We start from the raw sequence: 57,671 nt of genomic DNA, 5'->3' as shown, positions 1-57,671 counted from the left end.
CAGCGAATTGGCCGACTCGTAGTAGTCGGAGATCTCCTGAGCGCTGAGCGAGGTGTTGGCGCCGGCCTGACGGTAGAAGTAGTTCAGGTCGCGGGCCGCCAGTTCATAGTCGCCCGACAGGGCATAGGCCTCGGCGCGGTTGAGAATCGTCTTTTCGGTCGTGTAGGCCACCACCACGATGTAGGGATACCCGATTCCGTTCGCAATGTCCGTATACATGAAGTACTCGGTCATGTTGGGCATGAAGTAGCTGCGGCTCGAGTAGACGTAGGCGATCGCGTAGGGCTCCAGCTGACTGCCCCAGGGACCCTGGCTGCGGCCGACCTCCGACTGCAGCTGGAAGGTGTGGATGTAGCGCCCGTAGCGGAAACGCAGGTGGGTCGAGGTGAATCCGACCATGAAGATGTTGGCCGCCTCTTCCGTCGAGTTGAAGGCGTTGGCGTACTCGGTCGACGAGGTTCCGGTGAAGAGGTCCCAGTTGCGGAACAGCGAGGTCGGATCCTCACCGATGGCCTCATTGGCATTCGCTATGGCCAGATCGTACTTCCCGTAGTAGAGGTAGAACTGCGCGGCAAAGGCGTGGGCCGCCTTCTTCGTGAAGTGGAACTTCGGCTGCGTGTAGAGGTTGTCGTCGATGAGCGGCAGCGCCTCCTCGATGTCCTTGGCAATCATCTCGTAGACGCCGGCCACCGTCCCGCGCTCACGCTCGACGAAGACCGTCTCCTCGGGTTCGGTGACATACGGAATGCCGAGATCCGTCGTGCTCGACTGCGGGTTGTAGGCCTGGCAGAAGGTGTTGCACAGCACGAAGTGGGCATAGGCGCGGCAGATGAGCGCTTCGCCCTTCTGGGCCGAGAGGTCCTCCGCACCCTGGTATTCGGCGATGGCCTTCAGGGCGTGGTTGGCCGAGGCGATGGCCTTGTAGTTGTTCTCCCAGACGTAGGCCGGCGAATCGTGGGACTCGTTGGTAATCTCCTGGAAGAGGTAGGCCTCCTCGAACTTGTCGGAGTAGATGTCGACGCTCCGGCCGTAATCGGTCACGTTGTCGGACATCAGCTCCTGCATGTCGGATGCCAGGTAGGGATAGGCCGATACCAGAATCTGCGTGATCTTTTCCGGGTTGTCGAGTTCCGTACGGTTGTCGGGCATCTCGTCGAGGAACTTGTTGCACGAGGAGAAGAGCACGAGCGCTCCCGACAGCAGCAGGGTGAATTTACACGTGGTATGCAATATGGGTCTTTTCATAATCCGATGCGTTTGGTGTTAGAATCCGAATTTCAGCGTGAAGGTGAACTGGCGCGCAAGCGGCGAGGAGACGCCTCCCGACTGGTAGTATTCGGGATCCTGTCCGTTCAGCGACTTGTGGGCGTAGATCAGGAAGGGGTTCGTCACCTGGACCTTCAGCGAGAGATTGTCCAGTTTGGCCTTCTTGATCCAGTTTTTCGGGAAGTCGTAGGTCAGCGAGATCTCCTTCATGCGGATGAAGTCACCCTTGGCAACCCGGGCGCTCGAGTAGTTGTAGGCGTTGTAGCCGCGCTGCACGTTGGAGCTTCCGTATTCGGTCAGCTGACGCTTGCTGGCGATCGTGGGGATGTCGGTCCGGGCCTCGTTGCCGGAAACCATCCAGCGGTTCTTGAACTCGTTGGACATGGCGTAGAAGTCCGAGTACGACGACTTGAAGATCTGGTTCAGACGGACCACGTTGCCGAAGCCGTAGGTCATGAAGACGTTGAGCCGGAAATTCTTGTAGGTGAACGTATTGCCGAAGCCGCCGGTGTAGATCGGATCGGTCGGGCCCTCGTACTTGAGCGTCTTGAGGACATCCTCGTCCGTATTCTGGAAGTTGATGCTCGAGTAGTTATCCTTGGTGATGATCTCACCGCCGATCTTGAAGATCGGGAAACCCTCGGCGTCAAGCCCCTCGAAGGGGATCGAGAAGAGCGAATAGGGGGCATATCCCTCGAGGTTGTATCCCGTACCCTGCACCAGGTTGATGATGTTGGCATCGGTGTGCAGGTTGGTGATCTTCTGCTCGCTCCACGAGAAGGTGAGGTCGGTGGTCCATTTGAAGTTGCGCGTCATGACGTTGCGCGTCGAGAGGGTGAACTCCACGCCGTGCGACTTCATGTCGGCGATGTTGGCATACTTCCAGATCTCACCGCCGGCACCCTGCGTGTTGGTCCGGCCCAGCAGGTCGAAGTTGTTGCGCCAGTAGATGTCGAACTCGAGGTTGATGCGGTTGTTCAGGAATCCCGAGGAGATGCCGAGGTTGAGCTCGTGCTTCTTCTCGTAGGTCAGGGCCGAGTTGCCGAGCATGTCGATCTCCAGCCCCGTCTCCTTGTCCTTGGCCGTGGGACGGTAGGGCGTGTTGTAGCTCTGGATCACGACGCTCGAATTGGAGATGTAGTCGGGACCCGCATCGGCCGTCAGACTGTACGAACCCTTCAGCGTCAGGTGCGAGATGACGTTCTGCGACTTGAAGAACTTCTCCTCGTGGACGTTCCAGGCGGCGCCGACGTTCCACGTCGGGAGCCAGCGGGCCGAACGGTCCTTGCCCAGGCGGTTGGTACCCTCGTAACGGATCGTTCCGTTGAGCGAGTAGCGGCCCTTGTAGGAGTAGTTGGCCATGGCGAAGAAGGCGGCCGACCGGCGGCGGGTGTTCGAAAGCGTGAAGTAGTCGCTGTTGTCCTCGGCCGACTTCTTGAAGGCCAGGTAGTTGTAGAAGGCCTGCTCGCCCTGGTTGTACTGCAGGCCCCAGCCGCGGAACCAGTCGTTGGTACGCTCCACGGAGGTGATCTCCATACCGCCGTAGAGGTTGAGCAGATGGATGTCGTTGAACGACTTGTTCCAGGTGATGGCGTTACGGATGGTGTAGCTGGGCGATTTGTACTCGCGCTTCTCATAGATACCGCCGTTGGGCAGGATCGACACGGGCAGCGAGTTCAGCTGGTCGGGATCGCTGTACAGATAGGGGTTTTTCTCCCGGATCACGGCATCCGACATCTCGCGGTAGGCCCGCGCCTGGTTCGAATCGTCCTTGATGTGGTGCTGCATCGAGGTGGAGGTGTAGCGGAACGAGGCCAGCGAGCTGAAATCCAGTCCCGGGATGATCGTCCAGTTGAGCTCACCCTGGAAGCGGATGTCGGTGGCATCCATCTCGATGTAGTTGTTCTCCAACTCCTCGAAGATGTTGAACGAGGTGTAGTTGCGCACGTAGTACTCGTCGGGGTCCATCGTGCGCGAGGTGTTCATGGCGAAGCTGAAGGGGTTGATGTCGAAGTCGCGCTTGATCTCGCCGTTGACGGCATCGACATCCTGGCTGAGCGTTCCGGGAGCCTCCTGCTTGCGGTAGCTGCCGTTTCCGAGGAAGCTCAGGCTCAGGTTGTCCAGAATCTTGAAGGTCGTGTTGGCATTGAACGTATAGCGGTTCACCTTGCTGCGCTCATACCACCCCGGGTCGGTCATCACACTCATCGACATGTAGGAGGTGGAGCGGTCGGTACCGGTCGAAACGCTCACCGAGTGGTTCATCATCACGGAGTTGCTGAACAGACGGTCGAACCAGTCCGTATTCCGGTATTCGGCCTGCCGCAGATAGGCGTTGCGGGCCGACTCGGTGTTTTCGAGGCCGAAGAGGCCCGACGTACGGTCGTACTGGTTGATCAGGCTGTACATCTTGCCGTAAACGCCGTACTCCTTGGCGCGGAGCGTCTCGGCGAAGTTGAAGTAACCCTTGCGGGCCAACTCCTGGTAGACACTCATCTGATCCTGGGAGTTCATGATGTTGTACTGGCTGTAGTCGGGCTTCAGACGGGTCGTGAACTCACCGGTGTAGTTGAACCGTGTGGATCCGGGGCGGCCCTTCTTGGTGGTCACCACGATCACACCGGCCATGGCCTTGGCACCGTAGATGGAGGTTGCCGAACCGTCCTTGAGGATATTGATGCTCTCAATATCGTCGGAGTTCAGACCGGCGATGGCCGACGAGATCATCGTCACGGCATCACCCGACGAGAGTTCGTCGGCACCGATCTCGGTGACATCCTCGATGATCACGCCATCCACCACCCACAGCGGCTTGGAGCTGCCGAGAATGGAGGTTGCACCGCGCACCCGGATCTTCGGGGCCGTACCGAACGTTGCCGAGACGTTCTGCACGGTGACACCGGCAGAACGGCCCTCCAGCGAACGGCTCACATCGGCCATACCGCTCAGGATGACATCATCGGCGACCAGCCGGTCCGAAGCACCGGTAAAGAGTCGCTTGTCGATCTTGGTCATACCCGTGACCACGACCGCCTCCACAGCCTGGGAATCGGATTCAAGCGTCACATGGATATTCGCCTTGACATCGACCTCCCGGGTTTTGTAACCGATGAACGACACCAGAATTTTCTGGTTCTGTCCTGCGGAGGGGGGGGGAACATTATTGAGTGAGAATTCACCCTTCACATCGGTCGACGTACCGATCGTCGGCATGTCCTTGACGACGACCGTAGCACCAACTACAGGCATGCCGCTCTCATCGACGACACGCCCACGGACTTGCCTTGTCTGGGCTAAAGCACAACTTGCGACTGCAAGTAGTCCGAGCATCGATAGTACAAATTTTCTCATAAGCTGGAGTTTGGGTTAATAATACAATTCGCATCTCTTACCTGACGAAGAGATATTGGGACAAGACAAATATAAAATAAAAAATCGTAACTTGATACACCCAATATGTCGGTTTTAATCAACCAAATACCTTTATAAGTATCTGTACAACAGAAAAAATAAAAATATTAACAAATGTAATCTACCGAAAAATGCTTACGGTCCGTAACAATATCCGGCCGCAGGAAATTCTGAACAACCAAAAAACAACAATAAAAGCTATAAAATGCAATTATAACCCGGACAAATCGAACAGACGGAATCGGAGGGATTGAAGGGGCTAAAAAAATTGAAAAAAATTTGAAAATTTTTCGTTCCGACGGGTCAAATAGGGCCGATATGGGCATTTCCCCGGCGTTTCAAGAAAAGTCAACCAGGCCACGTAGGAGGATACACCACACCAAAGCAAGCTAACAAACGCCGGAATCCGACGTTCTTTCGGAGAGCGGCCCAACCCACCGATCGTCGATCCTCACACAATGACAGCCGAGGCGATAAAAACGGCCCGAATCAGGGCGACGCAGACGCAAATCGGGAACAAAACGTTACAACCCACCGACAAGCCGCCTCCGCACACAAGGCGGTCGGATGTTCCAAATCTCCTTCGAAGGCAGACGGAGACAGGACATATATATAAGTATAAGGGAGCCGTCTTCGCAAGGAGCCGGCAGGCCTGCGGCTTTCCATCCGGTGCGAAGTGCCGCAGCCGGAAGGTCGGAAGGCGACCACGGCGCCCGGCGAGACCGCGGAACAAGCGAGACAACGGGCCAGGAGAGACCGCGGCGCCCGGCGAGACCGCGAAACAAGTGAAACCGCGGCGCCCGCCCCCCTTCGAAGAGTCCCCGCCGGACACCGTACCCGAGGATCGGAGGCTCGCGCACCGCCGAATCCCGCCCCCCCCGAAGCGGCAAAAACGCCTTTTTCCGTCCAAAAAAGCGGCCGCGGATTTGGTTTTTAAAATTTTTTCAGTATATTTGTACCCAGACAAACTCTTCCGAAGATGAAGCTCTACGGTTTCGCATATTTCTTTTATTCCTTTTTCTTTTATGCCAAGAGAAAATGCGGGACGCCATGCATCGGATGAAGACCGGAAAGGATCGAACCGACAAACGCATACAAGCATGAAAATCCCGCACGAAGGCCGTGCGGGATTTTTCTTTAATCTACCATTCCATGGAGAGAATCGCCATACAGGGCATCGCAGGATGCTATCACGAAACCGCCGCCCGACGCTATTTCGCCGATCGGGAGCTCGAAGTGCTCCCCTGCGCAAGTTTCGGCCAACTGTTCGAACAGCTGGCCGAAGACCCTGCGCTGCTGGGCATCGCCGCCATCGAGAACACTATCGCCGGCAGCCTGCTGCCCAACCACGAACTGCTTCAGCGCAGCCGGGCCCGGATCGTCGGCGAGCAGAAGATCCGCATCTCGCACGTCATCGCCGCCCTTCCCGGCGAACGGCTCGACACGATCCGCGAGGTGCATTCGCACCCCATCGCCCTAATGCAGTGCGGTGAGTTTCTGAAGAGCCACCCGGCAATGAAGGTCGTCGAACGCGACGACACGGCCGGCAGTGCCCGCGAAATCGCCGAAGGGCATCTCGCCGCCACGGCCGCCATCTGCGGAGCCGATGCCGCCGAGATGTACGGGCTGGAGATCCTCCGCCGCGGCATCGAGACCAACCGCCACAACTTCACCCGTTTTCTGATCCTGGCCGACGAAAGCCGCGCCGCCGAATTCACCGATCCCGGACACACGAACAAGGCCTCGCTGGTCTTCACCCTCCGCCACACGCAGGGCTCGCTCTCGAAGGTGCTGACCGTCCTTTCGTTCTACGACATCAACCTCACGAAGATCCAGTCGCTGCCGATCATCGGTCGCGAGTGGGAGTATCAGTTCTACGTCGACGTCACCTTCGACGATCCCTACCGTTACCGCCAGGCCATCGATGCGGCCCGGCCGCTGACCAGCGGATTCCGCATCCTGGGCGAATATGCCGAAGGGGCCAATCCCGAGATCTGACCCCGAAGAGCAACCCGTCGAAGCCCCCGCAAGCCGCTGCGACCGAAGGCGGCTTCCCGAAAAAACCGAATCAAGAACAACAAAAAATAGAAAACCATGAACGACATCCAACCCATCACGTTTCCCGGGGTCGATCCCCGGCGTCCGCTGGTCATTGCCGGTCCGTGCAGTGCCGAAACCGAAGAGCAGGTCATCGAAACGGCCCGCATGCTGGCCCGTGAAGGCCTCCACATCTACCGGGCCGGGCTCTGGAAGCCCCGCACCAAACCCGGAGGTTTCGAAGGCGTCGGCGAAAAGGGAATCCCTTGGATGCAGCGCGTAAAACGCGAAACGGGCATGTACACCGCCACGGAGGTCGCCACGCGACAGCATGTCGAAACGGCGCTCAAGGGAGGAATCGACCTGCTGTGGATCGGCGCCCGCACGGCGGCCAATCCCTTTGCCATGCAGGAGATTGCCGATGCGCTGCGCGGCGTGGACATCCCGGTACTGGTGAAGAACCCCGTAAGTCCCGACCTCGAGTTGTGGATCGGCGCCATCGAACGCATCCACAACGCCGGAATCCGCCGTCTGGGGGCCATCCACCGCGGCTTCACCTCCATCGACAAGAGCATCTACCGCAACCACCCGATGTGGGCCATCCCCATCGAGCTGCACCGCCGACTGCCCGAACTGCCGATCTTCTGCGACCCGAGCCACATCGGCGGCAAACGCGAACTGATCGCCCCGCTCTCGCAGCAGGCCATGGACATCGGGTTCGACGGGCTGATCGTCGAGGCGCACTGCTCGCCCGACTGCGCCTGGAGCGACAAGGCCCAGCAGGTAACCCCCGACGCTCTGGCCTACATCCTGCGCAATCTGGTGATCCGCGAGCAGACCGTCACTACGGAGAACCTCAACGAGCTGCGCGCCCAGATCGACAAACTCGACGACCAGCTGCTCGACCTGCTCGTACGGCGCATGCGCGTCTCACGCGACATCGGACAGTACAAGAAGGAGCACGACATGCCCATCCTGCAGGCACAGCGCTACGAAGAGCTGCTGGCCCGGCGCGCCGCCCAGGCCGTCGAGCTGGGCATGGACCGCGAATTCATGCGCACGGTCATGCAGGCCATTCACGAGGAGTCGGTCCGCCAGCAGATGGAGGTCCTCGGCAGGTAACGGCCGAGGGACCGGCGGCCCCGAAGAGAGCCGGCCGGAAAGCCCCCCCCCTGTTACATTTCGGTGAAAAGTCGGACACGGGGCGTGTAACATCCGTGAATGTTGTGTAAATTTGGCCCGGAATCAAACCCGAAGCTATGGCAAAAAACAAAATCCTCGTGGTCGACGACGAAGAGTCGCTGTGCGAAATCCTCCAGTTCAACCTCGAAGTCGAAGGTTATGACGTCGACGTGGCCTACAGCGCCGAACAGGCCCTCGAGATGCATCCCGAACGCTACTCGCTGATTCTGCTCGACGTCATGATGGGCGAGATGAGCGGCTTCCGCATGACCCGCATCCTCAAGGAGCGGCCCGAAACGGCCCACGTCCCCGTGATCTTCTGCACGGCCAAGGATTCCGAAGACGACACCGTCGCCGGGCTGAACCTCGGCGCCGACGACTATATCACCAAACCCTTCTCGATCCGCGAGGTGCTGGCCCGCGTGCGCAGCGTCCTGCGCCGCACCGCGGCCGCCGAGCCCGAACACGAAACCATCGCCTTCGAGGGGCTCGAGATGGATCTCAAACGCAAGATTTGCACACTCGACGGCACGGAACTGGCCCTGACCAAGAAGGAGTTCGAGATTCTGGCCCTGCTGCTTGCCCACCGCGGCGTGATCTTCTCCCGCGAGGAGATCCTCCACCGCATCTGGAGCGACGAGGTGATCGTGCTGGACCGTACGATCGACGTCAACATTACCCGTCTGCGCCGCAAGATCGGCCCCTACGGCAAACACATCGTCACGCGTCTGGGCTATGGCTACGGCTTTGAGGAGTAGATTCTCCTACCACCAGCGGCTCTTCGTGCTGCTGCTGGCCTTCTCGTGGACGCTGGTAGCCTGTTTCGTGCTGTTTCAGTACGGCCGCGAGAAGCACTTCAAGGCCGAACACCTCAATGCCCAGCTGCAACTCTTCAACCTGCGGCTGCTCGACGCGCTGAACGACGGCACAGACCCGGCCCGTTTCATCGCCTCGCACGACGAGCCCTTCGAGGAGTTGCGCGTGACGCTGATCGACCGCTCGGGGCATGTCTTCTTCGACAACTCGCTCGACACGCTCCCGACGGCCAACCACCTCGACCGTCCCGAGGTTGTCGATGCCCTGGCCCACGGCACCGGATACATCATCCGACGACACTCGGTGAGCACCCATCGCAACTACTTCTACTCGGCCATGGCCGGCGAGCGGACCATCGTCCGCACGGCCGTCCCCTACAGCATCCCGCTGAGCGAGGTGCTGGCCGCCGACCGCGAATTCCTCTGGCTCATGCTCGGCATCACGCTGCTGATGAGCGTGGCGGGCTACTTCGCCACGCGGCGGCTCGGACACAACATCTCGCGGCTAAACGACTTCGCCGAACGGGCCGAACGCGGCGAACGCATCGACGAGGAGGAGCCCTTCCCGCACGACGAGCTGGGTGAAATCTCGAACCACATCATCCGCCTCTACGCCCGACTGCAGCGCACCACGGCCGACCGTGACCGCGAACACGCCCTGGCCCTGCACGAGGAGCAGGAGAAGATTCGCATCAAGAAACAGCTCACCAACAACATCAACCACGAACTGAAGACCCCCGTAGCGGCCATTCAGGGCTATCTGGAGACGCTGCTGGCCAACCCGCAGATCGACGCGCGGCGGCGGCAGGAGTTCCTCGAGAAGAGTGCCGCACAGACCGAGCGGCTGCGGAGGCTGCTCGCCGACGTGGCCACCATCACGCGTATGGACGAGGCCAGCCAGCTGATCCGCAAGGAACCCGTCGTCGTAAACGACCTGATCGACGAGGTGGCCGACGAAATGGCCCTCAAACCCGCCGAGCAGCGGCTGCGCGTGAATGTCGACTTCCCGACGAGGGTCGAGGTCGAGGGTAATCCGGCACTGCTTGGCTCGATCTTCCGCAACCTGGCCGACAACGCCGCGGCCTACTCCGGCGGCCGCGATATCTTCATCCGCCTGGTGGACGATACCCCCGAGGAGTGTACGATTCTCTTTGCCGACAACGGCATCGGCGTCGACGAGGAGCACCTTCCCCACCTGTTCGAACGCTTCTATCGCGTCGACAAGGGCCGCTCGCGCAAACTGGGCGGAACGGGACTCGGCCTCTCGATCGTCAAGAACGCCGTGATGATCCACGGCGGCACGATCTCGGTGCGCAACCGCGACCGCGGCGGACTGGAATTCCTCTTCACACTCCGCAAAAAAGCTGAACTCCGCATGTTTCACGACGTTGAAACAACGTTGTAACCGTTTTGTAATATCTGTTTCGGACCTTTGCTCCCGGTAAGTTCCACACCCCGGGATGTCCCCGGCACAGCGTCGGCTGCGGTCTTAGCTCCCAACCCGCAAACACCGTCCGACCGCCTCGCGTCGACCCCCCGGAGAAGAACTTTCCCTCGGGAAATTCAATAACGCAACAGATATATGTCGCCCCTGTTTACCGCCATCGTCATCATTCTGGCCATTCTGGCCGTGATGGGCATTGTCGTGGGCGTCGCCAACGACGCCATCAACTTCCTCAACTCGGCCATCGGCTCGAAGGTCGCCCCGCGCCGCACGATCCTCTGGGTCGCCGCCGCGGGTATTATCATCGGTACGCTCACCTCCAGCGGCATGATGGAGGTGGCCCGCAGCGGGGTCTTCTACCCCGGGCAGTTCTCCTTCCCGGAGATCATGATGCTCTTCCTGGGCATGATGCTCGGGAACGTCCTGCTGCTCGACCTCTACAACACGCTCGGCCTGCCGACCTCGACCACCGTCTCGATGGTCTTCGGACTGCTGGGCGCCGCCGTCGCCACGGCCCTCTTCCGCATCTCGGCCGATCCGGCCTTCTCGCTGCACGACCTCTCGCAGTTCATCAACACCGGAAAGGCCATGGTCATCATCGCCGCCATCCTGCTCTCGGTGGCCTTCGCCTTCGTCTCCGGACTCATATACATGTACGTCTCGCGGCTGATCTTCTCGTTCCGCTACGCACCGGTCTTCCGCCGCTGGGGCGCCGTCTGGTGCGGCCTCTCGCTCTCGGGAGTCCTCTACTTCGCCCTCTTCAATGGGCTCAAGAGCTCGGGGCTGATCCCCACGGCCATCTCCGAATACGTCACCAACCATGTGCTGCTCACCCTCTTCGTCTTCTGGATCGTGGCTGCCATCGTGCTGTGGATCTTCCAGCGCATGCGTCTGAACATCATGCGCATTACCATTCTCTCGGGAACCTTCGCCCTGGCCCTGGCCTTCGCCGGAAACGACCTGGTGAACTTCATCGGCGTACCGTTGGCCAGCTTCGACGCCTGGCAGATCGCCCGTGACGCCGGCAGCGAGGCTATCATGATGGGGCAGCTCGAAGCTCCGGCCCGTGCCAACTTCCTGATCCTGATCGTCTCGGGAGTGATCATGGTGCTGACGCTCTTCTTCTCGAAAAAGTCGCAGCACGTGGCCGAAACCGAACTCTCGCTCGCCTCGCAGCACGAGGAGGAGGAGCGCTTCGGCTCGACATTCCTCTCGCGCGGTCTGGTACGTCTGACGCTCATGGCCAACCACCTCTGGAGCGGCATCGTCCCCCAGCGCCTGCAGAAGGCCATCGACCGCCGCTTCGAACCGCTGCCCGTCGAGGAGCGCACCTCGGCCCAGTACGACCTGATCCGCGCCGTGGTCAACCTGACGGCCGCTTCGGTACTGATCGCCATCGGCACGTCGTACAAACTCCCGTTGTCGACCACCTACGTGGTCTTCATGGTGGCCATGGGTTCGTCGCTGGCCGACCGCACGTGGGGCCGCGAGAGCGCCGTCTACCGCATCACGGGCGTGATGGCCGTCATCTCGGGGTGGTTCATCACCGCGCTGGGCGGATTCCTCATCGCCCTGGCCGTCACGGCGCTGCTGCTCTGGGGCGGCTGGGTGGCCGTCGTGGCGCTGACGCTGATCTGCGCCTGGCTGCTCATCCGCAGCCACCGCAAGACCCCGGCGCTGAAGGAGGAGGCCGAAAAGGAGCTGCTCCCGCTCGAAAAGGCCGAAACGCCCGACGAGGTGCTCTGCGCCTGCATCGGCGAGGTCTGCAACACGATGCAGGAGGTCACGCGTATCTATAACCGCACGCTGGTGGCCGTCTTCAAGGAGAACCGCAAGGTCCTGAAGGAGATGGTCCGCGACTCGAACCGACTCTTCGAGGAGGCCCGCGAGCGCAAATACAACATCATGCCCACACTGCGACGCCTGCAGCGCTGCGACATCGACACGGGCCACTTCTACGTCCAGGTGGTCGACTACCTCTCGGAGGTAACCAAGGCGCTGATCCACATCACCCGCCCCTCGTTCGAACACATCGACAACAACCACGAGGGGATGTCCAAGGAGCAGATCGTCGATCTGATGCGCGTCAACGACCAGGTGGAGGAGATCTTCGACAAGATCAACGACATGCTCGCCTCGAAGGACTTCTCGGATCTGGATCTGGTGCTCGAGATGCGCGACCGCCTCTTCGACACCATTGTCGAGGCCGTCAAGAGCCAGCTGCGCCGCATCAACGGAGACCCGCAGACCTCGACCCGTGCCAGCGTCCTCTATCTGACGATCCTCAACGAGACGAAGACCATGGTGCTCCAGTCGCGCAACCTGCTCAAGTCGCAGCACTACTTCCTCGAGTCGCAGCACGAAATCGCCCCTGCAAAGGAAAAGTAACGCCTCCCGGCGATTCGTCACACGAATGTAACGGGGCCGTCATCTCGCTGAGACAACGGCCCCGTATCTTTGCAACGTGAAAACCGGAAGACGATTTCACAAGTTGGTTTTAGGTTACATAAGTAGGTTAGTGGGAGATGCAGCGACGCGACGTCGCGGCATCTTCGTTTTTTGGCGCCCTGCCTCCGGAGAGGCGGGAGGGGCAACGGCCAAGGCGAACGCCGGCCGGCGAAGGTTGCCGGTGAAGACGGCCGGCGGAGACGGTCGGCGGAGACGGTCGGCGGAGACGGTCGGCGGAGGCTGCCAGCGGCCTATTTCTCCATGTCGCGCAGGTGGATCTCCAGCGCCCGGACCGAAATCTGAATCTCGTGCAGCGAAACGCCGAGCGATGCGATCAGCAGAAGCAGCGCCAGCCCGAAGATCCACGCCGCAACGCCGAACAGCCCGACATAGATCAGAAACATCGTCACCACGCAGAAGAAGAGGCTCGAGACACCGAGCGCCTGCATCATGCGCGTGAGTTGGAGCCGGCGGCGGAGGTTGTCGATCTGGGCGCGCGTCACCTTCGAAGGGTGTTCGAGGTGCTGCTCCTTGAGCGTGCGCACCAGCTGTGCATAGGAGAGAAAGCGGTTGGTGTAGGCCAGCAGAATCAGCGACACGGCCGAAAACAACAGCGCCGGCGTGGTCAGGGTAAGTTCTTCCATAGGGCGAGATGATCAGGATTTACCGCAAAGATAGCCATTTTCAGCAATTTCGGAAAGTGCGTTTCCAAGGGCCCCGGCTACCGAAACGCAGGTATTTTTTCAAATTTTATAAAAATTTGTAACCGCGATTCGTTGCGTATGGGAAAAATCGTCTATCTTTGGCGCCAAAAGATGACAATCTTAATCCCAAAACGAACAACAAACGCATCTATGGAATTGAACAAAACCTTTATCGACGGGCTTTGGAGCAAGGAGATCAACGTCACGAGTTTCGTGCAGACGAACATCACCCCCTATCTGGGCGACGCCTCGTTCCTGCAGGGACCTACCGAACGCACCCGACACATCTGGAATCTTTGCCTGAAGGCCCTCGAGGAGGAGCGTCAGAACAACGGCATCCGCTCGCTGGACAACAAGACCGTATCGACCATCACCTCCCACAAGGCCGGCTACATCGACCGTGAGAACGAACTGATCGTGGGTCTGCAGACCGACGAGCTCCTCAAGCGCGCCATCAAACCCTTCGGCGGCATCAACGTCGTCTCGCGCGCCTGCCGGGAGAACGGCGTGGATGTCGACGAAAAGGTGCGCGACATCTTCACCCACTACCGCAAGACCCACAACGACGGCGTCTTCGACGTCTACACCGAGGAGATCCGCTCGTTCCGCTCGCTGGGATTCCTCACCGGACTGCCCGACAACTACGCCCGCGGCCGCATCATCGGCGACTACCGCCGCCTGGCCCTCTACGGAACGGACCGCCTGATCGAGGCCAAGCAGCAGGATCTGCGCTCGCTCACCGGCCCGATGACCGACGCCCGCATCCGCCTGCGCGAGGAGGTGGCCGAGCAGATCAAGGCCCTCAAGGAGATCCGCACGCTGGGCGAATACTACGGTCTGGACCTGAGCCGTCCGGCCACGTCGGCCCAGGAGGCCGTACAGTGGGTCTACATGGCCTATCTGGCCGCCGTCAAGGAGCAGGACGGCGCCGCCATGTCGCTGGGCAACGTCTCGTCGTTCCTCGACATCTTCATCGAATACGACCTGGCGCACGGCCTGATCGACGAAACCTTCGCCCAGGAACTCATCGACCAGTTCGTCATCAAGCTCCGCATGGTGCGCCACCTGCGCATGCAGTCCTACAACGACATCTTTGCCGGCGACCCGACGTGGGTCACCGAGGCCATCGGCGGACGCTTCAACGACGGCCGCACGAAGGTCACCAAGACCTCGTTCCGCTTCCTGCAGACGCTCTACAACCTGGGCCCCTCGCCCGAGCCCAACCTCACGATCCTCTGGAGCCCCGATCTGCCGCAGGGATTCAAGGAGTTCTGCGCCCGCGTCTCGGCCGACACCAGCTCGATCCAGTACGAGAACGACGACCTGATGCGCGAAGTGCGCCACTCGGACGACTACGGCATCGCCTGCTGCGTGTCGTATCAGGACATCGGCCGCCAGATCCAGTTCTTCGGCGCCCGCTGCAACCTGGCCAAGGCGCTGCTGCTGGCTCTGAACGAGGGCCGCTGCGAGAATACCGGCACACTGATGGTCAAGGGAATCCCGGCGCTGTCGGAGGGTCCGCTGCGCTTCGAGGAGGTGATGCAGAACTACAAGAAGGTGCTGCACGAGATCGCCCGCGTCTACAACGAGGCGATGAACATCATCCACTACATGCACGACAAGTACTACTACGAGAAGGCCCAGATGGCATTCGTCGACACCGACCCGCGCATCAACCTCGCCTACGGCGTGGCCGGCCTCTCGATCGCCCTCGACTCGCTCTCGGCCATCAAATATGCCAAGGTGACCCCGCGCCGCAACGAACAGGGACTCACCGAAAGCTTCGACATCGAGGGTGAATTCCCCTGCTTCGGCAACAACGACGACCGTGTCGACCATCTGGGCGTCGATCTGGTCTACTACTTCAGCGAGGAGCTGAAGAAGCTGCCCGTCTACAAGAATGCCCGCCCGACGCTGTCGCTGCTGACGATCACCTCGAACGTGATGTACGGCAAGAAGACCGGCGCCACGCCCGACGGCCGCGCCAAGGGTGTCGCCTTCGCACCGGGTGCCAACCCCATGCACGGACGCGACAAGAGCGGCGCCATCGCCTCGCTCTCGTCGGTGGCCAAGCTGCGCTACCGCGACTCGCAGGACGGCATCTCGAACACCTTCTCGATCATCCCCAAATCACTGGGTCCGACGCCCGAGGATCGGGTCGAGAACCTGGTGACGATGCTCGACGGCTACTTCACCAAGGGGGCCCACCACCTGAATGTCAACGTGCTGAACCGCGAGATGCTCGAGGATGCCATGGTGCACCCGGAGAAGTATCCGCAACTGACGATCCGCGTCTCGGGCTACGCCGTGAACTTCACCAAGCTGAGCCGCGAACACCAGCTGGAGGTCATCAGCCGCAGTTTTCATGAGCGGATGTAGCACCTGGCAGGGATGATTCGCGTACACTCCTACGAATCGATGGGAACCTTCGACGGGCCGGGACTCCGGCTCGTCGTCTTCCTGCAGGGCTGCCCGTTCCGCTGCCTCTACTGCGCCAACCCCGACACGATCGAAACGAGCGGCGGCCGGGAGACCGATCCGGCCGAAATCCTGCGCATGGCCGTCGACCAGAAGCCCTTCTTCGGGCGGCGTGGCGGCGTCACCTTCTCGGGCGGCGAGCCGACCCTCCAGGCCGCGGCGCTCGTTCCGCTGGTGCGCGATCTGAAGGAGGCCGGGATCCACGTCTGTCTGGACTCGAACGGAGGGGTGTGGAATCCGGCCGTCGAGGAGCTGATGGGGCTGGTGGATCTGGTGCTGCTCGACGTCAAGCAGGCCAATCCCGAACGCCACCACGCCCTCACCGGACGCTCGAACACGCAGACGCTCCGCACGGCGGCCTGGCTCGAGGAGCACGGACGGCCGTTTTGGCTGCGCTACGTGCTTGTCCCGGGCTACAGCGACGCCGAGGAGGATATCCGCCGGTTGGGCGAGAGGCTGGGCGGCTGCCGCTCGATCGAACGGGTCGAACTGCTGCCCTACCACACCCTCGGGGTCCACAAGTACGAAGCGATGGGACTCGACTACCGCCTGCGCGGCGTGCGGGAAAACACCCCCGAGCAACTGGACCGCGCCGCGGCGCTGCTGCGCGAATACTTTCCGACGGTGGTGGTCAACTGACCTCCCCGAAACCAAAGACCCCGGACCTCTCTCAAGGCCCGGGGTCTTTCCATGCATACGCGGTCAAGCGCCGCAGACGGATCAGAAGAGGACTGTCAGCAGAATCGGATAGTGATCGGAGATATACGGCACTCCGTAGTTGTCCGTAATCGTGCGAAACGACACGGCCGTCGCATCCCGATAGAAGATATGGTCAAGATTCCGCTTCGGAGTGGGCGTACCGCTTCCATAGTTGTTGAAGCTGTAGGCATCGCCCACCGGAGCAATGTCGCGCGCCGCTGACATCCACTGATAATAGGGCGTCAACGCCTCGCGCGACGCATCATCCGCAGCATAGGAGCAGTTCATGTCTCCGGTGATGAAGACCGTGGCATCCTCACCGGCCAGCTCCTTCATCTTCGATACGTTGAGATTGGCGCTCTTCACGCGGGCCGAGACATTCGACGCATAGGCCGGCATGTGGGTCGTGAAGATCCAGAAATCCTTGCCGCTGCTCACCTCCTTCAGATGGGCCCAGACCGTCGTATGCCATTGCTTCGCCTCCCAGGCCACCGACGGCACGTCGGGGGTGTCGCTCAGAAAGTAGTACCCCCAATCGAGGCACGTGAAACGGCTCTTGCGATAGAGCAGCACCGAATTGCCTCCCTTGCTGGTTCCGGTCCCGGGCGTCTCGAGCATCTCGTAGTCCGAAAGATTCTCCTTCAGATAGGTACGCTGGGGAGTCCGCGGCTCCTGCATGCCGATCACATCGGGCCGGATGCCCGTTATCATCTTGACACACCCGGTCTTACGTACGTCCCAGGCCTTGTCGCCCGTGTCGCTCGAGGTGACGCAGCGAATGTTGAACGACATGACCTTCAGCGTATTCGAGCTTCCCTCGGTTCCAGCATCATCGCTGCTCGACGAGCAGCCCAGTGCACTCAATACGATTCCGTAAAGCAGATACTTCAGTTTGTTCATTTTCTATGTGGTTTAAGTTTGGATTCAATCCTTCGTTATCACGATCTCGTCGAAGAAGTGGCGGCCCGTTCCCGTAAATACGACCCGCGTATCCTTCGTGGCTCCGGAAATCTTCACCGAACAGTCGTACCAGCGGAGATATTCGTCGCACATTCGGTCGGAGGTTGCCTGATCGACCGTCTCGGCCGTTCCCGAAAGCGTCGCCGGAAGGTACACCTCCGAACCGACGGCTCCGGCCCCCGAAGCCTCGACGCGAATCGTACGGTCGTCGGGAACCAGCCCCGCAGCTCCGACCAGCAGCGTCGCCGCCTTGAATCGAACGGTAATATCCGTCGGCGTATTGCCCAATGCCTCCAGAGCCGGAGTCGTCAGCGAGGAGGACGAATCGGTTCCGCTGTTGCCGATCCGCACGTGACCGGGCTCCTCGAAGACCGATCCCGCAATGCTCCAGCCTTCGGGCGCCTTGTAGGCCACCTTGTAGCCGGCAAACGACTGCCAGGCATAAGCAAACTGGTCCGGCCCCCAGAGATTGTCGTCGAAGCCTTCGGTCAGCACCACGTTGTCTCCCGACGGAAGATCCGACGTATGATAGGCCCGACGCTCGTGGGTCTGCAGGTAGAAACCGTTGATGAAAATCATCTCCTTGCTCGGATCGACCGACTCGCCCGAACGCTGACAGGCGTTGTCGGCCTGCACGATCTTCATATAGAAGTAACCGCCCTCGGGAACCGCCTTGTCGTCCGGAACATGGAAGTAGGCCATCCGATAACCTCCGGCATTGGCATTCGAGGCAAAGGTGAAGACCTCGCTGCCCGGATCGTCGGACGGAAGCTCCGTCAGCGAGGAGGTCAGACTCAACACCTTTACGCCATCGTTCCAGGCGGTTCCGTCACTGCTCCAGAGCAGTTTCCAATTCTCGGGCAGATTGTCGCCCGAGGCCCCGAACCACCCAAAGCCGAAGCGCAGATTGCCGACAATGCGCGACGTCGCCTTCATCTTGAACACCAGGCCGTTCTCCTGCCAGTTCGGGCCACCCCAGCCCGTCACGTAGAGCCGTGAGTCATACATGTTGGCAGCAGCCGATTTCTTGCTTCCGTAGCATCCCCACGTGAAGTCGGTCGACGTATCGCCCACCTTGTAGATCGAGTGGCCGTTGTCGTAGGTGACCGTCTTGGTCGCCTGGTCGAAGGTGGCATTGCCGATCGTGAAGTTCTTCGTCGTGCCCAGTGCATAGAGGTGGCCGTCGATCGGCTTAATGGCGTAGACCGCCTCGCCGAAGCGCGTGCCGTTCATCGAGGCCAGATCACCGGCCGAGGTCGGCATCACGAAGCCGACTCCGGCCAACCCCTTCACCGGTCCCCGCTTCTGCGGCACCGCAGCCGAAGCAAACGATGCATGGGCATAGGTCTTCAGTACGTAGGTCGTCACCCGGTCCTCCAGCTCCAGGGTAATGTCTCCGCTCAGGGGCTTCGACAGATCCGACTCGACAACCTGCGATTCGGGCAGCGTGACCAGCATCGCCTCCCAGGTCCCGGCCTGCAGTTCTGCCACCGAGATCATCCGCGAAGCCGGCATCTGCTCGGCCGTTCCCGTCTTCGAAACCCGGTCGGAGGCCGCCGGCGTCACCACGAGCAGTCCGTCGCCGTTTCGGGCCAGCGAAGCATCCTTCACCACCACCTTCGCCAGATCACCGACCGTCACGCCGTGATTCGGGCAGGCCACCACGATGCCCGCCTGATCATCCTGCAGGGCAAAGCACCCCTCGGGCAGATTGTCCGCAGCCACGACGCAACCCTCCACATAGAGATTGTCGGTAATCGTCACGGCCGAAGCCCCCGCCTTGGCCCGAAGCTCGGCAATCGCGGCCTTCACCGGATCGTCGGCACTCGGCCGTTGCGGTTCGCCCTCCACCTCGAGCAGAATGTCGTCGACAAAGAAGCGCACGTCATCCGTACTGGAGGTCATATCGGCCGACGTGATGGTGATTTCGGTCTCGGCGGTCGCACCGCGCACGTAAACCGTAAAGGACTTGAACGCATTGTTCTCAACCCCCTCAAGCGTTCCTCCCTCAACCGTGGCGCCGCTCGCACCGTCAACCTTCACGACAACTCCCGGATCGGTCGGTTTGCCATAGGCGTCGATCATCGCCGAGGCCTGGAACGTCAGTTTGAGATCGCTCTTCAGAATCCGCATCGCCTCGAAACGATCCGCCAGTTTGATCGTATACGATCCCTGCGTATAGCGCGAAACGATCGCCTCGTCGCCGCGCCCCACCTGCAGAAATCCCGGACGGATGTAACACTCCGCGAAATCCACCATACCGGCCTGCTCCCGGGGCAGCGAATAGGCCCCGGCGTTGAACGACGACATGAAATCGAGCGGCATGTCGATATAGGCCGCCTTGGCATCCAGCAGATCGTCGAAGCCCGTCGAGAAGACCACCGTCTGATCATCCATGGGGGCAACCGTCGTCGGTTCGGCCGAGGCCTTCGTGATGCAGAAGCCCGTCTGGTAGGCAACCGTCGGATTCGAGGCCGACGTACTGGCCGAGGCGCCGTCCGTACAGCGATGGCGGATCCAGAGCGTTCCCCCCGCCGGAATCGCCTTCGCCTCGGGAATCGTGAAGTCGACGATCTTCCACACGGCATCCGAAACACCCCCCTCGGAGGCCCCGTCGAACGGCGTCCACTCCGCCCCGTCGGAACTCCACTCGAACACCCAGGCATGACTGGCGTTCTGCGTGCCGTCACGACGACTGCCGTAGACGTAGCGCAGATCTCCCGAAAGGGACTCCTTGAGCGGAATCTCCAACTGCAGGGCATCGCCCGTCTCCCACGATCCGATGACAACGCCACGCTGGAAATACCAGTCCGACTTGGGATTCGTGTGGGTCTGCGTGCTGAAGGTCATCTCGGCCGGCGACCCCGTACGGCTCAGAATCATGCCGTCATCGAAATAACAGGTCCCGCCCTCGATGAATGCATTGCTCAACATCAGCTTGTCGTCAATCGAGAACATCTGATAGATCGGGAAACCATAGCCGTCGCCGCCTCCGACCGTTCCGGCCCCCTGCGAAAGAAGAATCGTCGCCGTCGACGACTCCGAATCGGTCGTCACCCGGATGTGGGCCGTACGAGGCGAGGTCGAGCGGTTGCGGGCCACGATGAGTTTCAGACTGGCATCGCCCGTCCCGTAAGTTTCGCTGGCCGTAATCCAACGCACGGTCTCACCCGTCGCCGGATCCGTAAATTCAATATGCCAGTAGGCATTGCTGGCCACGTCGAGGGTCAACTCCTCGCCCGCGCCATCGGCGGTCAGACTCTCCTGTCCGATCGAAACAAGACCGACCCGGTCCACATCCGGATCACCCGTACAGGAGATCGCAGCGGCGGCAATCAGCCAAACCGCTGTCCAGATCCTGAATAATTGTCTTTTCATAGGTGCGTAATAAAGGTTCATTGGGTTTGTCAATTCGGGCCCGGACTCCCCGGTCCGACTGCATGTCCTTCCGGACCGTGCCCTTCCGTTACATTTTCATGACATTCACCGAAAAATCTCAAAAAAAAGACGCTTTTCTTTGGAATGTCAAATATTCCTCTTATTTTTGTACCACACTAAACCACACTATTCCACGTTTGCCCTATGTGTTGTGTGGTGTGGTGTACGATGCAAATATACTACTAATTCCAAAAAGATGAAAAAAAGTTACGATGAATTTCAAAGAAAGTGCGATTTTCGGACAATCGCGGCTTTCTGCGCGCTTCTGGCAGCGATCGTATTTGCACCATCGTACGCTTCGGCCCAGAACTTCACCCTCAAGGGGAGCGTCAAGACCGGGGAGGGCGACCCCATAGCGGGTGCCACCGTCATTCTGAGCGGCACCCAGCAGGGAGTAACCTCCGATGCACAGGGCAACTTCACACTGTCGCTGACCCGCAAACCGGCAGCCGATGCCTCGCTCATCGTCTCCTACCTCGGCTACAAGAGCCAAACACTGCCCGTCGGCAACCGAACGATGTTTGACGTCGTACTGACCGAAGAGGCTACGGCCATGGATGAGGTTGTGGTCGTAGGCTACGGTACGGTCCGCAAGAAGGATCTGACCGGATCACTCTCCTCCGTCGGCGGCGAGACCATCCTCAACCGCCAGACACAGACCCTCTCACAGGCCCTGCAGGGTGCCATGCCGGGTGTAACCGTCACCCGGACGAATTCGGCACCGGGCGGTTCGGCGACGATCCGCATCCGCGGTATCACGTCGATGACCGAAGGGGCCTCGGATCCCTATGTGCTGATCGACGGTGTGGCCGGTTCGATCGACGACATCAACCCCAACGACATCGAGAACATCACCGTCCTGAAGGATGCGGCCTCGGCGTCGATCTACGGTTCACAGGCCGCCGCCGGTGTCATCCTCATCACCACCAAACGGGCCTCGCAGAGCGGAGCCAGCGTCACCTACAACTATACGCTCGGACTCGACTACCAGTCCAGAACGCCCGAATACATGAATGCCACGGACTACATGGCCGCCGTCAACGAACTCCGTTACAATGACCTGCCGTCCGGAGGCTGGTATCAGGAGTACTCGCGCGAGATGATCGAGAACTACTGGTTGCTTAACCGTGAAAATCCCGACCTCTATCCGAATGTCGACTGGATGGATCTGCTGCTCAAGGACAAGGGCGTACGCCAATCACACAGCCTGACCATCCAGGCCGGAGGCGAAAAGGTCCGCTCGGTGCTGAGTCTGGGCTATGACGACGTGGAGGGACTCTTCCGCAAAAACCTCTCCTGGCAGCGCTACACGGCCCGGCTGAACAACGACATCAAGGTCTTCAAGTGGATGAACGCCTCGGCCGACATCTCGCTGCGCTACACCGACCAGCTCAATCCCCACGCCTCGCCGTCGAGCATCATGCGATACATTCCGCCCATCTACCAGGCCGTATGGAGCGACGGCCGCTACGCTCCGGGCAAGGACGGGACGAACAAATATGCGGCCCTGATGTCGGGCGGCGAAAAGACAACGGACAAGTATCTGGCCAACGCCAAGTTCCAGATCGACATCACCCCGGTCAAGGGGCTGACCGTCACCGGCATCTTCGCACCCCAGTTCTCCTACACCAAGATCAAGGATTTCCAGCGCCAGACCTCCTACTTCAACTACCAGGAGGAGAGCCTCACCAGCACGAAATACATCTCCGACGCCAAGACGACAACCCTCGAGGAGACCCGCGGTGACACCTTCTCACACACCACGCAGGTCTACGCCAACTACCAGCACACCTTCGGTCAGGACCACAATTTCAGCGCCATGATCGGTTACGAGAACTACTGGTATCAGGAGGGTGACATCGTTGCCAAGAAATCGTCGTTCGCCCATTCGCTGATCCCCGACCTGAGCGCCGGAGGCAGCGAGGACGTCACGGCCAATTCAAAGAACGTCAACGAACTGGCCCGCCGCTCGTACTTCGGCCGTCTGATGTACAACTACCGGTCGAAATACTACATCCAGGGCAATATCCGCCGCGACGGTTCGTCACGCTTCGCGCCCGACTGCCGCTGGGGTACGTTCCTCTCGGCATCGGCCGGCTGGGTCTTCACCCAGGAGCGCTTCCTGGAGGGGCTGCGACGGGTGCTCGACCACGGCAAGCTCCGCATATCGTACGGCGAACTGGGCAACGAACGCATCAAGGGCTACTACCCCTATCAGGCCGTACTGGCCAACAACAACGTCGTCGGCTACACCGGAACCACCCTCACCGCCCTTTCGGGTTATGCACAGGCCGCTGCCATCGTTTCAGACATCACCTGGGAGACAACGGCCACGGTCGACGTGGGTATCGACCTGTCACTGCTCTCGAACCGCCTCTCCCTGACGGCCGACTGGTACTACAAGAAGACCCGCGACATGCTGCTCCAAGTCCCCATCGCCCCGATCATGGGTCTCTCGGACCCCTATGACAACATCGGCGACATGAACACCAAAGGCTGGGAGATCACGCTCGGATGGCGCGACCACGTCGGCGACTTCAACTACGGCGTCACGTTCAACCTCTCGGACGACGTCTCCACGATGGGCTACATCGGCAACAAGGAGGTGATCTCCGGCGGCAAGATCATCCGCGAAGGCGACGAATACCAGTCCTGGTACGGATACGTCTGCGAAGGAATCTACCAGACCCAGGCCGAGGTCGACAACTCGGCAACCACCGGAACCGTCTATCCGGGCGACCTGCACTACCGGAACCTCGCAGATGCCGACCCCGACAGTCCGCTCATCAACGCCGAATACGACCGCACGGTGCTCGGCTCCTCGCTTCCGCACTTCAACTACGGCGGCACGATCGACCTGGCCTGGCGCGGCATCGACTTCAACCTCACGTTCCAGGGGGTCGGCAAACGAAACTCCTACCTCACGGACGAAATGGTACAGCCGCTGCGCTCGCAATGGTATAACGTCCCGACGATAGTCGGGGGGGGGAACTCCTGGAGCCGCAAGAACACCATCGAGCAGAACCAGCACGCCAAGTACCCGCGCTATTCGTGGAACAGCGCCAACAACAACTATGCGATCTCCGACTTCTGGATCTTCGACGGATCCTACTTCCGTGTGAAAAACATCACGCTCGGCTACACCCTGCCCCAGAAATGGATGAACCGCGTGCATGTCAAGAGTCTGCGCTTCGCCGTCACCCTGACCGACTTCTTCACCTACAGCCACTTCCCCGAAGGGTGGGATCCCGAGGTCGGGACAACCGCATATCCCATCACCAAGTCGGTGCTCTTCTCGGCTCAACTCAAATTCTAATGTCGCAAACAATGATCGGATAAGCTATGAAAACCTTGAAATTCGCAATCTTCGTCCTTGCCGGAAGTCTGATGGTCTCGTGCAGCGACCTGGACCTCTCGCCGAAAGATTCGGCCGCCAGCGGCTCGTGGTTTCAGACGGCCGAGCAGTTCGAACTGAACCTCAACGCCCTGCTCCACCACAGCTACTGGCCCATGGAGCGGAACGAATGGACCTCCAACGAACAGACCGAACTCGACATGCTGACCGATGACGGACAGAACCGAAGCGCTCCGGGCCGATTCCTCATCGACGGCGTCGACGGCACCTATCCGCTGGCCGTGCGCATGTGGGACATCACCTACACGGGCATCAACCGCTGCAACAAGATCATCACCGAGATCAAGAAGCTCGAAGGCGAAATGGATCCCGAGCGCTACAACCGCATCATCGCCTGCGCCCGCTTCTACCGGGCCTGCTTCTACCTCCGGATCATGGTACACTTCGGCGATCCGGTCGTCGTTCCCGAGGATATGGACATGGACTCCGAAGCGGGGCGTCAGGCCGCCTACGAGCTGACCCGTTCGGACATGTGGACCGTCGTGGACGACATGCTCCGCGAATTCGACGAAATTGCCCCTCTGCTGCCCGTTTCGTACGGCGGCGGCGAGGTCGAACGGGCCACGAGGGGAGCCGTCTACGGCATGAAGGCCCGCTACGCCCTGCACTTCGCCTCGATCCGCAAGTGGGACACCATTGAAAAAGGCGGATTCGGAGACAACGACGAGGCCGAAGCCAAACGGCTCTTCGAACAGGCCCGCGACGCCGCCTGGAGCTGCATGCAGCTGAACGCCTATACGCTCCATTCGGACTTCGGCGAGCTCTTCCGCATGTCGACCAAGCACTCGCCCGAGGGAATCTTCGTCATCCCGCGTTCGAAGGCCCTCTCGAACAACTCGAAATACCAGTACCTCTACGGCGGCGCCACAACGGCCAAGCTGCCGCGTCTGTCGGGCGCCCCGACCTGTACGACCTGTCTGCCGTCGTGGTACCTGCTCTGCTCGTTCCTCGACGACCAGGGCAAACCCATCGACGAATCGGAGGTCTACGACCCCCACAAGCCCTTCGAGCACCGCGACCCGCGCTGCACCTACACCATCGTCGAACACGGCACCCAGCATCTGGGAGTCATCTTCGACCCGCACTTCGACGTCACCGAGGTCTACAGCGCCCGCGAGGGAGCCATGGTCACCAACAACGACTCGCGGTCGTACAGAATCGCCGGAAGCTCGAATCAGTACGCCTCCTACAACGGGCTGGTGCTCAAGAAACACGTCGATGAAGACTGGCTGTCGCCCTTCGAGGCCGAGAACGACAAACTGATCCTGCGCTATGCCGACGTGCTGCTGATGTACGCCGAGGCCAAGATCGAACTGAACGAGATCGACGATACGGTCCTCAACGCCATGAATCAGGTCCGCGCCCGCGCCTACAAGGTCGATGTGACAGCCACCAACTCCTATCCGGCCATCACCGAAACGGATCAGGCCCGGCTGCGCACGATCCTGCGCTTCGAACGCCGCATGGAGTTTGCCTTCGAGAACCTGCGTCTGTACGACCTCTGGCGCTGGCGGATCGCCGAAAAGGTGCTCAACCGCCCCTGGATCGGACTGCCCAAGAAGGATGAGAAACTCCAGCGCGCCTATATCGACGACGGCATGTGGTTCCACGGAGCCGTACCGCAGGTCGACGAAGACGGATGCGTGGACTTCATGGCCGACGTCGCCAAGGGTGATCCCAACTTCTTCCGCGGGAACATGTACGCACAGATCCTCGCCGAGTGCAAGTTCGTGGCCCCGAAGAGCTATCTGTGGCCCATCCCGACCACCACGATGCAGGTCATGAAGAACATCAAGGAGAACAATCCGGGCTATTGATCCTGTTGCCGTACAACCGGACGGACTCCGGCAGCGGAGCCCGTCCGGCTGTTTTCATCACCCAACCATTCCAACCGACTCAGCCATGAACATACGACTGACCACCACCCTTTGCAGCCTGGCAGCTCCGTTTCTGATACTGCCGGTCCACGCCACACCGCAACCGTCCACTTTGCGCAACGAACGGTTGCAGATCTCGATCGACGACGAGGGCCGCCTCGTCAGCCTCAAGAACCTCGAGACAGGCCGCGACTATGCCGGCCGCGACTATCTCTGGAGGCTCTACTACGATACCCCGAAAGCCAAGGAGATCGAGGTCCTGGCCGCCGGGCAGCAACCTCGCATCTCACAAAACGGGAAGACCATCACGCTGCTCTACGAAGAGCTGAAGGCCACCGACTTCAGCATCCGGAAAGAGGTCACGCTCGACATCTCGCTCCGCTTCGACATCACGCTCGAAGGGGATCAGATCCGCTTTGCCTCGAAGATCGAGAACAACGAACCGCACACGATCGTCCGCGAACTGCACTACCCGCTCGTCGGAAACATGCCACTCCCGGAGGACCACAAGCTGCTGCTCACCCACACCGGAGGGCAGCTCTACGACGATCCGAAGGGCATTATCCTGCGCAACAGCAACACCTCGCCCTACAAGACCCCGGCCCAGAAATTCCGTCAGATGGACGCCAAATACCCGACGCGGACCGTAACGGGCGGGACGGGAGGCTGCATGGCCTCGAACTGCTTTGCCTATGTCGGCGAACGCGAAGGGCTCTATTTCGGGAGCCACGACCTCCAGTTCCAGGACACGGGACACGGACTGCGCCTCTATCCCGACGGGGAGGGAGGCTTCTCGCGGCTGGAATCCGGATTCTACAAATACCCGCAGTGCCTCTCGGGCGAGAGCTGGAGCTGCAGTGCCAACGTCATTGCCCCCTATACGGGCACGTGGCACCAGACCTCGAAACTTTACCGGCGCTGGGCCGACACCTGGTGGGATCATCGCGAAGCTCCGCTCTGGGTACAGAAGATGCGCAGCTGGCAGCGGGTCATCTTCCGCCACCAGTATGGCGAACTGCTCTTCCGGTACACCGATCTGCCGGGACGCATCAAGCGTGTCGGGGAGAGCGTCGGAGCCGATGCCGCCTTCACCTTCGGGTGGTGGGAGACGGGTATGGACCACGGCAATCCCCACTACAACGCCGATCCGGCACAGGGCGGCGACGAAGGCTGGAAACAGGCCATCGCCGAATTCAAGAAAGACGGCGGCAAGGTGCTGCTCTACTTCAACGGCAAACTGATCGACCGCGAGAGCGAATTTTACAAAAGCGGCGCCGGACGGGAGATCTGCTACCGCGACAACACGGGTGCGGAGTTCACCGAGCAGTACCGCTTCACCGGGCAGGGGACCTTCCTGGGCGACTACAACGCCCGAACGTTCGTCATCGCCGACACGCGTTCCGAGATCTGGCGCCGGATGCTCCTCGAATGGGCCGACCGCGCCCGCGAATACGGAGCCAACAGCGTCTTCTACGACCAGCTCGGCTACGGCGAACGGGCCACGAACTGGGACCTGAGCCGCGAATTCCCGATCCCGAACCTGCGGGTCATCGCCGACAAGGCCGAAGTGCTGAAGATGATTCGCGACCACAACATCCGCTTCGATCCGGAGTTTGTCCTCGGCACCGAGTGGCTGACCGACGTGACGGCCCAATACTGCGATTATATCCATATTTATCAGGTCACGGCCGGACGGTACAGCTTCATCGACTGGTTCCGCTACACCTTCCCCGAGATTATCATCTCCGACCGGGAGATCCGCGACGACACGGATATCGAACGCCGGGTAAACAACACCCTGCTCAAGGGGTTGCGCAACGATATCGAGATCTACCGCTGCCGCGATCTGATCGACAAAACCCCGCATTACCGGTCCTATCTGGCACAAGCCAACGAGATCAAGAGACGCTACGAACACCTCTTGCTGATGGGACGTTACCGCGACGTGGAGGGTTTCACGCTCTCCGCGCAGGGCATCGAGGCCCGGGCCTACACCCACGGCGACGGCATGGCCATCGTGGCGACCCGGACCGAGGCGGGAGACCCCGTGAGCGGCGGGATCGAGGTCCCGGGATACCGATTCGTCGAATCGTCGACGCTGGGCGAGGCCCGGGTCTCCCGCAACGGCGACCGGATCACCCTCGGACAATACGATCTGGCGGTGCTGATTTATCAAAAAGAGGGCCGGCCATGAGAACAAGTCCAACGATTTTCCAGACCGAAGAGGCTCCTCAGAGCCCTTCCATCCTGCATCTGACCAACGGAACGACCACGGCCGTCGTCTGTCCGCCCGATCCCGTGAGTGGATACTACCGGGCCACCCGCTTCGACTGGAGCGGAGTCCTGAGCGACCTGCGCGGCCGCGGTCATCGCTACGTCACCCCGTGGAAAAACAGGCACGATCCGCTGTGCCACGACGATCTGAGCGGTCCGGTGGACGAATTTACCGAGATCGGATACGAACGGGCCCGTCCCGGTGAAGAGTTCCTGAAGATCGGCGTCGGCATGCTGCGTCGATACTCCGGGGAGCCCTACGACCGGTTCCGGCTCTACGAAATCGTCAACCACGGTCTTTGGGAGACGACCGCCACTCGCGACCGGGTCGAGTTCCGCCACCGTCTGCTGAGCGACGAGTATGGATACGACTACCGCAAGGAGCTGAGACTGACCCATACGGACCGTCTGCGAATCGACTATACGCTCAAGAATCTCGGACCGGCCGTGCTGGCGGGACAGGTCTGCAACCACAACTTTTTCACCCTCGACCGGATGGTCACGGGACCCGATACGGCCATCCGTTTCCCCTTCCATCCCGTCGGGACCTGGCGCGAAGCCTACGACTGTGTCACACTCGGGAGGGACGGGATTCGCTTCAACCGGGAGCTCCGACCGGGAGAGACCGTCTTCATGGGCGACCTCCATGCACAGGATTCCGCATCGGGAACCTACGGATTCTGCATCCTCAACCTCCTTACGGGGGCCGGCATTCGCGTATCGGGGAATGCACCGCTGTCGCACATGGTCCTTTGGGCCCGCCGGGGGATAGCCTGCATCGAACCCTACACGACCTTTCGGGCCTTCCCGGGCGAGACCATCGTCTGGAGACTCGAATACGAATTGCTGGCCTGAGATGCCGCCTCACAAGCGAGCCGCCTCACATGATCATGTGAGGCGGCTCGCTTCAAATCCGTTACGAACCTGGATGTCATGCGCCGCAACCGACCGTACGGATCCCGACATCCGGCTTTACCCCCGCCAAGCGCTCCAGTCCGGCCAGCAAACCGTAAAACGCAGCTTCGCCGATATGTGCCGCCGGGGCAATCATCCGCAGCGTGGGCACCGCGGCAAGTTCCTCGCGAAGCACCGGTTCCATCAGGACGAACGAGCGTGAAATCTGCCCGCCCATCAACAAACATTCGATCCGGTTCCGAGCAAGCACCCCGCCGATCGCCCGGGCCAGAATCCGCCCCGCATCGGCAAAGGTCTCCCGCGCCGGAAGATCTCCGGCAAAGGCCATCCGTGCCAGATCGGCTACTGTCAGCGAAGGATCGCTGCAACCGCATCGTCCGGCATGGATTCGCAACAGCCCGCGCTTCGAGACCCAATCTTCAAGAATTCCGCCCCGGCAGGGGAGCCGGAAGATCGAGATCCGCGGCGAGCCCATCGGAGCATACTGGATTTCACGGTCCAGACAGCAGGCAAAGCCCAGTCCCGTGCCGAGTGTGACCAGAGCGGCATTGCCGAACGAACGGGCATTGCCGCGCGTCATCTCGCCCAGCAGGGCCGCATTGACATCGTGCATGAAGCGGATCGGCATTTCAGCACCCGTCTCGGGCAGGCCGTGCAGCAGATCATCCAGCGAGAGGCCGTAGATCTGCCGGAACTTGTGCTCCATGAGCGGAATGCCGCGGGCAAAATCAAAGGGTCCGGGAAATGCCACGCCCAGCCCCCCCAGGGTCTGGCCGCGCGACGAGACAAAGGCGGCGCCCCGGGCTACCGAAGCAGCCAGGGCCCCGACAATCTCATCGCGCGAGCCATCCGAAGGCATCGGACAGGAGAACTCCGATTCGGGGATCAGCTCCCCGGCAGAGTCTGCCACGACGGCCTTGAGGAACGTTCCCCCGACGTCGAAGAGCAGGCGGCAGTTACTCCCGGTCGAATCCATCCTTGAGCATTGTCTTGTGAACACAGATCGGTTCGGCCCGCAGATTCTCGATCACATAGCGGCCCATGTCGGCCGGAACCACCACCATATCCATGTATTCGGCATCGAAGAAGCGTTCGGGATGGTCGAGCGAACGGATTCGCACCCGCTCGCCGTCGACAAGCGTCAGCACGTGGAAGCGGCCGCGGGTATCATCCTCGATGCTCCGCTCGAACTCCAGACGCCGGAGCGTGAAGTAGAGCAGATCATGCTCGCCGACGATATACTCGGCCCAGCCCTCGCCGGAACGAACCTCGCGCGGCTGCTGGACGATGTTCTGCCGCACCCAGCTCGTGCGTCGCTCCCGAACCAGATTGCGTTCGCCGTGCCACGTATGGATCGGGCGCGGTTTGCCGTCGAAATCCGGACGCAGGTAATCGTAAAGCTTGTAGGTGTAGGAGCCGATCGTCAGGCTGCCGATCTCCAGCACCACCTGGTTCCGCCCCGACGAGTGGACCGTTCCGGCCGGAATCATCACCTGCAGACCGGGTTTGGAATCCTCGTAGCTGACATACTTCAGATAGTCTACGGGCTTGTACTCCTTGTCGGCCAGCTTGATGTCACGGATGAAGGCATCGATGTCGGCATCGTCCCGGAACCCGATGAAGGTCCGGGCGTGGTGGCCAGCCACCACCACGTAGTAACTCTCGTCCTGACGCCCCAGCTCATCGAAATGGTCGTGGTTGTACTGCGCCCCGGAGTGCACCTGGATCGACATGTTGCCCGTACTGTGGTAGGAATCGTCGTAGTTGAAGCGGATGGGGAAATATCCGCCGAACTTCTCGACGCACTTCGCCCCCATGAGCGCCTCGCCCTCACGCTGCACGAAGGTGAAGAAGGGGAACTCAAGCCGTTCGGAACCAGCCTCCACCACGACGCTGACCTCCATCGGAATCAGATCGAAAACCCAGGCGCAGTTGCGCATCGTATCGGGCAGATTGCGCAGCTTCTTGACGTAGGTTCCGCCCCAGACCCCCTCCAGATAGACGGGCTTGCAACGGAACGGATAGAGTGCCAGTGCGGCAAAAATCTGCTCCAGAGCCTTGCGCGGAATCAGCTCCAGCCGGTCGGGATGGTCCGAACAGAGGTAATAGTCGAGCAACCCCTCGCGGAGCAGTTCGCCCCGCAGATGCACGGCCATCTCGAAATCGGCGTAGTAGCACCGGCGAATCACCTGATTGGCCGGACGTGCGGTCCGGTCGCCCAGATTGGCATACTCCCCGCGGCGGATGCGGAGAATCGACTCCTTGGGCGTCACGTCGAAATAACAGCGCACGTCATAGAGATCGCGCATCCGCGGCATCAGACAGCCGCTGCCGTAGACTACCACCACACGCCGCGTCCCCTCCGACGAACGCAGGCCGGCAATCCGCGTCCGGAAACCGGCCGCCCGGGACTCGTCGAGCAGCGCCTCGTAACCGCCGCGGAAAATGCGCCCGTAGAGCAGCGTGGGGTCCTTCTCCCGATCCCACTCCAGCAGCGGATCGATCAGGGCATGGATCTCCTCTTCGGTCTTGAGCACCTCGCGGAAATCAACCGCCTCAAGGGCGATGCCGCGCTGCAGCAGCTGCTGTGAAAGCAGGTTGATCATCCGCGACCAGTCGGCCGTGGCATATCCGTCGAAGGCTGCCACGGGGCTCTTGCCGGGTGCCGCCTCCAGACGGGCGGCAAGTTCTGCGGCCAACGACCTGGCCGCCTCGAGCGTCCCGCTGACGACGGCCCCGACGGCTTCGGCCGGGAGCTGCGGGCGGTTGACCGCCCGGGGATCGTCGTACGGGAAGGGGTTGTACATGAAACTCATGAGACAATAGGTTTTTAAGGGTTAATGCATTCAAACAATTGCGTGGTATTCGAAATCCATGATCCCGGCGAGCATCTCCAGTTCGCGCAGATAATCGCCGTCGACCAAAGCGAAATGCTGCGTGGTGCCGATCTTCAGAATCTCCTCGAAGAGCCGCTTGACGGGCACCACCGGACGGAAGATACTGTGCGAATAGGTCGCCAGAATGTGTTCGCCCTCGAGCGAATCGACCAGCGTGGCCACCAGTTTGTAGCGCCCGTCGCACTCGACCAGCTGCGCCATGGTCTTGCGTCCCGGCGAGATCCGGTACCAGGCAAACGGCGCCCCGGCATACTTGTAGCTGGTCTTGGCAAAACGCACGTCGCGGGCAATCACGACATTCTGCTGCCAGGCCGGATCGTTGTGGTCGTTGGGTCCGGCATGGCCTCCGGCAAAGGTCCCGTAATCGGTCTCGATGTGGAACGGTTCGAGGAAATTGACATGCCGGCCCGAAATCAGTTTCAGCAGATAGGTGATCAGACCGGCACCGATGTCGGCCTCGGGAACCAGCACCGAACAGTTGTCATTGAACCACGGGTGGTAGAATCCGGCCCGCAGTCCGACCAGTTCGAACATCGCCCGGTCGATGTCGTTGAAGACCATCACGTCGATATCCGACTGCTCGGCCATCCGGGCCAGTCCGATCGAGGCACGCACCGAAGCTTCGAACTTGTCGCGGGCTACATCCTCCATCATCCGGTAGCGCGAGGTCAGAAGATCACAATAGGCCTTGAGTTCCGCATCGCTCACGGCGCCGATCACCTCGCCGTAGGTCGAATAGGGCAGGAAACGAATCTCGGGACCCAGTTTGGTGAAGAGATCGTAGGGGTCGATATAGGTGGACCACATCGCCTCGTTGTAGTTGGCCAGCAGTCCGACGTTCGACTGCCGCAGGATGGCCCGGGCCCGGGCCGCCGAAGCAAAGAGCCGGATCTGCGAGGTCACCTCCTCGCGCGAGCCCATCACGACACGGAGATGCCGGCGCCCCGTGCGGGGCACCGATCCGGATGCCTCGAGCGATCCGACGAGCGTCCCGGCGCAGAGGTAATCGATGAAATCATCCTCGTCGAGCGTATCGTGGAACGAGACATGGTCCCGGGCCGCATTCACGAAGAGGATCGGCACCTGGGGCATGTCGCGCAGGAAGCGGATCCAGGCGAAATCCTCCGACCAGGAGAGAAACTCCGCAATCACGAAATCCACCTTCTCGAGATAGAACCGGTCCATGGCGGCCATCACCTCCTCCTTTTCGTAGACGATACCCGGGAATACCACATCCAGGAAATCCATCGTCGCGAGAATCCGCTTCACATCGGCATCCTTCCGTTCGGCATAGGTGCCGCGCTTCAATCCTTCGCCCAGCATCTTGAAGCGGGGCGATGCGATCAGCAGCAAGCCTGCTTTCGCTTTTCTGGTTTTCAGGTTACTGTTCATGGTCAATCTTATTGTAGTCTTTCAAATAGAAGAGTTTGGCCCCCAGGACCATGCCGGCTCCGCATATCAGCCAGACGACGGCCAGCATCGAAATGCCGAACGAGAGCCCCACGGCCTGCTTCACGGCTCCCAGCACCACGGGAGCCAGCGCTCCGATACCGAAGCCGATCATCATCATCAGACTCGAGGCCGAAGAGTGATAACGCGGCGGAATGACGTCGTAAAGCACCGTATAGGTGTTGGCATCGAAGAAGGCCCGGGCAAAGCCGAAACCGGCGAAACCGACGTAAATCACCCACAGCGTGGCCGAATTGCCCATCAGCAGGATAAAGGGTACGGCAGCCAGCAGTCCGAATCCCTGCATGGCCATCCGCCAGGCGGGATGAAGCCGACCCAGCCGGTCGGAGAGCCTCCCGGCCAGCAGCACCCCGAAGAAGGCAAACAGATGGGTGTAGAACATCGAATGGAAGCCGGCCCCCGAAAGATCCATGTCGAAACGCTCGAAGAGATACGTGGGCATCCACGTGAGATATCCCGTCAGAACGAAGATCAGTCCCGCGAAGCAGACGGTCAGAATCAGGGCCGTCGGGGTGGTGAAGACCAATCGGAAGCCATCCGTCAGACGCGCCCTGGGCGCCGCGGCACGGGTCGCGGAGTCCGGTGCTGCGGCAGCCATTTCGGGTGTCGCCCCGACAGCCGCTTCGGGTGTCGCTTCGGCAGCCGGGTCCCGCTTGTCCTTCAGCCGGAAGATCATGACGATGCCGTGAATCACGCCGATGGATCCGAACACATAGAAGGCGCTCCGCCATCCCCACAGCTGTCCGATGTAACCGGCTGCATATCCGCTGATGATGATCCCGATGTAGTAGGCCGTCTGGTGGATCGACATGGCAAAGGCCCGGGTCCGTTCGTGATACTGGGCCAGCAGCGAATAGTTGGCCGGTCCGAAGAAGGCCTCGCCGCCGCCCGTCGCAATGCTGCGCATCATGACCAGCATCAGAAATCCGTTGCAGAGGCCCGTGAACATCGTCGCCACGCTCCAGAAGAGAATGCTCCCCGTCACGATCCACTTCCGGCTGAAACGGTCGCCCACCAGCCCTCCGATGGGAACCAGCACGGCATAGAAGAGGTTGAAAATCGTTGCGATGGACCCGATTGCCACGTCGCTCAGACCCAGATCCTCCCGAATGAGCGGGAGAACCACGTTGAAGACCTGACGATCGGCCTGATTGAGCAGGTAGGCGACCCACAACAGGGCCAGAACCTCCCATTTGTAACGGGCGCCTCTGCGCCCGACAGCTGCCTGATTCATGATCTCCCGGTTTTTCAGTACAACATGTCGTCACTCGTCCCGGCGGCCTGACGCTCCGTCCCCTTATTGCGGAACGGAACCGCATCGCGCTCCATGAGCAGCATCGGCGAATCCCACACCGGACATCCGGTGAATTTCATACCCCCGCCATCCCGGTTACCATGGGGCTGCGGCAACTCGAAGATCCGCCCCGTAACGGGTTCTACCAGCACAGGATCCTGCAGCGAAAGCCCGTCGACACGCAATTCGACACGATCCCAGGTCAGATCGTCGGAGGGGATGCGGTCCCCGTACCAGAACATCACGCCGATCGTCGTACCGGCCGAGTCGGCCAGCGACACCAGTTCGATCTCCCGGGCGGTATTGGCCCGGAAGGCCGGACGTCCGGAGGCCTGCACCCCGTCGTGCAACAGGTTGACCAGATGCTGCATGGCGTGGTACGACGGACGCTTGTAGACCACCTGCTTCAGCAGATTGGCCCGCAACAGCCCGAACGACTGCAACATGTTGGGGTACTGATTGTCGATGATGGCAAAAATCGAAGAGCGGATTCCCAGCGCAAAGTCATTGGCCAGTCGCCGCGAAACCCACTTCGCCTGGCTGTATTCGCTCCACTCGTGGTAGCGCAGTGCATGAGCCCACTCGAGAATCGACGGACAGCCGCTCTCGCCCGAAAAGAGGCGGATCCGCGGATCGTACGACGCCACGAGTTTCGCCAGAGCCTCGATACCGGGCGTGGCATCATCCGGATTTTCGTGATAGGGATGGAAGCTCACGTAGTCGATCAAATTCAATTTGCCCCGTTCACGCAACAGATCCAACACGCTGCCCGTGAAGTCGAGCGGCATGCGCGAGAGTCCGAAACCGATAATCACCGCCTCGGGATCGACCCGACGAACCGCCTCCGCGGTCCGGATCAGCAGCTCGCCGTATGCGTCGGCCTGGTTGGTTCCGCGCAGGTTGGGCTCGTTCCACACCTCCCACTCGTGCACCCGATCCCGGTAACGCTCGACAACGGCCGTCACGTAGCGTTCCCAAGCCTGAAGCGTGGCCTCGTCGGTGAAGATCCGCGATCCGAGACTCTTCTGGGCCCCGTAGACCGGATTCCCGTAGGCCAGGCACATCCACGGCCGAATCCCCTGTTCACACAGGCCGTCGACCACTTCGTCGAGCCATTCGAAATCGTAACGGCCCTTTTTCTGTTCGCATCGCGCCCAGCCGCTCTGGATACGCGCCGCCCCGACTCCCAACTCGCCGACATAGGATTTGTAGGCCGAAAAATCGGCATAGTCCCGATCGAGACACTCACAACCCACCGACCAGCGCGGATTGTCCAGTTCGCGGGAGGTTCTGGGTTCGATTCGCCCGATCATCTCCAGACCCGGCGACACGGACTGAAGCCGTTTCCACGTCAAAGACCAATGCTGGGCCGGAGCCACCGCCGGAAGCAACATACCAAAGAGCAACACAAGGAAAGTTTTTTTCATTTCACGAAGGCTGGTTAACAGTTTTTTTCATATCTTTGTAACACACAACAGAAAAGGAATGAGGTGTGGTACTCCTCCATGATTAGTGTTGTGTGGTGTGGTGCAAATATAGCCATTTTTTTACACATTCCAACTTTTTATTTCATTTTTTTAAACGACAGGTATGTCGGAAAAGATCAAGATCGATCCGGAGAGTCAGACTCCGGTCTACAAACAGATAGTCGGACAGATCGAACAATATATCCGCAACGGGGAGTATCCCGAGGGATATCTGTTACCATCGATGAACGAGTTGTCGGCCATGCTCGACATCTCGAAAGAGACTGTCAAGAAGGCCTACTCCATCCTTCGGAACAAAGACTACATCGACGCCAAACAGGGTAAGGGATTCTATGTGGCAGCGAAAGGCGACGCCAGCAAGCTCAACATCCTCGTGCTGTTCGACAAGCTGAGCACCTACAAGCAGGTGCTCTTCAACTCGTTTGCCGAGGAGATCGGCAATGCGGCCGAGGTCACCATCCGGCTCCACAACCAGAATGTCGACCTGCTCGAATACTACATCGACGAAAATCTCGACCTGTTTGACTACTACGTCATCACGCCGCATTTTCCGCTCGATACCGTAACGCAAAAACGGGTGCTGAAGATCCTCACACGAATTCCCAACCGCAAACTCATCCTCGCCGACCACTGGATGAAGGAACTCCCCGGAAACTACGGCGCCGTCTATCAGGATTTCGACAGCGATGCCTACGAAGGTCTCGGATACGGACTCAAAAAGCTCAAGAACTACTCGAAACTCAACGTCGTGACGCTGCCCTCCAGCCTCTATTACGCATCGGTAAGCAAAGCCGTCGAACGCTTCTGCCGGGACAACGACATCGCCGTGGAGTTTCACACGAAGATTACGCCGGAGATCATCCGCGAAAAGGAGGTATACCTGATCCTCAACAGCCAATACGACCTGGGGCTGATCGAACTGGTCCGCAGGGCCCGCGAACTCCACTACAAGGTGGGACGCGACATCAGCATCATCTCCTACAACGAATCGCCGATCAACGAAATCATCCTCAACGGTCTGACGACCATTTCGACCGATTTCCGACAGATGGGCATTCTCGTTGCACGCATGATTCTCGACAAGACGCCGGCCAAAATCAAGTGTGACTTTCAGATGATCCGCCGCAATACGTTCTGAGAAGGGGCCCGTCACCGGACGAAACCGTCCCCCGGCAGTGCGCCCCGCATCAGAACAAGCAGGGAGCGAAAGAAAAATAGCGACAGACACACCATCCGACGCGGGAAATGCGTTATATGATTGCCGGCTCTTGTTGAACCGGCAATCATCATTCTCAGAAACAAGGCGAATATGAACAAGTTGTTTTTGATTTTGGCCGCCGTACTGCTGATGCAGACGACCGCCGAGGCGCAGACCGAACGCCGGATCTACACCCAAGCCGAACAGGCCGCCATGCAGAACCGGTCCGAAGAGTCCGCGGCTCAGGAGAAGGCTCTCGAAAAAGAGCTGCAACGGATGCAGGACTCCATCGACTACGTACAGGCCGTACGAGCGCTGGAGAAACTCGATTTCGTCGTGGAGGCCGACAAGCTCGTCTTCCGGTACGGAGAGTCCGCTTTCGTGAATTCGACAACCAATTTCGTCTCGCTGAAAGACGATCAGGCCGTCGTCCAGATCGCTCCGTTCAACGGAGGTGGTCCCAACGGGGTCGGCGGCATCACCCTCAAAGGCACCGCTTCGGACATCCGGGTCAAAACCGACCGCAAGGGGAATACCTTTTTCACGATGAACGTCATGGGGGCCGCCCTGTCAGCCTATGTGACCTTCACGCTGCCCAAAGGCACCAACTACACCTCCGTGACGGTGGAACCTACCTTCAACGGGAATCGGATCACCTTCTACGGCAAACTCCTGCCGGCAAAACACGCCAGGACGTTCGAGGGACGAAGCCTCTGACCAACGCTCAGAGCTCCGCACCGTCCGCCGAAGGGAACGACATGCTGCACGCCGTTAAAAAGGGGGCGATTCCTTGGAATCGCCCCCTTTTTCGGTTGAAGCCGCACCGCATCACCTCACGCTCACCTCGTCGAGGAAGAACCACGAGGGATGACCCACGCCGTAGTGCCACGACGGACAGTTCTTCGTACCGATGATGTCAATGCGCACATACCGTGCCCGGCGGGGAGTGTCGCTGCGGAAGGAGGCCTGTGCGAACTTGACCTGCGGGGAACGGTCCTCGGCAAAATGCTGCTCGCCGAAGGGCTCATAGGCGGCATTGTCGCACGAAAGCGAGCAGGCGACCCGCTCGGGAAGCAGAATCCAGGCCCCCAGCTGATGCAGGAAATCGCACTCGACAAGCGACACCTCCCGCTCCTGGCCAAGGTCGATGATGAAGCTGCCGTCGCGGCCCTCCCAGCCGACCCAGCTCTCCACGTAGGTCGTGCCGCCGAACAGCCCGTCGGTCAGGGCCGTCTCGCCCAGTTTCGCATAGCGGGGCGACGGAGCCTCGATCCAGGTAACCTTTGCACCGCGAGCCAGATCGGACTTCAGATTCTTGTCGGGCATGTAACGCACCCGATAGAGCTGGCAATACTCTTCGGGGGTATTGCGGCGCTCGTTGAGTATCGGAATGGCGAAATGGCGGCAGCGCTCCCCGAAGAGTTCCAGCCGGGCCATCGTCGCCTCGGGATCCTTCACCCCTTCCGCACGGTCGATCTCCAGTTCGGAATACTGCAGCGGAAGCCGCGAAAGGCGTACGCGGTCGTGCAGCACCGAATCGTCGGCCACGGCCGCCTCGGCCTGGTCGAAAAGTTCGTTATAGCGTTTGCGGCACTTGGCATTGAGCATGCCGTCCTTGTGCGTAACCGGCGAATCGTAGATCCAGAGCTCCTTGTTGCTGGCAAGCAGCCCGCCTTCGAGCAGCTTCTCGTACTGATAGACGTAGGGGGCCGCCGCACCGTAGTAGCCCCGCATGAAGGAGCGCATGAGCGAGTCGCTGTCCTGATCGGGATTCCACATCAGCTTGCTCACCATATAGGCCCGCATTTCGGGAAAACAGCTGCCCCGTTCACCGCCGATCTGCGAGAAGTGCATCGTGACGTGGTTCTTTCGGAACAACTGGATGTTCTTCTGCAGGATCGGGAAGTTGGGGAACGGCGAGAGCATGTTGTCGAAGTTGATGCCGTAGTCCCAGACGAAGAGGTTGTCGCTGATGGCCGACCACCCCTCCAGCGCCTGCACGAAATCGCGTCCCGAAGCGTTGTCCGTCAGCGGAACCTCCCGTTTGCAGTCGATGTCGCAGAGCATGATGTTGACATTCGGGCGCGGCTTGACGTGCCTGGGCGGATGCATTGTATAGAGGTAGGCCAGCGTCGAGAACTCCTTGTCGGGGAAACGGTCGGCCAGGCGGTTCAGGAAATGGATCAGACTCCCCGACGGACCTCCCTCGCGCTCGTCGAGAGCCCGGCACCGAGGACACGTGCAGTTGGTGAAGTTGCCGTCGTTCTGGCTCACCGAGATCGTGTTCATCCCGGGATTGGCCCGGAAGATGGAGTCGATCTTCGTGCAGACCACCTCGAAGAGTTCGGGATTGGTCAGACACCACTGGCTCGCCTTGCCCGGACGCCGCTGTCCGTTGATGAAGGCGTAGTATTCGGGATGGCTCTTTCCGTAGACGTCCGACGGCAGAATGCGGTCGAAGGTATGGACCCAGTAGCCTCCGGCAAAGGTCTCCTCGGGCTCCTCGAAGCGGAACCAGTCGCGGTAGAAGGGCTCCTTCATCGCATAGCACTGACTCTGCCGGAACCGGAAGGCCGGATTCTCGGCATGGTTCATCTCGGGAATCGTCACCTGCGCACGCTCGGTCAGCCGATAGGCGTTGTTCCCGTAGTAGGCCACGCCGAGGTACTGTTCCAGAAGGGTCACAACGCCGTAAATCGTCCCTTTGCCCCCTCCGCCGGAGATCAGCAGCCGGCCGTTGTCGGTTCTCAGGCGGAATCCGTCCTCGGTCAGTCCGCGGCTCTCCCCGGCGTCGATGACAATATCTCCGCGACGGGGTTTCTCCCCGTTCGCCACCACAGGCAGCTGCGCCCCGCTGATGCGTCCGACAAACTCCCGCAGCAGCGCGGCAGCCCGCATGTCCACCGAATCGGCCGGATCGGCGACAATCCGCGCAACGGCCTTTCCATGCTTCACGACCTGTACCTGAGCAGCCGCCGGGAGGGCGACAGCCGCCAGGCACAAGGCATACAACCAGTTTTGAATCTTCATATCTTGCAGTTTTTGGGTTCCGGGTTTGCGTTCCGACAAGCGATTTCCGTATGGCAAGTTAACACATTGTCCGATAAAATCACAAAACGGGAACTTTTTTACGATAAGTCCCCGTCCTGCTGCATTCCCGGGACTGTCACCCAGCGCCACCAAGCGGAGCCGCTCTTCTGAAACGAAATCCGCGTCAGATCCATCCTGCGAAAATTTTCGCCCCCCCCACATGTTGCATGATTGATTTTTTTCGTACATTTGCATTAACAATTTTGTTAAACCATATTGTTAACACAGATCCAAAAAGATCATGGACAAGAAGGAAAAACCGTCCACGGAACAGTTGATCCTTGAGGCGGCCGAAGAGGAGTTTCTCCTAAAAGGATTTGACGGAGCCCGCACGACGGCCATAGCCGAGCGGGCGGGCGTGACGCATGCCATGCTGCACTATTACTTCCGCACCAAGGAGCAGCTCTTCGAGCGGATCGTCGCCAAGATTACGGCACTTGTCGCACAGACGATCTTCGCGGCCATGGGAGATCCGCAGCGACCGATCGTCGAGCGCATCCGGTCGGGCATCGCATCGCACTTCGACCTGGTTGCGGCCCATCCGCTGCTGCCGCGCTTCTTTCTGAACGAGGTGGTGATGCGCCCCGAACGTTACCACCTGCTCGACGACTCGCTGAAGGAGCGGATCCCGACACTCTTCCTGCGATTGCAGGCGGAGGCGGATCGGGCGGCCGAAGCCGGCGAGATGGAGGCCGTCGACATGCGCCAGCTCTTCATCAGCATCGTGTCGCTCAACGTCTTTCCGTTTCTGGCCCTTCCGTTTGCGGGGCTGTTGCTGGGAGAGTTGGCCGGCGACCGCGAAAAGTTTCTGGCCGCGCGCAAGGCCGAAGCCATCGAAACCATCCTGCGAAGAATTCAAAAACCGAAACCATGAAGAGAACAGTCCTGATTCTGCTGGCCGCAGCCTCGATGACGACACTCCGCGGGCAGACGCTCGACGAGTGCCGCCGCCTGGCACGGGAGCACTATCCCGAAATCCGGCAATACGACCTGATCACGCAGAGCGAACAATACGACCTGTCGAACGCCGCCCGGGCGTGGATTCCGCAGGTCTCGCTCTCGGGGCAGGCATCGTGGCAAAACGCAACGTCGACGTTCCCCGGAGCATTGGGCGAGATACTCGCCTCACGGGGTATGCAGATGGAGGGGATCCGCCGCGAGCAGTACCGGGCGGCGATCGACGTCTCGCAGACGATCTGGGACGGCGGCCACTCCCGGGCCGCGAAAGAGATGGCGCAGGCCGAGGCTGCGCAGATGCGCCGGCAAACGGAGGTGGATCTGTATGCCCTGCAATCGAGAGTCGACGACCTCTACTTCGGGATTCTCCTGCTGGACGAACGCCGAACGCAGACCGCGGCACAAATCAACCTGCTGGAGAGCAATCTCGCACGCATGAGGAGCTGCATTGCAAACGGTCTGGCCACGCGGTCGGACGCCGACGCCGTCGAAGCGGAGCTGCTGACCGTCCGCCAGACGCTGGAACAGATCGAGGCATCCCGTGCCAGTTACCGCCGGATGCTGGAGATCTTCATCGGGCAGCCGCTCACGACGGAGGGATTGGAGCGCCCGGCCGAACCCACACTCGGCGACGGGTCGCCGCATCCCGAGCTGGCGCTGCTTGAGGCCCGGGCCCAAAGGATCGACGTACGGCGCAAAGCGCTCAACAGCGCACTGATGCCTCGCTTCAGCGCCTTCGCACAAGGCTACTACGGATATCCGGGTCTGGACATGTTCCAAAGCATGATGTCGACGGACGGGACGCTGAACGCGCTGGTGGGAGTGCGCATGTCGTGGAATATCGGAGCCTTCTACACCCGCCGCAACGATCTCGGGAAGCTCCGCACGGCCCGGCAGCAGATCGGCATCCAGCGCGATATCTTCGACTTCAACACCCGTCTGCAGACGACCCGCGAGGAGGGTGAAATCGCCCGTCTGCGCAAGGCCGTGGAGGCCGACACCCGGATTGTCGAGCTGCGCCGCGCGGTGCGCATGGCCGCCGAATCGCAACTGGAGAACGGCGTAATCAACACCACCGACCTGCTGCGCAAAATCACCGACGAAACCTCGGCCACGCTGAACCGCAGCACCCATGAAATAGAGCTTCTGCAGGCGCTCTACCAACTGAAACACGTATTAAACCGATAAACCCATGAAACGTATTGTCTGTATGGCCGCGGCGGCTCTTGCGGTGTCGTGCGGCGCAGAGGCGGAGTTCGATGCGCAGGGGAGCTTCGAGGCAACCGAGGTCGTCGTTTCGGCCGAGGCCGCGGGACGCATCCTGTGGTTCGACGCCGAGGAGGGAACGGCCGTCGAACCCGGCGTGACGATCGGCCAGATCGACACCCTGCAGCTCGATCTGCAACGGCGGCAACTCGAAGCACAGCAGGCGGCGCTGCTCGCAAGCCGGCCCGACATCCGGGCTCAGGCCGCCGCCCTGCGCGAACAGATCGCCAAACAGGAACGGGAGCTCGCCCGGGTGCAGAACCTGCTGCGCGACGGGGCGGCCACAACCAAACAGCGGGATGACATCGAGGCGCAGATCCGGATTCTGCAAAGCCAGCTGTCGGCAACCCTCTCGTCGCTGGACAAGAGCACCGTCACGATCGACGGCAACGCCGCAGTCGTCGAGGCGCAGATCGCCGCGCTGGATGACCGGATCGCCCGGTGCCGCATCGCACCGCCCGTCGCGGGCGTCGTGCTGGCGAAGTATGCCGAAGCGGGCGAACTGGCCGCCGTGGGCAAACCCCTGCTGAAGGTGGCCGATCTGGAGCATCTCTATCTGCGGGCCTACTTCACCTCGGAGCAGCTCACCGCGATCCGCATCGGGGATCGGGTAACGGTGACGGCCGACTTCGGCGGCGATCAGCGCTACGACTACGAGGGGCGCATCGCATGGATCTCGCCCGAGAGCGAATTTACCCCCAAGACGATCCAGACCCGAAATTCGCGGGCCAACCTGGTCTATGCCGCGAAGATCGCCGTGCGCAACGACGGACGGCTGAAGATCGGCCTGGCGGGCGAAGTACGGCTGCACGATGGAAGCCATTGAGGTCAAGGGGCTGTCGAAGCGGTTCGGCGCGGTGCAGGCGCTCGATGCGGTGACCTTCTCCGTCCACCGGGGCGAACTGTTCGGACTGATCGGGCCCGACGGTGCCGGAAAGACCACGCTCTTCCGGCTGCTCGCGACACTGCTCGCCCCCGACGGCGGTGAGGCCCGGGTCGGCGGCTGCGACATCGTGCGGGATTACCGTGCAATCCGCTCGCGCGTGGGATACATGCCCGGACGCTTCTCGCTCTACGGCGATCTGACGGTCGAGGAGAACCTCCGCTTCTTCGCCGCGCTGTTCGGCGTCGAGGTCGAAGCCTCGTACGACCTCATCGCACCCGTCTACCGGCAGATCGAGCCCTTCCGCCGGCGCCGGGCCGCGAAACTCTCGGGCGGCATGAAGCAGAAGCTGGCCCTGTCGTGCGCCCTGATCCACCGGCCGGAGATCCTCTTCCTCGACGAACCCACGACGGGCGTCGATGCCGTCTCGCGCAGCGAATTCTGGGAGATGCTCGACGGCCTCAGGCAGCGGGGGATGACCATCCTCGTCTCGACGCCCTACATGGACGAAGCCGCGCGCTGCGACCGCATCGCCCTCTGCAACGAAGGGCGTCTGCTCGGTATCGACACCCCCGAGGCGTTGGTCCGGCGCTTCGAGGGACGGCTCTATGCCATCCGGGCCGACGCGATGTTCGCGCTGCTCGGCGCCGCCCGCCGCATCCAGGGGGTCGAAGCGTGCTATCCCTTCGGCGAGATGCACCACCTGGTGGCCGGAGCGGATTTCAACGTACAGCGCTTTACCGAGCAGCTGGGCCCGATGTCCGGACTGCACATCCAGCCCGCGGAGGCTGCGATCGAAGATGTATTTATCCAATGGATGAAACGATGAACGACACCGTCATATCGGTCCACGAACTGACCAAACGCTTCGGCGACTTCACGGCTGTCGACCGGATCTCGTTCGAGGTCTCACGCGGGGAGATCTTCGGATTCCTCGGGGCCAACGGCGCCGGAAAGACCACCGCCATGCGCATGTTGTGCGGGTTGAGCCGCCCGACCTCGGGCAGCGGCCGCGTCGCGGGATGCGACATCGTGCGCCGGAGCGAGCAGATCAAGCACCATATCGGCTACATGAGCCAGCGCTTCTCGCTCTACGACGACCTCACCGTACGGGAGAACATCCGCCTCTTTGCCGGCATCTACGGACTCTCGCGCCGTGAAACCGGCGTGCGGAGCGACGACCTGCTCCGCCGGCTCAACCTCGCCCCGGAGGGCAATACGCCGGTCGGGGCGCTGCCCCTGGGCTGGAAACAGAAGCTGGCCTTTGCCATCGCCACACTCCACCGGCCCGAGGTGGTCTTTCTCGACGAGCCGACGGGTGGCGTAGATCCCCTTACGCGCCGCCAGTTCTGGGAGATGATCTACGAGGCGGCGGCCGGCGGTACGACCCTCTTCGTCACGACCCACTACATGGACGAGGCGGAGTACTGCTCGCGGGTCTCGATCATGGTCGACGGACGCATCCGTGCGCTCGACACCCCCTCCCGTCTGAAACAACAATTCGCCGCCCGCTCGATGGACGAGCTCTTCCGGCTCCTGGCACGCGGCGCCCAACGAAGCGAATAGCCCATGAAAAGCAATTTCACAGCCTTTGTCCGCAAGGAGACCCTCCACATCCTGCGCGACCGGCGCACGATGCTCATCGTGCTGCTCATCCCGGTGGTGCTGATGGTGCTGTTCGGCTTCGCCATCTCGACCGAGGTGAACGAGGTGCGCATTGCGGTCGTCGCAACGGACCGGACCGACGGCGTGCGCGAAGCCGTCGAGCGGATCGCCCGCAACGACAGCTTTACGTTCTGCGGCTACATCACGCAGGAGCGCATCGATCCGATGCTGCGCACGGGCCGTGCCGATGCCGTTGCGGTCTTCGCCCCGGACTACGACCGCCGCCGGCTGCAGGCTGCCGCCGGCACACCGCAACAACCCCTTATCCAGCTGATCCTCGACGCTTCGAACGTCAATACGGCCGGCACGGCCGCCGCCTGGCTGCAGGGAGTGCTGCTCGGCGAGGCCTCGCCGCAGACGCTCTTCGAAACCCGCATGCTGTTCAATCCCCGGATGAAGAGCGCCTTCAACTTCGTCCCGGGTATCATGGGACTGATCTTCATTCTGGTCTGCGCCATGATGACCTCGGTCTCGATCGTGCGCGAAAAGGAGTCGGGAACGATGGAGGTGCTGCTCGTCTCACCGGTGAGGCCGTTCCGGATCATTCTGGCCAAGATGATCCCCTACTTCGCCGTCTCGTGCATCGTGCTGGTCCTGATTCTGCTGCTGGCCCGCTTCCTGCTGGGTGTACCGATGAGCGGCGGCGTGGCGGGCATCTTCGCCCTGTCGTTGCTCTACCTGATGCTCTCGCTGGGACTGGGACTGCTGGTCTCGACCCTCGCCCGGACGCAGGTCGCCGCACTGCTCATCTCGGCAATGGTCATGCTGCTGCCCATTCTGATGCTCTCGGGGATGATCTTCCCGATCGAGAATCTGCCGCGTTTCTTCCGGTGGGTATCGGCCGTCGTGCCGGCCCGCTGGTACATCGACGCCATGCGGCGGATGATGATCCAGGGTGCCTCGATGGCCGACGTATGGGTGGACGGCGCCGTGCTGCTCGCAATGACCGGGCTGCTGCTCGGCGTATCGTTCCGCAAGTTCAACGACAAACTCGAATAACTCAATGAGAGCCTTTTTCGTCCTGTTGCAGAAGGAGTTCCTGCAGATCCGGCGCAACCGGTTCCTGCCGCGGCTGATCGTTGTCTTCCCCATCATGGTGATGCTGGTGTTGCCGCTGGTGATGACGATGGATGTCCGCCACGTCCGGGTTGCCGTCGTGGACCTGGACCGCTCGTCGACTTCGCAACGGCTGATTTCGCACCTCGGGGCAACGACCTATTTCTCACTGGCAAACCGCTGCGCGCAATACAACGAGGCCCTGCATCTGCTGGAACACGGAGATGCGGACGTCATTCTGCAGATTCCGCGGGAGTTCGAGCACGGCTGGATGGCCGGATCGCCGGACCGGATTCAGATTACGGCCAACGGGGTCAATGCAACCAAAGGGGCACTCGCCATGCAGTACCTGCTGCAGTCCGTCGCCCGCACGCTGGGTGAAATCCGTGCCGAACAGAGTCCGGCTCCGACTTCGGAGTTGATTACGGTTCAGAACCGCTTCAACCCGACACTCGACTACCGTCACTACATGATTCCGGCACTGATGATCATGCTGTTTATCCTCATCTGCGGTTTTCTGCCGGCACTGAGTATTGTCGGCGAGAAGGAACGCGGCACGATCGAACAAATCAACGTCACCCCCGTCGGCCGGTTGACCTTCACCCTTTCGAAACTGATCCCCTACTGGCTCATCGGCCTCTTTGTGCTGACGGCAGCCTTGGCAGTGGCCCGGCTGGTCTACGGACTTGCGCCGGCAGGCCCGGTCGGGGCGGTCTACCTCGGGGCGATGCTCTTCATACTGACCATTTCGGGATTCAGTCTGACCGTGGCGAACTTCTCGCAAACCATGCAGCAGACCATGTTCGTCATGTTCTTCTTCATCATGATCTTCGTACTGATGAGCGGACTGCTGACACCGATCGCCTCCATGCCGGAGTGGGCGCAGCGGATCACCTACGTACTGCCACCCCGGTATTTCGTCGAGATTCTGCGGGCGGTCTATCTGAAGGGGACAACCGTTCTGGAATTGGGGACTTCATACATCGCCCTCGGCCTTTTCGCCCTGCTGTTCAATGGCCTGGCCGCAGTCACCTACCATAAGCGGCAATAGGTGCAGGTCCGGGCCTAAGCCACATTCCATCAAGCAGCAAAAGGAGACATCCCGATCCATTCTTACGGACAGTATGGCGCAAAAAGCACGCCCGACAAAAGGGCAACGATGCTACGAAGCAAATGATGCAGATCAGCGAAATAGAGCCAAATCGTGACCTGTTTTCGGTCCGGGCAAAACCGGTCACGATTAAGGCGTGAAATACTTGCTGCCTTTTGCTTTCTTTCGGGGTTTCTTTCCGGCCCCCTCTGGCCCCCTCTGGAGCGGGAAACGGGACTCGTACTCGCGCTGCGCACGAGTGATTCCGCGAATTTTGGCAGACACCTCCGACCCCTGGGAGGGGTGCTTTGAGGTCACATGTGCCGAGTTCCTCATGCACCGGCATACAAAACAAAAGGGAGAACCTTACGGCTCTCCCTTTTTCCGGCCCCCTCTGGAGCGGAAAACGGGACTCGTACTCGCGCTGCGCACGAGTGATTCCGCGAATTTTGGCAGACACCCCCGACCCCTGGGAGGAGTGCTTTGAGGTCACATGTGCCGAGTCCCTCATGCACCGGCATACAAAACAAAAGGGAGAACCTTACGGCTCTCCCTTTTTCTGGCCCCTCTGGAGCGGAAAACGGGACTCGGACCCGCGACCTCAACCTTGGCAAGGTTGCGCTCTACCAACTGAGCTATTTCCGCATTTGTCAACCCCAATACTTGTCGTTTGGGATTGCAAATATAAGCGCTTTTTTTTATTCTGCAAAATTTTCTGACACCTTTTCTCCAAAACAAATATCCCCGATCTTTTCAGACCGGGGATATTCTTCCGAAAAACATCGACTTAGCGTACCTTGAAACCCTCGTCGGCTTTCATCGGAATCGGAAGCGAGGCATAATAGCCACTCTCCAGTTTGCTGCGGACAGCCTTGAAGGCCTCGATCGTCTCCTTCACATCCTCCAGCGTATGGGCTGCCGTCGGAATCACGCGAAGGATAATTTCACCCTTCGGGATTACCGGGTAGATCACCATCGAGCAGAAGATACCGTGGTTCTCACGCAGGTCGACTACCAGGTTCGTGGCCTCCGGAACGCCTCCCTTCAGGAAAACCGGCGTTACGGGCGAATTCGTCACGCCGATATCGAAGCCGTTCTCCTTCAGGCTGCCTTGCAGCGCACGGACGATCTCCCACAGTTTCTGCTGGAACTCCGGATGGTTGCGGATCAACTCCAGACGCTTCAGCGCACCGATCACCATCGGCATCGGCAGCGACTTGGCATAAAGCTGCGAACGCATGTTGTAACGCAGCAGGTTGATCAGCCAGCGCGGTCCGCTGACAAAGGCGCCGATGCCGGCCATCGACTTGGCAAAAGTGTTGAACAGCACGTCCACACCGTCGACCACGCCAAAGTGCGAGGCCGTACCGCGGCCGCCCTCACCCATCGTACCGAAACCATGGGCATCATCGACCAACAGGCGGAACTGGAAATCCTTCTTCAGGGCAACAATCTCGTCGAGTTTGCCCAGATCGCCCTTCATACCGAACACACCCTCGGTAACGACCAGTACACCGCCGTTCTGCTCGTTGGCCAGTTCGGTGGCGTGGTGCAGCTGCAGGCGGAGCGACTCCATGTCGTTGTGGCCGAAGACAAAGCGCTTGCCCTTGTGCAGACGCAGACCGTCGATGATGCAGGCGTGAGCCTCGGCATCGTAAACCACCACGTCTCGCGGCGTGAGCAGACAGTCGATAATCGAGACCATGCCCTGATAGCCGAAGTTGAGCAGGAAAGCATCCTCCTTGCCGACAAAGGCGGCCAGTTCGCGTTCGAGCTGCTCGTGGTATTTGGTCTGACCGCTCATCATGCGGGCACCCATCGGAGCTGCCATACCGAACTGGGCGGCACCCTCGGCATCGGCCTTGCGCACCTCGGGATGATTGGCCAGACCGAGGTAGTTGTTCAGGCTCCAGTTGAGCACCTTGTGGCCGCGGAAGGTCATGTGGGGACCGATCTCGCCCTCGAGTTTCGGGAATGCGAAATAACCGTGAGCGTAAGCCATGTACTGACCGATAGGTCCGCCGGCATTCTTGCTCAGACGATCGAAAATATCAACCATGTTGTTTGTGTTTATGAGTTTAAGTGACTTATCGTTTTGTTTTGCCGCGCAAAAGTACAAATAATTGAACGATTTTAACGGTCAAAAGTAGCCGTTTTTTGCTCCCCGGCGATACGCATTTATACGTATTTTCAAAAGATTCAGCGTCCAACAGCCAAAAGCAGTCATCGGCATCTCATGACAATCCGGTCATTCCCGGAGAGTTGGATCCGGTGCCAATTCCTGCGAATGGCTGTTTTTTATCGGCCCTTTCCTGTTCGTGGTTTGTTACCCGGATGTTACCCGGGAACCGAATCTCTTGTTACCCGGATGTTACCCAGGTGTTACCCGAAGAAAAAATTTGCAATGACATCGAATCCTTTCGCTAAAACCCGAATATAATTTCTAAACAAAAAAATGAGATATGATGCACGAGAAAGAGATCATAAGATTGCGAAGGAAGAGAATTCAATCGGGGGAATCCCTCTACCTCGACAGTTATTTCAAGGGAAAACGGAGATATGAATTTCTTCGGTTGTATCTAATACCCGAACGGACAAAAGCAGATAAACTCAAGAATGAACAGACTCTCCGTCTTGCAAATACGATCAAGTCAAAACGATTGGTGGAACTGTTCAACAACAAATACGGATTCTCAAACGAGAAACCGGAAGTCAATCTGATCCAGTACATCCGTTTGGTCATGGAGAACAAGGAGAAACAGGGGAAAACCGGAATCAAGAGTACCTTTGAAACGTTAATCTACCATCTGACCAAATATCGAGGGGAAAGAATTCTGCTATCCGATCTGGACGATCGATACACCAAGGGATTCGTTCTCTATCTCTCTACCGCAATTTCACGAACGAGTGGAAAGACTTTGAAAACATCATCACAACACAACATCTACACGAGTTTAAAAACGATTGTTCATCAAGCAATTAAAGACGATCTATTGACAACCGATCCGACCCAATCGATCGATCCTCCTCGAATGATTCTCCCCCACAAGGAGTTTTTGACGGAAGAGGAATTGAAACGACTGATTCAGACTCCCTGTTCGAAAGAGATTGTGAAACGATCGTTCCTGTTCTGTTGTTTCACCGGTTTAAGAATCTCCGATGTCCGGGAACTCACTTGGAAGAAGGTAATCGTCGAGGAACAAGGAGTACACATTAACTACCGACAGAAGAAGACCAAAATCGAGAACTATGTTCCACTCTCGGAGAATGCAATTTCAGTCTTACCACCGAAAGACGACAAATCGGATTCCGATCCGGTCTTCACGTTACCCCCGGAGACAACGATCCGCAAAACATTAAAGGAATGGATGACGAATGCAAAGATCGACAAACATATCACCTTCCATTGCGGAAGGCATTGTATCTTTTCTTATTCATTGAAAATAAGCAGTTTATACGAATCGCTTTATTAAGCAGGTAACGATTTAGAAACGAGCAAAGTTCCCTTATCTGTTTTATTCTGCATTATTGAATAAGAACGCTTTATCTAGATACAAAGGTAGTATTAATTTTGTTATGATTAAAATCATAATCAAAATTTTATTTTTACCATTCACAGGAAACCACAAGTTCCGGTTTTAATAATTTAAGTTCTTCAAATATCTCTTTAGCTGTTAATCCCGCATAAAATGGAACCACTTGGGGAATCATATTAATTTGGTCACAAAGAGATTGAATTTGTTCTTCTACAGAGTTGTTCTTATCAACGCAAATAGTATTTATGGCTGTTTTTCTTTCAAGATGTTCAGTTACCATTCCTACAAAATAACCTTTATCCGAAAATATTGGACCGCCACTATTTCCAGGTCGCACAACGGAAGAGTATATTAAACATTTATCCCCATTGTAGTTTGTTGAAATAGCATTAATTTCACCTTTTTGTACTATTAGGGGAGTTTCCCTAATTCTGGAGATAGGTGGATATCCAAAAGTAAGAATTGTGTCTAAGACTTGTCCGGCACTAAATACCACATCATTTTCAGGATTTAACGGGCAGTCCAAAATCTCAATAACAGCAATATCCTTAGAGTCCGATTTATATATATTTCTAACAGCGTATTGCACCTCTTTAACTAATACTTCCTTAATTTCCACTCCTTCAATAACATGCAGGCATGTTAATATATGATTTGTTGATATAAGTAGACCGCTACCAATATGGTTATCTCCTTTATCGTCACAAACAACTATAATGGCGGTAAAAGGAGAAATCCTTTCTCTAACATAATCAAGACCTAAATATTCTGCATAAGACGTTATTTTCAGCCATTCCTCCTCTGGTGAAGACATATTAAGAGATACGTACATATCACTTAATATTGGTAAGCCACCTAAAGACGAAACTTTATTAATAACTGACTTCTCAACTAACTTTTGTAACAAATGGTTTATATGATACAAATAAGTAAATGCACTTTTACCAAAGCTATTTTTCTTTGTATTATAATCTATAAAATCTTGTACAGAAAGTCCTATTGTATTAGCTTGTTCATCAGATAAATTATGGAGTTCCTTTTTAATTTGAGCTGCATTTATTAAGGTGAAATCCTCAATAATCCGTCTTATAAGTAATTCCAATTCTATAAACGTGATGGGAGCATTTGTTGCAGTTTCAAGTTCAGCCATAATATTATTCAATTAATCTATTAATAATACTGATTTTATTAATATTTGGTAAACGATATTCATATATAGATGCGATAATGATTTGGTTATTAACAAAATCTCTTTTTAATATCTCAACCATTGCTTCTATGTTTTGTTTATCAATTTCTTTTCCGCTTGGTGAATCAAGAATTATTGGGAATTTAATGTTCAAATGTTTTTCAACCTCTAACAAGCAAGCAAGTCTAAAAGCAAAAACTGTTTTATGTAATATGGCTCCTGATAATTCTTTTAGATTTGAAGTAAATAAATACTTTTCGGTATTATGACTTTCATCTATTCCTAGTTCTTGAAGATATTTTTTAGTAGTATTGAATATCGAAGAGATTACACTATTTGCACTTCGTGTTAATTCTCTAATCTTTAGATTGATATCCGCTATTTCTTTTTCTAATTTCGCAATTCCTTTTTTTACAGCAACTTCATTTATAGGTATACTCGAAATTCTTTTATCAAATATATCCGAAATCGTTTCAACATTATCAAAGAAGGACAACTGTTGTTCTTCTATTCTACGCTCCTTTTCAAGTTCAATAATTTCCGACTGAATTTGATTATATTGAGAAGCTATTAGTTTTCGTTTGGCTATAAGAAAATCAATAGTGTCGTTAAGACCTATAATATTATCCTCTGTAACGGCAAAGATTTCTCTATTAGGAGCTTGAACTAATAGACCTATTTCTGCAATGAAATTTCTAAAATATTTATTTTCCTTTAGGACCTTATCTATTCTGCATAATTCTTTCTTTAACATATTATGCTGAATCTTACATTGATTGATTTTGCTATCAATCAAAGAATTATATGATTCTCCTGCAAGATTGTTGGATTCGGAATCAATAGTTTCTTGATACTTAGAAACACTAAACATCTGTTTGTATTTCAACAAATTTTGTCTCTTTGTCTCCTTTTGTCTATATAATTCAGAACAATCAATCTCTGCTATTCCCCTAATTAGTTCTTCAATATTAAAGCGAATACTTCCGATGACAACTCCTCGATTAAGCAAAGTCCATCCCTTCTCCTGGTCAAAATAGAATATTCCTAAGAGATTATTTATAAGTTCTGGATAATTAGCTTTAAAAATAATTTTATGAAGAATCGCTTCATCGCTTGGCAAAACATATGTCGTTACAGAATCATTCTGTTTCAATTCAATGTAATCCCTCGATTCTCTGCATAATACTAAAACCTCTCCACTATCCAGAGTTATTTGACTTTCGACTTTACAGTTCTCGAATTTGATATGCTTAGTATTGGGAACGCTATATCCGATTGAATATAACATAATTCTTAGTAAAGTCGTTTTACCCCTACTGTTAGCAAGACTATGTATCAGGTTGTTTCCATCAGAGAAAACAATCAAACGTTTATTATCAGCCTCTTCTATATAAATTGAATTGAAAATCATAGGTTTACAGCATTCTTAATATTGTCTATTTGAATACGTTTGTTCAAAATATTGCGAACAATAATTTGCAGAAGTTTTTCTTGTAGAGAACTAGACAAAAAAACACGTTCTCCTTCAAAAAGATATGCGAATTTACTACTCTCTGTTTCTATAAATTTTTGTTTTCTTTCACCGTTTTTTGCTCCTTTATAGAAACCATTATATGCACATAGCACCTTAGTTACAAATTCGTACTTTTCCGAGCAGGTATTTATAATTGCTTCGTAGCTTCTCGATAGTTCATATATCTCAGAATCATCAAATTCATCTTCATCATAATTTTTATTTTGAGTTACAAGAACTATTAAAGGCCATATAATATCTTTTTTAGTTAGTTTTATATCAGATATCCTTTTCGTTCCACTTCTAAAAATATCTTTCACCCAAATTCCGTGTAAGTCGTCTTTAGCTATAGATATAATTCCTAATTTGGGAATGAAATCACCAATAGCATTCATAACACATTTATATCTTTCATTGTCATTATCTGTCTCAAAAGGTAAAATCTGTATTTTGAATTTACTCGTATCAAGAGGTTTCTCAATATTAGAGATTATCTTATTAATTTTATTCTTTAAAGATCTTGGCAATGAGCTATAGTCCCTTTGTGAAACACCATAAAATATAGGATTCAATTGTTTCTCATTGAATGGGTTTGGAGTGTTAGTTATATATATAAGCTCTTTCACTACTCCCGATTTATGCTCTGCTTCTGATAAAGATATTATAGACTTTTTAAGATTGGATAGTACATTTGAAAAATCCGTACTACTATTTACAACAGACTTTGCTTGAGCCAAAATACTGCTACCATCATTTAGATTGATTTCTATATCTTCAGATCCTTCTAAACGGATACTGGACATATCTTTAATATTCTCAAGCATTAACACTATTGCTGCATTCGCTTGAAAATCAAACCCAAACAATACTGAGGTAGCCGCTCTATTTGTCATTATTGTATTACATTTACATATACCTATACAAAATTAGTGATTATTTTATATAACAACTTAGCTAACAAGTAATAAAATTGTAATTTTGTAATAACTAATTAATTTATAAATATATGAAGATAAGAAAAGTCAAATGGGCAAATCACCCCATATTGGGGAATTTAGAACTAAATTTTATAAACCCAACTACAAATAAACCATATTCTACTATTGTTTTAGCAGGAGAGAACGGTACGGGAAAAACTACAATATTAGAAACACTCAATACTTTTTTGAGCATTGGTAGTTTTGAACCTTTCAATGCAATTGAATATGAAATAGAAGGTAAACAATACATTTTGACACCATCAAACATACCGGGTTCACTCAAAACGTTTTTTACAAGATATGATGTCGAGAATGAAATTTCAGAAAACATTCACAGTGACCGGAATAATAATTCAAACTCTATTCAATCAGATAATAAAGATCCAAGATCTTATGGAAGTGTATTTTCCAGACCAAGGGCAGATTATAAAACAAACAAAATTGAATCTGTAAAAACAAACGAACTTGATAAAAACAAGTATGACTCGGATAATGATGATAATTTCACATCATTAAAACAACTAATTGTCGACGTTCAAAATCAAGACAATGAACGATATAGTGATATTAATGACGAACGTCAAACACAGAATTTGCCAGCAATGACAAAAGGTGAATTTGAACAAATTTCAAAAATATATCGTTTCAAAAATGCATTTAACAACTTTTTTGACAAAATTAAATATAAAAAAGTGTCTAATAAAGCAAATGAAAAGGTTGTATTATTCGAGAAGAACGGAGCTGAAATTTCATTAGATCATTTAAGTACGGGAGAAAAACAAATTGTTTTTAGAGGTGCATACCTCCTTAAGAATCTTTCTCTTCTTAATAATTCTACAATAATGATTGATGAGCCAGAATTGAGTATGCATCCTAAATGGCAAGAAAAGATTCTTCAATATTATAAAACTCTTTTTACGGATGATGCTGGAAATCAGATTGTTCAATTATTTATAGCAACACATTCAGACCATGTACTTAAAGAAGCTTTTAGGGATCAAATTAATACTTTGGTAATAGTTCTTAATGAAAGTAATGGAATAATTCAAAGTAAACATATTATTGCTCCTAATATTTTGCCTTCAATAACTATTGCAGAAACTAATTTTCTTGCATTTGACATAGTATCCAATGATTTTCATATAGAACTATATGGTTGGCTACAACAGAAAGAAAGTTTAACAAGTATAGCCGATACAGACAATTTCATCGTGTCCCATCCACTATATAATCCATTATTACATGAAAAAATATATACCCATCCTAATGGCAAAACAACATATCATTCACTATCGACATATATAAGAAATGCTATTGATCATCCAAGCACAACTACCGTCTTTTCACCTGATGAGTTGAGAACATCAATAGAATTACTGATTAATATATTAAGATAATCTATAATATATATCAAAGAACAAGAAAATGGGGCTTAACTAATTCTATTTGGTCAGCCCCATAATTTTATTTATATATTTCCAGAAATCCCATCAAAAAAGCATCAGGAAAGATAAACTTCTTTTCTCCTATTGTAAATCTGACATAGATAAACTTCTCATTTTTATTGATTTTTACGACTGTTCCTTCGCCAAACTTCTTGTGAACTACAGTACTATCAACCGCTAATTTCTCAAGTTGTTTTTTGATATCACTATCCTCTTTCGTTGATTGCAAAGATAGTGACTGCGCAGTAGAGGGCTCATTTACAGGGTGAGATTGTACAATTGGTATAGAATTAGGTTGTAAGGTCTTTGTTGTTCCTTGTTCAGTTTGTTTTTTATTGACTGTTTCAGTACCTTTTGAATAGGAATCAGAATCTACCTTTGTCATTGAGGATTGCTGATTGTAGAAGAGTTTTTCATACTGCTCCTTGCGGATGGTAGTATCCCAGCCACCTACTTCGTCTGCTATATGCCTATTGATACCAGTATATGTCAGACTCGCATCTTCATAGCGTTTGAATTTGAAGATAGCGTCGTTCATCAGCGGTGCATTAAATACACCGAGTGAACAGAGCATATTAAAGTCCTCGACACTTAAACCTGTAACTTTCTTGAACAGACCTGGCTCCAACTGTGTAATGACATCCTTCAGGCATCTTTCACGGTAGTCAGTCAAATACATAAATACAGGAATACGAGTAGCAAACTTTATCAGTTTCTTTTGAATCTGTTTGCGTTTACTCTTCATTTCCTTTTCCTCTTCAGAAATTTCCTTTTTCTCCTTTGAGGTTGGATTGGGATTTTCTTTCTTTGCCTTTTTAACGGCCTCGGATTTATTGATGATGGTAGTAAGGTCATTGTTCAGGTTACGGAACCCTTCTATATTCATCAAGGCTTTCATGGCTTCAGGACTCGCAAGCAAACGTTTCAGCGTATCATTGTCTACATTTACAAGCAGGGCTGATTCCCACCGTTTTGCCAATAACGTAGCCGAAGTTCCTGCCAAAGCGATATCCAAGATGTCTTGTGCATCAACTTCTTTCATGCTGCTGCCATCATAAGCCAGCACAGGAAGAAATTTTATGAACTCACCGACTTTCGCCTCTGGGTTGGATTCATTGATATCCAGTCTACAACTGTAATCGGATATTTGCCGTAACGCTCTGTCAAGGGCAAAGTCAAAGACATAGCATTCATTTTTCATTATGACACGTCTTCCATCCTCATCCTTTACTTCCCATGGACTCTGAACTCTAAATGCTGCCTGAAAATATGTTTCCGGACTTTTCAAATTA

At 56.8% G+C, this 57,671-nt stretch carries 37 protein-coding genes, 1 tRNA gene and 1 pseudogene (2 of these 39 running past the window's edge); 22 read left to right on the top strand and 17 right to left on the bottom strand.

Annotation, left to right across the window (positions count from 1 at the left end; translation table 11 throughout):
- Positions 1 to 1,245: the 5' portion of a RagB/SusD family nutrient uptake outer membrane protein gene (locus B5G09_RS04365; protein WP_087404193.1), read on the bottom strand. 258 nt of this gene lie to the left of the window's left edge; 1,245 of the gene's 1,503 nt are visible here — the first part of the coding sequence; its start codon is at positions 1,243 to 1,245; its stop codon lies beyond the left edge, outside the window.
- Positions 1,246 to 1,263: 18 nt separating this feature from the next.
- Positions 1,264 to 4,617, bottom strand: coding sequence for a SusC/RagA family TonB-linked outer membrane protein (locus tag B5G09_RS04360; RefSeq protein WP_087404192.1), 3,354 nt, complete (start codon positions 4,615 to 4,617; stop codon positions 1,264 to 1,266).
- 1,212 nt (positions 4,618 to 5,829) lie between these two features.
- Between B5G09_RS04360 and B5G09_RS04355 the strand changes: the two genes are divergently transcribed.
- From B5G09_RS04355 to B5G09_RS04335, 5 genes are all read left to right on the top strand, one after another.
- Positions 5,830 to 6,675: a prephenate dehydratase gene (locus B5G09_RS04355; RefSeq protein WP_087311201.1), complete on the top strand. Its 846-nt coding sequence runs from the start codon at positions 5,830 to 5,832 to the stop codon at positions 6,673 to 6,675.
- 96 nt (positions 6,676 to 6,771) lie between these two features.
- Entirely contained in the window at positions 6,772 to 7,836 is a 1,065-nt protein-coding gene (locus B5G09_RS04350; protein WP_087404191.1) for a bifunctional 3-deoxy-7-phosphoheptulonate synthase/chorismate mutase type II, read from the top strand.
- Positions 7,837 to 7,973: 137 nt separating this feature from the next.
- Positions 7,974 to 8,654, top strand: a complete 681-nt coding sequence (locus B5G09_RS04345) for a response regulator transcription factor (protein ID WP_087311203.1) — start codon at positions 7,974 to 7,976, stop codon at positions 8,652 to 8,654.
- Positions 8,632 to 10,116: an ATP-binding protein gene (locus B5G09_RS04340; protein WP_087404190.1), complete on the top strand. Its 1,485-nt coding sequence runs from the start codon at positions 8,632 to 8,634 to the stop codon at positions 10,114 to 10,116. Before B5G09_RS04345 ends, B5G09_RS04340 begins: the two co-directional genes overlap by 23 nt.
- Positions 10,117 to 10,293: 177 nt before the next feature.
- Positions 10,294 to 12,543: an inorganic phosphate transporter gene (locus tag B5G09_RS04335; protein WP_087404189.1), complete on the top strand. Its 2,250-nt coding sequence runs from the start codon at positions 10,294 to 10,296 to the stop codon at positions 12,541 to 12,543.
- A 311-nt stretch (positions 12,544 to 12,854) separates the two neighbouring features.
- Here B5G09_RS04335 and B5G09_RS04330 read toward each other — a convergent pair whose 3' ends face one another.
- Positions 12,855 to 13,247, bottom strand: a complete 393-nt coding sequence (locus B5G09_RS04330; RefSeq protein ID WP_087311206.1) for a DUF2721 domain-containing protein — start codon at positions 13,245 to 13,247, stop codon at positions 12,855 to 12,857.
- A 210-nt stretch (positions 13,248 to 13,457) separates the two neighbouring features.
- Here B5G09_RS04330 and pflB point away from each other — a divergent pair, with 210 nt between their 5' ends.
- The gene (pflB, locus tag B5G09_RS04325) at positions 13,458 to 15,686 is read left to right on the top strand and encodes a formate C-acetyltransferase (protein WP_087404188.1); all 2,229 of its coding nucleotides are present in this window, start codon (positions 13,458 to 13,460) and stop codon (positions 15,684 to 15,686) included.
- A 12-nt stretch (positions 15,687 to 15,698) separates the two neighbouring features.
- Positions 15,699 to 16,424, top strand: a complete 726-nt coding sequence (pflA, locus tag B5G09_RS04320) for a pyruvate formate-lyase-activating protein (protein WP_087404187.1) — start codon at positions 15,699 to 15,701, stop codon at positions 16,422 to 16,424.
- A gap of 81 nt (positions 16,425 to 16,505) precedes the next feature.
- Here the strand turns inward: pflA and B5G09_RS04315 are convergent, their stop codons facing one another.
- Together B5G09_RS04315 and B5G09_RS04310 are read right to left on the bottom strand one after the other, a co-directional pair.
- Positions 16,506 to 17,384, bottom strand: coding sequence for an endonuclease/exonuclease/phosphatase family protein (locus B5G09_RS04315; RefSeq protein WP_087404186.1), 879 nt, complete (start codon positions 17,382 to 17,384; stop codon positions 16,506 to 16,508).
- Positions 17,385 to 17,408: 24 nt separating this feature from the next.
- Positions 17,409 to 20,822 carry a DUF5689 domain-containing protein gene (locus tag B5G09_RS04310; protein ID WP_087404185.1) on the bottom strand — a complete coding sequence of 1,138 codons (3,414 nt, stop codon included), beginning with the start codon at positions 20,820 to 20,822 and terminating at the stop codon, positions 17,409 to 17,411.
- A gap of 256 nt (positions 20,823 to 21,078) precedes the next feature.
- Between B5G09_RS04310 and B5G09_RS04305 the strand changes: the two genes are divergently transcribed.
- The 4 genes from B5G09_RS04305 (at position 21,079) to B5G09_RS04290 (ending at position 29,303) form a co-directional block, all read left to right on the top strand.
- Entirely contained in the window at positions 21,079 to 24,198 is a 3,120-nt protein-coding gene (locus tag B5G09_RS04305) for a TonB-dependent receptor (RefSeq protein ID WP_087404184.1), read from the top strand.
- A gap of 26 nt (positions 24,199 to 24,224) precedes the next feature.
- Positions 24,225 to 26,114 (top strand): RagB/SusD family nutrient uptake outer membrane protein, encoded by a 1,890-nt coding sequence (locus B5G09_RS04300; protein ID WP_087404183.1) that lies wholly within the window; start codon positions 24,225 to 24,227, stop codon positions 26,112 to 26,114.
- Positions 26,115 to 26,199: 85 nt separating this feature from the next.
- Positions 26,200 to 28,368 carry a DUF6259 domain-containing protein gene (locus B5G09_RS04295; protein WP_241147565.1) on the top strand — a complete coding sequence of 723 codons (2,169 nt, stop codon included), beginning with the start codon at positions 26,200 to 26,202 and terminating at the stop codon, positions 28,366 to 28,368.
- Positions 28,365 to 29,303, top strand: a complete 939-nt coding sequence (locus B5G09_RS04290; RefSeq protein ID WP_241147564.1) for a hypothetical protein — start codon at positions 28,365 to 28,367, stop codon at positions 29,301 to 29,303. The genes B5G09_RS04295 and B5G09_RS04290 overlap by 4 nt, the downstream gene beginning before the upstream one ends.
- Before the next feature lie 76 nt (positions 29,304 to 29,379).
- On the opposite strand, the gene B5G09_RS04285 is transcribed toward B5G09_RS04290, so the two are convergent.
- The 5 genes from B5G09_RS04285 to B5G09_RS04265 are packed head-to-tail and all read right to left on the bottom strand — an operon-like array spanning position 29,380 to position 36,451.
- Entirely contained in the window at positions 29,380 to 30,339 is a 960-nt protein-coding gene (locus B5G09_RS04285) for an ROK family protein (protein ID WP_087404182.1), read from the bottom strand.
- Positions 30,320 to 32,179 (bottom strand): class I mannose-6-phosphate isomerase, encoded by a 1,860-nt coding sequence (locus B5G09_RS04280; RefSeq protein WP_232009108.1) that lies wholly within the window; start codon positions 32,177 to 32,179, stop codon positions 30,320 to 30,322. Before B5G09_RS04280 ends, B5G09_RS04285 begins: the two co-directional genes overlap by 20 nt.
- A gap of 30 nt (positions 32,180 to 32,209) precedes the next feature.
- Entirely contained in the window at positions 32,210 to 33,652 is a 1,443-nt protein-coding gene (locus tag B5G09_RS04275; protein WP_087404180.1) for a hypothetical protein, read from the bottom strand.
- Positions 33,642 to 34,964, bottom strand: coding sequence for an MFS transporter (locus B5G09_RS04270; RefSeq protein ID WP_087404179.1), 1,323 nt, complete (start codon positions 34,962 to 34,964; stop codon positions 33,642 to 33,644). Before B5G09_RS04270 ends, B5G09_RS04275 begins: the two co-directional genes overlap by 11 nt.
- Positions 34,965 to 34,978: 14 nt before the next feature.
- Positions 34,979 to 36,451, bottom strand: coding sequence for a family 1 glycosylhydrolase (locus tag B5G09_RS04265; RefSeq protein ID WP_087404178.1), 1,473 nt, complete (start codon positions 36,449 to 36,451; stop codon positions 34,979 to 34,981).
- 163 nt (positions 36,452 to 36,614) lie between these two features.
- Between B5G09_RS04265 and B5G09_RS04260 the strand changes: the two genes are divergently transcribed.
- Both B5G09_RS04260 and B5G09_RS04255 read left to right on the top strand, forming a co-directional pair.
- Positions 36,615 to 37,649, top strand: coding sequence for a GntR family transcriptional regulator (locus B5G09_RS04260; protein WP_087404177.1), 1,035 nt, complete (start codon positions 36,615 to 36,617; stop codon positions 37,647 to 37,649).
- 171 nt (positions 37,650 to 37,820) lie between these two features.
- Entirely contained in the window at positions 37,821 to 38,426 is a 606-nt protein-coding gene (locus B5G09_RS04255; protein ID WP_087404176.1) for a DUF4251 domain-containing protein, read from the top strand.
- Positions 38,427 to 38,537: 111 nt separating this feature from the next.
- Here the strand turns inward: B5G09_RS04255 and B5G09_RS04250 are convergent, their stop codons facing one another.
- Entirely contained in the window at positions 38,538 to 40,739 is a 2,202-nt protein-coding gene (locus tag B5G09_RS04250; protein ID WP_087404279.1) for a DUF4838 domain-containing protein, read from the bottom strand.
- Between the two features lie 301 nt (positions 40,740 to 41,040).
- On the opposite strand from B5G09_RS04250, the gene B5G09_RS04245 reads away from it, so the two are divergent.
- From B5G09_RS04245 to B5G09_RS04215, 7 genes and pseudogenes are all read left to right on the top strand, one after another.
- Positions 41,041 to 41,673, top strand: a complete 633-nt coding sequence (locus B5G09_RS04245) for a TetR/AcrR family transcriptional regulator (RefSeq protein ID WP_087311218.1) — start codon at positions 41,041 to 41,043, stop codon at positions 41,671 to 41,673.
- On the top strand, positions 41,670 to 42,944 hold the full coding sequence (locus tag B5G09_RS04240) for a TolC family protein (RefSeq protein WP_087404175.1): 1,275 nt from the start codon (positions 41,670 to 41,672) through the stop codon (positions 42,942 to 42,944). Before B5G09_RS04245 ends, B5G09_RS04240 begins: the two co-directional genes overlap by 4 nt.
- Positions 42,945 to 42,948: 4 nt before the next feature.
- Positions 42,949 to 43,848 carry an HlyD family efflux transporter periplasmic adaptor subunit gene (locus tag B5G09_RS04235; protein WP_087404174.1) on the top strand — a complete coding sequence of 300 codons (900 nt, stop codon included), beginning with the start codon at positions 42,949 to 42,951 and terminating at the stop codon, positions 43,846 to 43,848.
- Positions 43,835 to 44,734 (top strand): ABC transporter ATP-binding protein, encoded by a 900-nt coding sequence (locus B5G09_RS04230; RefSeq protein WP_087311221.1) that lies wholly within the window; start codon positions 43,835 to 43,837, stop codon positions 44,732 to 44,734. Before B5G09_RS04235 ends, B5G09_RS04230 begins: the two co-directional genes overlap by 14 nt.
- Positions 44,735 to 44,742: 8 nt before the next feature.
- A pseudogene (locus B5G09_RS04225) lies at positions 44,743 to 45,471 on the top strand (ABC transporter ATP-binding protein); the annotation flags it as partial.
- A gap of 3 nt (positions 45,472 to 45,474) precedes the next feature.
- Complete coding sequence (locus B5G09_RS04220) at positions 45,475 to 46,569, top strand: ABC transporter permease (protein ID WP_087311223.1); 1,095 nt, start codon at positions 45,475 to 45,477, stop codon at positions 46,567 to 46,569.
- A 4-nt stretch (positions 46,570 to 46,573) separates the two neighbouring features.
- Positions 46,574 to 47,677: an ABC transporter permease gene (locus B5G09_RS04215; protein WP_087404173.1), complete on the top strand. Its 1,104-nt coding sequence runs from the start codon at positions 46,574 to 46,576 to the stop codon at positions 47,675 to 47,677.
- Positions 47,678 to 48,285: 608 nt separating this feature from the next.
- Here B5G09_RS04215 and B5G09_RS04210 read toward each other — a convergent pair.
- Together B5G09_RS04210 and B5G09_RS04205 are read right to left on the bottom strand one after the other, a co-directional pair.
- Positions 48,286 to 48,361, bottom strand: a tRNA-Gly gene (locus B5G09_RS04210).
- Positions 48,362 to 48,503: 142 nt separating this feature from the next.
- Complete coding sequence (locus tag B5G09_RS04205) at positions 48,504 to 49,775, bottom strand: pyridoxal phosphate-dependent aminotransferase family protein (RefSeq protein ID WP_087311196.1); 1,272 nt, start codon at positions 49,773 to 49,775, stop codon at positions 48,504 to 48,506.
- Between the two features lie 403 nt (positions 49,776 to 50,178).
- Between B5G09_RS04205 and B5G09_RS04200 the strand changes: the two genes are divergently transcribed.
- On the top strand, positions 50,179 to 51,189 hold the full coding sequence (locus B5G09_RS04200) for a site-specific integrase (protein ID WP_087404172.1): 1,011 nt from the start codon (positions 50,179 to 50,181) through the stop codon (positions 51,187 to 51,189).
- Between the two features lie 133 nt (positions 51,190 to 51,322).
- On the opposite strand, the gene B5G09_RS04195 is transcribed toward B5G09_RS04200, so the two are convergent.
- Genes B5G09_RS04195 through B5G09_RS04185 form a run of 3 tightly spaced genes read right to left on the bottom strand, consistent with a single transcriptional unit; the run spans position 51,323 to position 54,847 of the window.
- Complete coding sequence (locus B5G09_RS04195) at positions 51,323 to 52,402, bottom strand: serine protease (RefSeq protein ID WP_087404171.1); 1,080 nt, start codon at positions 52,400 to 52,402, stop codon at positions 51,323 to 51,325.
- A 4-nt stretch (positions 52,403 to 52,406) separates the two neighbouring features.
- Entirely contained in the window at positions 52,407 to 53,852 is a 1,446-nt protein-coding gene (locus tag B5G09_RS04190; RefSeq protein ID WP_087404170.1) for a hypothetical protein, read from the bottom strand.
- Positions 53,849 to 54,847 (bottom strand): hypothetical protein, encoded by a 999-nt coding sequence (locus B5G09_RS04185; protein ID WP_087404169.1) that lies wholly within the window; start codon positions 54,845 to 54,847, stop codon positions 53,849 to 53,851. Before B5G09_RS04185 ends, B5G09_RS04190 begins: the two co-directional genes overlap by 4 nt.
- A 113-nt stretch (positions 54,848 to 54,960) precedes the next feature.
- On the opposite strand from B5G09_RS04185, the gene B5G09_RS04180 reads away from it, so the two are divergent.
- On the top strand, positions 54,961 to 56,331 hold the full coding sequence (locus B5G09_RS04180; RefSeq protein WP_087404168.1) for an AAA family ATPase: 1,371 nt from the start codon (positions 54,961 to 54,963) through the stop codon (positions 56,329 to 56,331).
- Between the two features lie 67 nt (positions 56,332 to 56,398).
- Here B5G09_RS04180 and B5G09_RS04175 read toward each other — a convergent pair whose 3' ends face one another.
- Positions 56,399 to 57,671 carry the final stretch of a GIY-YIG nuclease family protein gene (locus B5G09_RS04175; RefSeq protein ID WP_087404167.1) on the bottom strand. Its footprint extends 1,640 nt past the window's final position, so 1,273 of the gene's 2,913 nt are visible here — the last part of the coding sequence; its start codon lies off the right edge, out of view — the gene reads right to left on this strand; it ends in the stop codon at positions 56,399 to 56,401.

Source organism: Alistipes sp. An54 (genome assembly GCF_002159375.1).
GTDB lineage: Bacteria > Bacteroidota > Bacteroidia > Bacteroidales > Rikenellaceae > Alistipes > Alistipes megaguti.
The sequence above is the reverse complement of the archived record's forward strand: the minus strand, read 5'-3'. Positions and strand labels throughout refer to the sequence as shown.

What these genes read in the sequence shown, in the direction of transcription:
- B5G09_RS04245 (WP_087311218.1), top strand. Translation starts at nt 41,041, where the DNA reads ATGGACAAGAAGGAAAAACCGTCCACGGAACAGTTGATCCTTGAGGCG.
- B5G09_RS04180 (WP_087404168.1), top strand. Translation starts at nt 54,961, where the DNA reads ATGAAGATAAGAAAAGTCAAATGGGCAAATCACCCCATATTGGGGAAT.
- B5G09_RS04255 (WP_087404176.1), top strand. Translation starts at nt 37,821, where the DNA reads ATGAACAAGTTGTTTTTGATTTTGGCCGCCGTACTGCTGATGCAGACG.
- B5G09_RS04315 (WP_087404186.1), bottom strand. Translation starts at nt 17,384, where the DNA reads ATGAACAAACTGAAGTATCTGCTTTACGGAATCGTATTGAGTGCACTG.
- B5G09_RS04345 (WP_087311203.1), top strand. Translation starts at nt 7,974, where the DNA reads ATGGCAAAAAACAAAATCCTCGTGGTCGACGACGAAGAGTCGCTGTGC.
- B5G09_RS04360 (WP_087404192.1), bottom strand. Translation starts at nt 4,617, where the DNA reads ATGAGAAAATTTGTACTATCGATGCTCGGACTACTTGCAGTCGCAAGT.
- B5G09_RS04205 (WP_087311196.1), bottom strand. Translation starts at nt 49,775, where the DNA reads ATGGTTGATATTTTCGATCGTCTGAGCAAGAATGCCGGCGGACCTATC.
- B5G09_RS04230 (WP_087311221.1), top strand. Translation starts at nt 43,835, where the DNA reads ATGGAAGCCATTGAGGTCAAGGGGCTGTCGAAGCGGTTCGGCGCGGTG.
- B5G09_RS04280 (WP_232009108.1), bottom strand. Translation starts at nt 32,179, where the DNA reads ATGAGTTTCATGTACAACCCCTTCCCGTACGACGATCCCCGGGCGGTC.
- B5G09_RS04260 (WP_087404177.1), top strand. Translation starts at nt 36,615, where the DNA reads ATGTCGGAAAAGATCAAGATCGATCCGGAGAGTCAGACTCCGGTCTAC.
- B5G09_RS04305 (WP_087404184.1), top strand. Translation starts at nt 21,079, where the DNA reads ATGAAAAAAAGTTACGATGAATTTCAAAGAAAGTGCGATTTTCGGACA.
- B5G09_RS04195 (WP_087404171.1), bottom strand. Translation starts at nt 52,402, where the DNA reads ATGGCTGAACTTGAAACTGCAACAAATGCTCCCATCACGTTTATAGAA.
- B5G09_RS04215 (WP_087404173.1), top strand. Translation starts at nt 46,574, where the DNA reads ATGAGAGCCTTTTTCGTCCTGTTGCAGAAGGAGTTCCTGCAGATCCGG.
- B5G09_RS04310 (WP_087404185.1), bottom strand. Translation starts at nt 20,822, where the DNA reads ATGAAAAGACAATTATTCAGGATCTGGACAGCGGTTTGGCTGATTGCC.
- B5G09_RS04190 (WP_087404170.1), bottom strand. Translation starts at nt 53,852, where the DNA reads ATGATTTTCAATTCAATTTATATAGAAGAGGCTGATAATAAACGTTTG.
- B5G09_RS04350 (WP_087404191.1), top strand. Translation starts at nt 6,772, where the DNA reads ATGAACGACATCCAACCCATCACGTTTCCCGGGGTCGATCCCCGGCGT.
- B5G09_RS04275 (WP_087404180.1), bottom strand. Translation starts at nt 33,652, where the DNA reads ATGAACAGTAACCTGAAAACCAGAAAAGCGAAAGCAGGCTTGCTGCTG.
- B5G09_RS04330 (WP_087311206.1), bottom strand. Translation starts at nt 13,247, where the DNA reads ATGGAAGAACTTACCCTGACCACGCCGGCGCTGTTGTTTTCGGCCGTG.
- B5G09_RS04200 (WP_087404172.1), top strand. Translation starts at nt 50,179, where the DNA reads ATGATGCACGAGAAAGAGATCATAAGATTGCGAAGGAAGAGAATTCAA.
- B5G09_RS04290 (WP_241147564.1), top strand. Translation starts at nt 28,365, where the DNA reads ATGAGAACAAGTCCAACGATTTTCCAGACCGAAGAGGCTCCTCAGAGC.
- B5G09_RS04270 (WP_087404179.1), bottom strand. Translation starts at nt 34,964, where the DNA reads ATGAATCAGGCAGCTGTCGGGCGCAGAGGCGCCCGTTACAAATGGGAG.
- B5G09_RS04265 (WP_087404178.1), bottom strand. Translation starts at nt 36,451, where the DNA reads ATGAAAAAAACTTTCCTTGTGTTGCTCTTTGGTATGTTGCTTCCGGCG.
- B5G09_RS04285 (WP_087404182.1), bottom strand. Translation starts at nt 30,339, where the DNA reads ATGGATTCGACCGGGAGTAACTGCCGCCTGCTCTTCGACGTCGGGGGA.
- B5G09_RS04220 (WP_087311223.1), top strand. Translation starts at nt 45,475, where the DNA reads ATGAAAAGCAATTTCACAGCCTTTGTCCGCAAGGAGACCCTCCACATC.
- B5G09_RS04355 (WP_087311201.1), top strand. Translation starts at nt 5,830, where the DNA reads ATGGAGAGAATCGCCATACAGGGCATCGCAGGATGCTATCACGAAACC.
- B5G09_RS04300 (WP_087404183.1), top strand. Translation starts at nt 24,225, where the DNA reads ATGAAAACCTTGAAATTCGCAATCTTCGTCCTTGCCGGAAGTCTGATG.
- B5G09_RS04240 (WP_087404175.1), top strand. Translation starts at nt 41,670, where the DNA reads ATGAAGAGAACAGTCCTGATTCTGCTGGCCGCAGCCTCGATGACGACA.
- pflA (WP_087404187.1), top strand. Translation starts at nt 15,699, where the DNA reads ATGATTCGCGTACACTCCTACGAATCGATGGGAACCTTCGACGGGCCG.
- B5G09_RS04250 (WP_087404279.1), bottom strand. Translation starts at nt 40,739, where the DNA reads ATGAAGATTCAAAACTGGTTGTATGCCTTGTGCCTGGCGGCTGTCGCC.
- B5G09_RS04335 (WP_087404189.1), top strand. Translation starts at nt 10,294, where the DNA reads ATGTCGCCCCTGTTTACCGCCATCGTCATCATTCTGGCCATTCTGGCC.
- B5G09_RS04185 (WP_087404169.1), bottom strand. Translation starts at nt 54,847, where the DNA reads ATGACAAATAGAGCGGCTACCTCAGTATTGTTTGGGTTTGATTTTCAA.
- B5G09_RS04340 (WP_087404190.1), top strand. Translation starts at nt 8,632, where the DNA reads ATGGCTACGGCTTTGAGGAGTAGATTCTCCTACCACCAGCGGCTCTTC.
- B5G09_RS04235 (WP_087404174.1), top strand. Translation starts at nt 42,949, where the DNA reads ATGAAACGTATTGTCTGTATGGCCGCGGCGGCTCTTGCGGTGTCGTGC.
- B5G09_RS04295 (WP_241147565.1), top strand. Translation starts at nt 26,200, where the DNA reads ATGAACATACGACTGACCACCACCCTTTGCAGCCTGGCAGCTCCGTTT.
- pflB (WP_087404188.1), top strand. Translation starts at nt 13,458, where the DNA reads ATGGAATTGAACAAAACCTTTATCGACGGGCTTTGGAGCAAGGAGATC.